Source organism: Amycolatopsis sp., assembly GCF_036008905.1.
In the GTDB taxonomy this organism is placed as follows: Bacteria; Actinomycetota; Actinomycetes; order Mycobacteriales; family Pseudonocardiaceae; genus Amycolatopsis.
Window position 1 is genome coordinate 1 of record NZ_DASYMU010000027.1, and the last position, 56,397, is coordinate 56,397.

Consider the following 56,397-nt stretch of genomic DNA (forward strand, 5'->3'; position numbering starts at 1 on the left):
CGACCGGGACCGGCCGTGCACGATGGACGATGCGCTGGAAGCCTGTGATCAACGCCTTCTCCATCACGTTCAGTGACCGATGGCCGGCCGCTGAAACCTACTAATCGAACACGCCGAAACACCGTTCGCGAGACAGACCCCCAGGCCCGGAGGAGTCGAGATGAAGCGCCTTCAGGCGCCGTGGACAACACGCTACGTGTTGGGGAAATTTCACCAGGTTTTGTGTCCGAGGACGATCTTGTTCACTATCTACACGCCTTGGTTTGCCGGGATGAATAACTCGAGCTCAGCGAGTCGAGCTCGAAGAGGCGTTTGACTCGCGTGTAGGACCAAGAGAGCCGCCCACTCAATCGCTATCGGTCGAGCCAAGAAACTCGTCGGCAACCGCGATAACTACTGCTGGTTGGACACGCGCAAGGATGTCCAGCGGTGTCGTCCACACACCAAGATGGAGTGCACGCGCAATAAGTGTTGCGGCACGACCTGGCTTGACTACTTTGGCCACAGCCGTCAATGCCTCCGCTTGCCAGACTGGTTCGGCTATGGAATGTGCGAGCGTTTCGGCCCTGCTCAGCACGCAGACCCTCCCGCCGGATCTGCTCGGCGGAGAGGTCTCGTGATCGACTGCCTCCGCCGAGGCCCGCAATCGTGTCCGGCTGTCACCTCGCCCGCCGGATCAGGTACCGCGTGCTGAACCAGAGGGTGACGAAGCCGATGAGGTTGCTGGCGGCGAGCAGCTTGGCCAGCGTGGCGCTGTCGACCGGCTGGGGGAGGGCCACGGCGATGGCGAGGACGACCGCGAAGTAGATGGCGTTGAGTGCGAACGCGGCCCGGGCACGGCCGATTTGTTCGAGAAAGGTCAACAGTGCCAACGTCCCGCCGAACAATGCGAAGGTCGGTCCGATCCAGGCGAAGTAGTCAGCCGCGACCGTGGCGATGCCTCTATCCGAGGTGAGCAGCTCCGAGAGTGGACGGCGCAATAGATATGCGCCGGCGCTGATAACCAGGTACGCCGGCAGCGCTACCCACAGGGTCGCGAGCATGCCAGCCTGATTGACGCCTCGGCGCCGCTCACCGGGGCGAAGGTTCGCCGCGATGGCCGCCCCGGAGCCGACCGCGAGCGCCACCACCATGAAGAACGACGTCGCCATCTGCCCAAGGCTGAAGCCCGCGATCTCGGCCGTGCCGGCATCGCGCAATACCCAGAGATAACCGAACGTCACCATGGACAGAAGTAGAAACGTGGCGGCCACCGGCGCGCCGAAGGCCCACAGTCCACCGATCGCGTCCCGGCGAAGGCTCGGCGTGAGTGCGGGCAGGCCGTGGCGACGCAGCGACACGACCGCCGCGATCCCGACCACAACGGCGGCGAGTAGGCCACCGACCGGCACGGTCAGCGCGCCCAGACTGGTCGTTTTGCCGAGGATGACCATACCCACCATCGACAGGACGGTGAACCCGACGCCGAGGACTGACGAGACCCCCGGCCGGCCCACCCCACGCAGCACCGCCGCGCCGAGATGCGGTACGAGGCTCAGTGCACTGGTGATGCAGACGGCGACAACGAACGTAAGCACGTCGAAACGTTGGCTGGGCACCACATCGAGGACCGAGAAGACGGAGCCCGACCCGGCCACGAACACGGCGGCGGTGAGCGTGAGTAGGGCGCCGCCCACCGCGAGGTAGGTGGGAATGGGTCGTACTGCGTCGTCGCGGCGGCCGCCGCGGGTCGCGATGCCCGCGGATACCTGCGCCGCCACGACCAGGCCCTCGGTGACCGCGAGTACCAGAAAGCCGATCGGTGCGTAAATCGAGCGCACGTAGAGCGCGTCGCCGCCGAGCCGGCCGAGATAGGCCACCGTCCACATCTGCAGCACCAGGCTTGCCAGCAAACCGAGCAGGATGGAGGCGGAGAATTTGACGGTCGCGGCGACCAGCGAGGCTGCGACGCCAGCCGGCTCCCCCGTAGGTTCCGGTGGAGCGGAGGTATACGGCTGCGGGGCGATACCGTCGGGTTCGGTCACCGAGTCCATGAGATTCTCCTCAATCTTCCTTGCTTTTTTAAGGCATTTCGAACCTTTTGAGATTTGATGCTTAATTCCTGAAAGGGCAGGAGAGGAGACTAGCAAAATGTCGAGGATTTCCGCGAGGCCTCTGCCGTGGCCGCCGTTAACCGGGTTCTCGACCCGCCTGCTTCGGTGCGCGCACCTGTAAGAAAAAACCCCGGTTGCCTATGCAATGTCACCCTGGCTGTTTCGCTCGTATTTTCACGACGAGCAGTGGGGTCAATAGTGATCACGACAGAGCGTCAATTTCAAGGCTTGCAGCCGGTGGTCAATGGTGTCGGATAATGTGATCGTGCTCATTCGGCTATGAGACCGTTCGGCGACCGGTCGCTATACCAGGTGAGCATCGTCCGCAGCCCGGTATCGAGATCGGTGTGGGCGAGCCCCGGTGCCAGTGAACGGAGCCGCCGCAGGCTGGGCAGACGGCGCTCAGGGGATCCGGGCGGCGGTGCTTCTATCGCCAGGCGCGGGTGCACGCCGGCCAGATCGAACAGACGATTGGCAAGGTCGATGATCCTTATTTCCGCGCGGTCGTCGCCGATGTTGACCACTATCGGGCCTCGGTCCGAGAGCTGCGTGATCCGGAGTGAGGCTTCCGCAGCATCATCAAAGTAACAGAAGGCCCTGCTCTGGTCCCCCGAAAGGCGGCCGAAGGGTTCAAGCTGCGGATACTGGTGATCGACGAGACGGCAGCGGAGGTAGTGCGCCGGATCTTCGCCGAATACCTGGGCGGCAACGGTGATCGGGCAATCGCCAACATGCTCAATCGGGACGGGATTGCGTGTCCGTCCGCGCATCGGCCAGAGCAGAACCGGCACCGGCATGCGGACGGCTGGCAGGGCAGTTCAGTACGGGCGATTCTGGATAACCCGCGCTACACCGGCTACGCAGTTTTCGGGCGCTGGACCAAACACGAGACATTGCTCGATCCGGAGGACGTGGCCGCCGGTCATGTGGTGCGGTTTCGGCGGGCTGCTGCGGACCGGATCGTGCGGTCACGGGAGCAGGCGCATCTGGCGATCGTGTCCGTGGAAACGTTCACGCGAGCGCAGCTCGTGCGTCGGTCGAAGTCGGCGGGCGGACTGGCGACGGCACGCAAAGCTGAGAGAGGCGGCCGGGTAACCGCACGCGCGTATCTTCTGCGTGGTCTGGTTCGCTGCGGAGCGTGCGGGAGGAAAATGCAAGGCGCGACGATCCGGAAGGGTGCCTATTACCGTTGTACCGCGCGGACGATGGCGCCTGGTTCGTTGCAACTGGCGGATCATCCGAAGACGGTCAACCTACGCGAGGGAGTGGTGGTTGAGGCGGTCAATGGGTGGATCGGTGAGCTGTTCCACCCGGGCAACTTAGATCACACGGTGGCGGCATTGCTCGGGTCGGACGGCGTTGGAGCAGGCGGCGGGCCGTTGGAAACTGCGCGAAACCGGCTGGCGGACGCCGAGGCCCGGCTTCGTCGGTATCAGGCGGCGATTTCCGCTGGGGTCGACCCGATGGCGCTTGTCGATCTGATCAACCAGGCACAGGCAGAGTGCGCGTCGGCGCGTGCGCAGGTCGTCGGTGTCCCGGCGAGTTCGACCATGACGGCTGCTGAGGTCGACGCGATGATTGATTCGCTCGGTGACGTCGGCGGACTGCTGGCCGATGCGACGACAACAGGTCTGAGCCGACTGTATGGGCGGCTGAACCTGGAGATTCGGTACGAACCAAAAGAGCTGGCCGTGTATGTCACGACCAGCCCTGGTGTAGATAGTGAGTGTCCGAGGGGGGACTTGAACCCCCACGCCCATTAAGGGCACTAGCACCTCAAGCTAGCGCGTCTGCCATTCCGCCACTCAGACCTTCTACCTGGAGTCTACCTTCCCGTCACTTGCGGCGACGCTGGGGGTGGCCAGTCAAGATCAATCCCGGCTGACCAGCCCAGACGCACCAACTCGCCCTCTATCCGGCCTTCAAGCCGCCAGTCCGACGCTTCGTCCAGACGTCGAAGGCGACGGCCGCCAACAAAACCAAGCCCTTGACGAGCATGACCCGTTCGCTGGGGGCGCCGATGAGGGACATGCCGTTGTTGATCACGGCCATGATCAGGCCGCCGGTGATGGCACCGACGACCTTGCCGACTCCACCTTGGACGGCCGCTCCCCCGATGAAGGCGGCGGCGATGGCGTCGAGTTCGAAGGCGTTTCCGGCGGTGGGGCCGGCTTGGTTGAGGCGGCCGGCGAAGATGACGCCCGCGAGGGCGGCCAGGACGCCCATGTTGACGAAGATCCAGAAGGTCACCGACTTGACCTTGACGCCGGACAGGGTCGCGGCCTGGAGGTTGCCGCCGACGGCGTAGATGTGGCGGCCGAAGACGGCGCGGGTCATGACCAGGGAGTAGGCCAGCACCAACACTGTGAGCAGGACGAGGACCCAGGGCAGGTTCTTGAAACGGGCCAGCTGGACGACGACGCAGAGCACGATGACGCCGGCGCCGCCGAACTTGAGCAGGAACAACGGGAGTGGGTCGACTTCTTGCAGGTAGCCCATGCGTGCGGAGCGTTTGCGCCATTGGGTGACGCCGATGCCGGCGACGGCGACGATGCCGACGAGGAGGCTGACTAGGTCGGCGCCGCCGAGGGGGCCCAGGGCGACGTTGCCGAGGTAGCCGTCGGTGAAGCCATTGGACAGGGTGCGGATGGGGTCGGGGAAGGGGCCGATGCCTTGGTTTCCGAGGACGCTCAGCGTCAGCGCTCGGAAGGCGAGCATGCCGGCGAGGGTGACGATGAAGGCGGGGATGCCGAAGTAGGCGATCCAGTAGCCCTGCCAGGCACCGATCGCGGCACCCGCGATCAAAGTGATGATGAGCGCTAGTGGCCAGGGGACGTGGAGGTTGACCATCAGGACGGCGGCGATGGCGCCGGTGAGGGCGACCACCGAGCCTGCGGAGAGGTCGATGTGGCCGGCGATGATGATGAGGATCATGCCGATCGCGAGAATCAAGACGTACGAGTTCTGCACGATGATGTTCGAGATGTTCTGCGGTTCCAGCAGCGCGCCACCGGTGAGGAACGAGAACAGGACGACGATCAGGGCGAAGGCGACGTAGATTCCGCTTTGCCGCGGGTTGAACGAGATTCGCCGTGGGGGCTTCACCTCGAGCGGCGCGGCGGGCGGGGCGCCGGTGTCGGTGGGTGCGGTGCTCATGGCTCTGCTCACTCCTGTTCTCTGGTCATGTACCGCATCAGGCCCTCTTGGGTGGCGTCCGCGCGGGCGGCTTCTCCGGTGATGCGTCCGTTCGCCAGTGCGTAGATCCGGTCGCAGAGACCCAGCAGCTCGGGGAGTTCGGACGAAATGACGAGTACCGCTTTACCCTCGTCGGCGAGGCGGTTGATGATCGAGTAGATCTCGTATTTGGCGCCGACGTCGATGCCGCGGGTGGGTTCGTCCAGGATCAGGACATCAGGGTCGGTGAAGATCCATTTCGACAGGACGACTTTTTGCTGGTTCCCTCCGCTGAGTTTCCCCGTGACGCTCATGACGCTGGGGGCCTTGATGTTCATGCTGGTGCGGAATTCGTTGGCGACGCGGTGTTCTTCGTGTTCGTTGACCCAGCCGCGGCGGGCGAGTTTGCGCAGGCCGGCCGCGGACACGTTGCGTTGGACGTCTTCGATGAGGTTGAGTCCGTACCTTTTGCGGTCTTCGGTGGCGTAGGCGATTCCGTGGGCGATGGCGTCGCCCACGTTTTTCACCTCGATTTCCTTGCCGTCCTTGATGATGCGGCCGGAGATGCCGACGCCATATGAACGTCCGAAGACGCTCATCGCCAGCTCGGTCCGGCCGGCGCCCATCAATCCGGCTAGGCCGACGATCTCGCCTCGTTTCAACGTCAGGTTCGCCTTGTCGACGACGATTCGGTCGTGCTGGACGGGGCTGTGGACGGTCCAGTCCTCGATCCGCAGCACCTCGTCGCCGATATGCGGGTCGTGGGGCGGGAAGCGGTGTTCCAGGTCCCTGCCGACCATGCCGGAGATGATCCTGTCTTCGGTGACGTGGTCGGCTTTCATGTCGAGCGTTTCGATGCTGCGGCCGTCGCGGAGGATGGTGATGGAGTCGGCGATCTCGGCGATCTCGTTGAGCTTGTGGGAGATGATCACCGAGGTGACGCCGTCCTCCTTAAGCCCCCGCAACAACTCCAGCAGGTGCGCCGAGTCGTCGTCGTTGAGGGCGGCAGTGGGCTCGTCGAGAATGAGAAGACTGACCTTTTTGGACAGTGCCTTCGCGATCTCGACGAGCTGCTGCTTTCCGACGCCGATGTCGAGCACCGGGGTCACCGGGTTCTCACGCAATCCCACTCGCCGCAAGAGTTCCGCGGCTTCGTGGTTGGTGCGGTTCCAGTCCACCAAGCCGCTCGACGCCCGTTCGTTGCCGAGGAAGATGTTCTCGGCGATGGACAACTGCGGGCACAGCGCGAGTTCCTGGTGGATGATCACGATGCCGCGCCGCTCGCTGTCCCGGATCGCGGAGAACTCGCACGGTTCGCCGTCGAGCGAGATTTCGCCCTCGTACGAGCCGTGCGGGTACACGCCGGACAGAACCTTCATCAGCGTCGACTTGCCGGCGCCGTTCTCACCGCAGATGGCGTGGATCTCGCCGCGGCGCACGGAGAGGTTCACGTCCTGCAACGCCTTGACCCCGGGGAAGGTCTTGGTGATCGTGTTCATGCGCAGCATCGTGTCGGTCATTTCAGCTGATCCGCGGTGTAGTAGCCGGAGTCGATGAGCTCCTTCTGGTAGTTCGACTTACCGAGGATCACCGGCTGCAACAGGTAGGACGGGACGACCTTCTTGCCGTTGTCGTAGTCCTTCTCGTTGTTGACCTCGGGCTTGCCGCCCTTGAGCACCGTGTCGGCCATCTTCGCGGTGACGGCCGCGAGCAGCCGGGTGTCCTTGAAGACCGTCGAGTACTGCTCACCGGCGATGATCGACTTCACCGACGCGACCTCCGCGTCCTGCCCGGTGACGATCGGGTAAGGCTGACCGGCGGTACCGTAACCGCTGCTCTTCAGCGCCGACAGGATGCCGATCGACAGGCCGTCGTAGGGCGACAGCACTCCGCTCACCTTTGCACCGCCGCCGTAGCTCGAGGTGATGAGGTTTTCCATCCGCTGCTGCGCGGTGGCCGGGTCCCAGCGCAGGATCGCCGCGGTGGCGAAGTCCTTCTGCCCGCTCTTGACCACGAGCTTGCCGCTGTCGATCAGTGGCTGGAGCACGGACATCGCGCCGTTGAAGAAGAACGGCGAGTTGTTGTCGTCGGGAGAACCGGCGAAGAGTTCGATGTTGAACGGTCCCGGCCCGGTGCCGAGACCTTCCACCAGCGAAGTCGCCTGCTCGACGCCGACCTTGAAGTTGTCGAAGGTCGCGTAGTAGTCGACCGACGGGCTGTTGCGGATGAGCCGGTCATAGGAGATCACCGGGATCTTCTTGTCAGCCGCTTCCTGCAGCTGCGTGGTGAGCGCGGTGCCGTCGATCGAGGCGATCACGAGCAGTTTGACGCCCTTGGTGATCTGGTTCTCGATCTGGTTGACCTGGGTGGGGATGTCGTTCTCGGCGTATTGCAGGTCGACCTTGTACCCGGCCTTTTCCAGCGCCAGCTTGATGTTGTCGCCGTCGTGGATCCACCGCTCGGACGACTTCGTCGGCATGGTGACACCGACGAGCGCGCCCGCGCTGTCTCCGGGTGCGGCGGCTTGTTCGCTGGTCTTTTCGCTCGAGCCGCACGCGGCCAAGCTCACGCTGACCGCGAAGATCCCGGCCACCGCGGTCAATCGGGTGAGTTTCATTTCTGTTCTCCTTAGCCTGAAACGGTTAAAAACCCTGGGCCAGGCGGTAGTACGCCTGGTTCCAGCGAATTCGGTCCCCGAACGCGGCCGTGGTGGTGTCGTGATCGATCACCAGCAGCTCGACGTTGAGCATGTGGGTGAAGTCGCGGATGGTGTCGGTGCCGACAGCTTGGCTGAGCACGGTGTGGTGCGGGGCGCCCGCGGTGATCCACGATTCGGCGGACGTCGTCAGCGACGGCGCGGGCTTCCACACCGCCCTGGCCACCGGCAGGTTCGGCAGCGGTTCGTCCGGTGAGACGACCTCGACTTCGTTGGCCACGAACCGGAACCGGTCGCCGAGGTCGGACAGGCCGACGACCACGCCGGGTCCGGGGGCGGCGTCGAAGACGAGCCGGACGGGGTCTTCGCGGCCGCCGATGCCGAGCGGGTGGATCTCGCAGGACGGGCGGTGCGCGGCGATGCTCGGGCAGACCTCGAGCATGTGCGCACCGAGGATTTTCGCTTCACCGGGCCCGAAGTGGTAGGTGTAGTCCTCCATAAAGGACGTTCCGCGGCCGGTCCCCCGGCCCATCGCCTTCACCGCCGCGAGCAGCGCCGACGTCTTCCAGTCGCCCTCGCCGCCGAAGCCGTAACCGTCGGCCATCAGCCGTTGAACGGCCAATCCGGGCAGCTGACGCAGACCGCCGAGGTCCTCGAAGTTCGTGGTGAACGCACCGAAACCGCCCTCGGTGAGGAACTGGCGCAGACCGAGTTCGATCCGCGCGGCGTAGCGCAGGGACTCGTGCCGCTCCCCCCGCAGTTCCGGAGCCAGGACATAGGAATCGGCGTACTCGGCGACCAGGGTCGCGACAGCCGAGTCCGACACGGCGTCGACGAGCGCGACGAGATCGTTGACGCCGTAGGTGTTCACCGAGACGCCGAACTTCAGCTCGGCCTCCACCTTGTCGCCGTCGGTGACGGCGACGTCGCGCATGTTGTCGCCGAACCGTGCGAGCCGCAGGGATCGCAGGTGGTTGTGGCCGGTCGCCGCGCGGGCCCAGTCGTCGATACGTGTGACGAGCGACGGGTCGGCGGCGTGCCCGGCGACGGTTTTGCGGGCGACGCCGAGCCGCGTCTGGATGTAGCCGAACTCCCGGTCGCCGTGCGCGGCCTGGTTGAGGTTCATGTAGTCCATGTCGATGGACCGCCACGGCAGTGTCTCGTTGAGCTGGGTGTGCAGGTGCAGCAACGGTTTGCGCAGCGCGTCGAGCCCGGTGATCCACATCTTCGCCGGGGAGAACGTGTGCATCCAGGCGATGACCCCGATGCACGCGGGGTCGGCGTTGGCTTCGAGCATCACGCGGCGGATCGCGGCCGGTCCGGTGAGCACGGGCTTGCCGACGAGTTCGGCCGAGATCCGGCCGCTGCCCGCCAGCAGCTGCTGGATCTGCGACGACTGGCCCGCGACCTGTGCGAGGGTTTCCTCGCCGTACAACGCCTGGCTCCCGGTGAGGAACCAGAGCTGCGGTTTGTGTTCGGAAGACATTGTTCTCCTGTGGTGGTACTCAGTGCTGGCCGTAGACGTTCTGGTAGCGGGCGTACAGCCGGTCGACGTCGTCCTGCCCGAGGGGGGCCGGGACACCGAGCTGGTGTGCGATGTGGACGGTCCGGGCGACGTCCTCGACGAGTACGGCCGCCTTGACCGCGGCGCGCGCGTCGGCACCGACGGTGAACGGGCCGTGGTTGCGCATGAGGACGGCGGGCGATCTGCTGGCGCGCAGGGTTTCCACGATGCCTCGGCCGATGGAGTCGTCGCCGATCAGGGCGAACGGGCCGACCGGGATCTCCCCGCCGAACTCGTCCGCGATCATGGTCAGCACACAGGGAATCGGCTCACCGCGCGCGGCCCACGCCGTCGCGTAGGTCGAGTGGGTGTGGACCACTCCGCCGACCTCCGGCATGTGCCGGTAGACGTAGGCGTGCGCGGCGGTGTCGGACGACGGCGCGAGGTCGCCGTGCACGATCTCGCCGTGCAGGTCGGTGACGACCATGGTGTCGGCGGACAAGTCGTCATAGGACACGCCGGACGGCTTGATGACCATGAGTTCCTGGCCGGGGACACGAGCGGAGACATTGCCCGCGGTCCAGCTCACCAGCTCGTTGCGGGTGAGTTCGGAGTGGAGCTCCGCGACGGTCCGGCGGAGTTCCGCCACGGTGTCGAGGATCGCTGTGGTGACGGTCATCTAGTCCTGTCCTTTCTGGACGGCCAGTTGGCGGCGGCGCGCGGCCAGCCGGTGCATGAGGTCGTTGGCGCCGCGGCCGAAATAGTCGTGCAGGACGGTGTATTCGGCGTAGAGCTGGTCGTAGGCCTCGACGTTGCGAGGGATCGGCTGGTACACCCCGCGTTTCACCGAACCCATCGCCTTCGCGGCGACGCCGATGTCCCGATAGGACCCGGCGGCGACGGCGGCGTGGATCGCCGAACCGAGCGCCGGTCCCTGCTCAGAGCCGATCACCGAGAGCGGCAGCCCGGTGACGTCGGCGTAGATCTGCATCAGCAGCGGGTTCTTGAGCAGGCCACCCGCGACGACCAGTTCGGTGACGGGAACCCCGGCCCGTATAAAGGTTTCGATGATGGTCCGGGTGCCGAACGCGGTCGCTTCCAGTAGCGCGCGGTAGGTGTCCTCGGCGCAGGTGGCCAGGGTCTGCCCGACGATGACGCCGGAGAGTTCGTGGTCGACGAGCACCGACCGGTTCCCGCTGTGCCAGTCCAGCGCGATCAGCCCGTGCTCGCCGATCTCCTGTTCGGTGGCCAACGCCGTGAGGTACTCGTGGACCGAAAGATCGAGCTCCCGGGCGCGTTCGTGGTACTCCGGTGGCACACCGCGGTTGACGAACCAGCCGAAGATGTCCCCCACTCCGCTCTGCCCGGCTTCGTAACCCCAGAGGCCCGCGACGATCCCTCCGTCGACGGCCCCGCACATCCCGGGGACCTCGTGGAGTTCGGCGCCGTTCATCACGTGGCACGTGGAGGTGCCCATGATCGCGACCATCTGGCCGGGCTCGACGGCTTGCGCGGCCGGGGCGGTGACATGCGCGTCGACGTTGCCGACCGCGACGGCGATCCCCTCCGGCAGGCCCGTCCACGCGGCGGCCTGGGCGCTGAGCCCGCCGGCGCGGGAACCCAGTTGTCCCAAGGGATGTTCGAGTTTGTCGGTGACGAAGGTGTCGAACGCCGGGTTCAGCTCGCGCAGGAAGTCCGCACTCGGGTACTCGCCGTCCTGAAGCATGCCCTTGTACCCAGCGGTGCACGCGTTGCGGACATAAGAACCCGTGAGCCGCCAGATGATCCAGTCGGCCGCCTCGACCCAGTGCCGCATCGAGTGGTAGACCTCGGGCGCCTCTTCGAGAACCTGGAGCGCTTTCGCGAACTCCCATTCCGAGGAGATCAGGCCGCCGTACCGGGAAAGCCACTTCTCGCCGCGCTCCCGGGCGACGGCGTTGATCCGGTCGGCCTGCGGCTGCGCGGCGTGGTGGCGCCAGAGCTTCACGTAGGCGTGCGGCTCCTCCGCGAACTCTGGCAGCTCGCACAGCGGCGTCCCGTCCTCGGTGGTGGGCACCATCGTGCAGGCGGTGAAGTCCGTGCCGATGCCGATGACGTCGGCCGGGTCGGCACCGGCGGCTTTGAGCGCCTCGGGTACGGCGACGCGCAGGACGTCGACGTAGTCCGAGGGCACTTGCAGGGCCCATTCCGGCGGCAACGGCTGTCCGGTCAGGGGCAGAGCCCGGTCGACGACGCCGTGGGGGTACGGGAAAACCGCACTGCCCAGTTCGGCGCCGTCGCGTACCCGCACGACGACCGCGCGGCCGGACAGCGTCCCGAAGTCGACGCCGATGACCAGCGGTTCGGCGCCGGTATCGGTGACAGACGTGGTGCCCACGTTCACTCCTCGATCGGCATTGATCAACTTGTTAGCGTTAACATTTTGCGGATCAAGACGTCATCCGGTTTCCGCGTGGAGGCCCTTACCTGGGGCCGGTACTCTCCCGCACGATCAGTTCCGGGGTGACGAGGTGGCGCACCTGGTGCTCGCCTCCGTCCATCCTGGCGATGAGCAGGCCGAAGGTCCGGCGGCCCAGCTCGATGAAGTCCTGGCGGACGGTCGTCAGCGGCGGGCTGAAGTACGCCGCCTCCGGCACGTCGTCGAAGCCCGCGACATGCACGTCCTTCGGCACGGTCAACCCGCCTTCGGTGAACGCCCGGAGCAGCCCGAGCGCCATCTGGTCGTTGGCCACGAACACCGCGCTCATGTCCCGTTCCGCGACGAGGGACCTCCCCGCTTCGTAACCAGACCTCGAACTCCAGTCACCGCGCACCACGCGCGTGACCTCGGCGCCGTGCCGCTCGAGGGTCTCGCGCCAGCCGCGCTCACGGTCGCGCGCCTCGAGCCAGTCCCCCGGGCCAGCCACGTGCCAGACCGTCCGATGTCCCAGCGCGAGCAGATGCTCGGTCGCGCGGCGGGCGCCGTCGTACTGGTCGACCGCGATCACCGGCACCGACGCGGTTTCGCCGCCGCCGACGGCGACGAGCGGCACGTCGCGCGGCGCGTACTCCAGTGCCCGGCCGGCCGCGACATGCGGCGCTATGACCACGATGCCCTCGACGGCCTGGCGCCGGAGGTTCTCCACCGCGTCCGAAATGGACGAACGCTGAGGACGGCTGACACTGGAGATCGTGATCGCGTAGCCGGCTTCGCGGGCGGCGTTCTCGATGCCGTAGAGCGTGCTGGCCGGACCGTACAAAGTGGAGTCGAGCGCGACCACGCCGAGGGTGCCGGAGCGGCCGGTGACCAGTGCGCGGGCGGCGGAGTTGGGGCGGTAGTCCAGTTCCTCGATGGCGGCGGTGACCCTGGCCCGTGTCTCGGCTTTCACCGAGCCGGTCCCGTTGATCACCCGCGAGACGGTCATGTGTGACACGCCCGCGAGTCCGGCGACATCGGTGAGGCTGGGCTGGCGCCCGGAGGTCGCCGCGCGTTCGGGTTCACCGGGTCGAGCTGTACCGGCCATCGCAGAAACCTCCTGTCCGCATCGTCGCGTGCACCCTATCGTGTGCTGAGCAGGGCCAAGTGTTAGCGATAACATCGCGGCGGTCAAGCACGATTTCGGTAACGCTCGAATCACGTTCGCGGCGGCTTCCGGCCGGCGACGGCGTCGAGGAGCGGGCCGAGCGCGTCGAGCCGATGCGCGCTGACGACCTGGTCGCAGTACGGCAAGGCGGCGGCCATTCCGCCGACGAGCGGCTGGTACCGCGCGCTCGCGGTGCGCGGGTTGACCCAGATGACGCGGTGCGCGAGCCGGGCGAGCCTGGCCATCTGCTCGCCGAGTCCGGCCGGGTCGCCGGTCTCCCAGCCGTCGGAGATGATCACTACGACCGCGCCCCTCGCCATCCCGCGGGTGCCGTGGACGTCGAGGAATTCGCGCAGCGCGGCACCGATCCGCGTGCCGCCGGACCAGTCGGGGGCGAACTCCCCCGCGAGCCGCAGGGCGTCGGCGGGGCGGGTGGCGAGCACGCGGGTGAGGCGGGTCAACCGGGTGGCGAAGGTGAACACCTCGGCGCGGGCGCCACCGGACGCGCAGTAGAGCAGCTGCAGCATGGCGCGGGCGTGCGCCTGCATGGAACCCGAGATGTCGCAGAGCACCACCAGTTTGCGGGGTTTGCGGCGTGGCGTGCGGCGGCTGAGCAACACGGGTTCGGCACCCGAACGCCGGGCCCGGCGCAGGGTCTGGCGGAGGTCGACCTCACGGCCGCCCGGCGCGGCGCGGAACCTGCGGGAGCGGCGCAGGGGCGTGGCGATCGTGAACCGGCGCATGACCTCGGCGAGCAGAGCCAGCTCTTCCGCGTCGAGCGCGCCGAAATCGCGGCTGCCCAACGATTCCGCCGCGCTCCCCACTGTCGGTACCTCGACGTCGTGTTCCCCCAATGCGGCGTTGGGGGCACTGGAGTACCCGAAAGCGGCGTTGGGGACGTTCAAGGTCCCCAAAGCGGCGTTGGGGGCATGGGACGGGGTGTCGCCGAAATTCCCGGGGTCCCCACGAAATTCGGCCGGGTCGACCAGACCCTCGAAGACGGCGGCGAAAACCCGGTCCAGCAAGGGGATCTCCGCTGGGTCGGAGATCAAGGTCGCCAGCGCGCACCGGTAGAGCTCCGACGCCGAACTCGGGGCCACCACGGTGATCGCCTGCGCGAACCGGGCGGACCGGTCCGCGCCGACGGCGACGCCTTCGCTCCGCAGCGCGGCGCCGAAGCGCGCGGCGACCGCCGCGAGGTCAGTCACCGACCACTCCCGCCAGGCCTCGCGCGGCGACGGTCACGCGGTCTTCGTCGTACTTCAGCACCGCGCTCATCGTGCGCCCGGCCGCCTCCTCGTCGAGCACCTCGACACCGAGCACGTGCAACGCGGCCGCCCAGCTGATCGCCTCCGCGATCCCCGGTGGCTTGTACAAATCCAAGCCCCGCAACCGATGCACCGAACCCGCGACCCGCTCGGCGAGCCAGTCAGCCGCACCGGGCACCCGGCGCCGGATGATCGCCGCCACGCGGTCGACGTCGGGATGCGCGATCCAGTGGTAAAGACACCGCCGCTTCAACGCGTCGTGCAGGTCCCGGGTCCGGTTCGAGGTGAGCACCGCGATCGGCGGGATGATCGCGTGCCGCGTGCCCAGTTCGGGGATGGTCACGGTCGACTCGGCGAGCAGTTCGAGCAGGAACGCCTCGAACTCGTCGTCCGCGCGGTCCACCTCGTCGATCAGGAGCACCGCCGGACGCGGTCCGGGATGTTCCAGCGCCGCCAGTAACGGCCGCGCCATCAGGTAGTCCTCGCTGAACAGGTCCGCGTCGGTCAGCGCCTCACCGCGGGCCTCGGCCAGCCGGATGCCGAGCAGCTGACGCGGATAGTTCCACTCGTACAACGCGTCCGACGACGTCAGGCCCTCGTAGCATTGCAGCCGGATCAGCGGAGTGTCCAGCGCGAGGGCGAGCGACTTGGCGGCCTCGGTCTTGCCGACGCCGGGCTCGCCTTCGAGCAGGATCGGCTGGCCCAGCCGCACCGCCAGGAACAGCGCGGTGGACAGCGATTCGTCGGTCAGGTAGCCGGTCGCTTCCAGCATCCCGGACAGCGCGGCGACGTCGGGAACCTCGGGCGTGTCCATCAGCCGATCGCCAGGTCTGTCCGAAGTGGAGTGCCCTGCATCGCGCTCCACACCGCGGCCGGGGTGAGCGGCATGTCGGCGTGCCGCACGCCGAGCGGCTTGAGTGCGTCGAGCACCGCGTTCACCACCGCGGGCGGCGAACCGACGGTCGCGGACTCGCCGACGCCCTTGGCGCCGATCGGATGATGCGGGGACGGGGTGACCGTCTCGCCGAGCTCCCAGGACGGGCATTCCATCGACGTCGGCAGCAGATAGTCCATAAAGGACCCGCCGAGATGGTTGCCGTCCCCGTCGAACGCCATGCCCTCCATCAGCGCCATCCCGATGCCGTCGGCGAGGCCGCCGTGGACCTGTCCTTCGACGATCATCGGGTTGATCCGCACCCCGCAGTCGTCGACGGCGATGAACCGCCGCACACGCACCCGGCCGGTGTCCCGGTCGACATCGACCACGCAAACGTATGCGCCGAACGGATAAGTCAGGTTCGGCGGGTTGTACACACAGGACGCGTCGAGATGCCCCTCGATTCCCTCGGGCAGTTCCAGGCTGGAATGCGCGGCGAGCGCGATCTCGGTGATCGTCCGGCCCTGCTCCGGATCGCCCTTGACGAACCAGCGGCCCTTCTCCCACTCCAGGTCGTCCGGGCTCACCTCCAGCATCGCCGACGCGACGATCTTGGCTCTGTCACGGACCTTCCTGGCCGCGACAGCGGTCGCCGCACCGGAGACGGGTGTCGACCGCGAGCCGTAGGTCCCGAGACCGAACGGCGTCTGGTCGGTGTCGCCCTGCACGACCTCGATGTCGTCGGGCGAAATTCCCAGTTCCTCGCCGACGATCTGCGCGAAAGTCGTCTGGTGGCCCTGCCCCTGGCTCATGCAGGACAGCCGCAGCACGGCCTTGCCTGTCGGGTGGACACGGAGTTCGGCGGCGTCCGCCATGCCCAGGCCCATGATGTCCATATGCTTGCGCGGCCCGGCGCCGACGGCTTCGGTAAAGAAGCTGATCCCGATTCCCATCAGCTCGCCGCGTTCCCGTTTCTCGGCCTGCTCGCGCCGCAGTTCGTCATACCCGGCCATGTCCAGCGCCATCCGCAACGCGCGCGGGTAGTCGCCGGAGTCGTATTCCCAGCCGGTGGCACAGGTGTACGGGAACTGTTCGGCTCTGAGCAGGTTCCGCATCCGCAGCTCGGCCGGGTCCACGCCGAGTTCGTAGGCGAGGCAGTCGACCATCCGCTCGACGAGGTACACCGCTTCGGTGATCCGGAACGAGCACGCGTAAGCCACTCCCCCGGGCGCCTTGTTCGTGTAGACCCCGGTGACCTCACAATGCGCCGCCCGCAGGTCGTAGGAACCGGTGAAGACACCGAAGAACCCGGCCGGGAATTTCGTCGGCTGGGCGGTGCCGTTGAACGCGCCGTGGTCGGCGAGCACCTTGACCCGCAGGCCGAGGATCTTCCCGTCCTTTGTGGACGCGATTTCACCATGCATGTGGTAGTCGCGGGCGAACGACGTGCTCATCAGGTTCTCCGAGCGGTCCTCCATCCACTTCACCGGTTTGCCGGTGAGGATCGACCCGACGATCGAGCACAGGTAGCCCGGGTAGATGCCGACCTTGTTGCCGAACCCGCCGCCGAGATCCGGCGCGACGATCCGGATCTTGTGCTCCGGGATACCCGCGACCAGCGCGTACACCGTGCGATGCGCGTGCGGCGCCTGCGTGGTCGTCCACATCGTCAGCTTGCCGGAGACCGGGTCCAGGTCGGCCACCGTCCCGCAGGTCTCCAGCGGCGCGGGATGCACCCGCGGGTACAGCATGTCCTGCGTGACAACGACGTCCGCGCCCGCGAACACCTCGTCGGTCTTCGCCTTGTCACCGGTCTCCCAGTCGAAGATGTGGTTGTTCACCCGGCCTTTGACGTCATCGCGGATCAGCGGCGCGTCGGGGTCGAGTGCCCGTTTCGCGTCGACCAGCGGCGGCAGCGGTTCGTAGTCGACGCTGATCAGTTCCAGCGCGTCCCTTGCCGCGTAACGATCTTCGGCGACGACGAACGCGACCTCCTGCCCCTGGAAGCGCACCTTGTCGGTGGCCAGCACGGCTTGGACGTCCTGGGACATCGTCGGCATCCACGCCAGGCCCATCGCGTCGAGGGTCTCGCCGGTGATCACGGCCAGCACCTTGGGGTGTCCCTCGGCCGCGCTGGCGTCGACCGACAGGATCCTGGCGTGCGCGTACGGGCTGCGCAGCACGGCGCCGTACAGCATGCCGGGCAGCTTGACGTCGTCGACGTAGCGCCCGCGCCCGCGCAGGAACCGCGCGTCCTCCTTGCGCAGCATCCGGCCGTAGCCCATCGGTGTCGTGGCGGGATTCGGTTCGGTGGCGGTCATGCCGTCACCTCCTCGTCGAGGTCGTCGCCGAAGTCCGTGGCGGCTTCGGCAGCTTCGTACTCGGCGGCCCAGCGGATCGACCGGACGATGTTCTCGTACCCGGTGCAGCGGCACAACTGCCCGGAGATGGCGGCCCGGATCTCCGGCTCGGTCGGATCAGGGTTGCTATCGAGCAGCGCACGCGCGGTCATCATCATGCCCGAGGTGCAGAACCCGCACTGGAGTCCGTGGCACTGCGTGAATCCCCGCTGCACCGGGTCGAGGCCTTCGGTGCTCGCCAGGCCCTCGACGGTCCGCACGGACTTGCCGTCGACCATCGCCGCGAGCACCGTGCAGGACTTCACCGGGACCTCGTCGAGCCACACCACGCAGACGCCGCAGTTGGAGGTGTCGCAGCCCCAGTGGGTACCGGTCAGGTCGAGGTCGTCGCGCAGGAAGTGCACCAGCAGCAGTCTCGGTTCGATCTCGCGCGCGTAGCTCTTCCCGTTGACGTCGACGGTGATCTGCATGTCAGCGCTCCCCGTGGTGGCGCGCGACCGCGCGGGTCAGGGCACGGGCGGTGAGGGTGGCGACGAGGGATCGCTTGTAGGCCACCGGTCCGCGCTGGTCGGCGTACGGGTTGCAGTGCCGGGCGGCGATCGACGCCGCCTCGGTGATCCGCCCGGCGGTGGCCGGGCCGCCGCGCAGGAAGTCTTCGGCCTCGACAGCCACGAAATTCGTCGCGCCGACCGCGGTCAGCCCGATTCCCACCTCCGCCAGCGTTTCCCCGTCGAACCGGACCGCGGCGCCGGCCGCGGCGACGGCCCAGTCCCCCGCCCGGCGATCGACCTTCTCGTAGGCGGACACCGAGCCTTCGATCGGCACGCGAATTTCGACAAGAATTTCACCGCCGGCGAGGACGGTTTCGTACGGTCCGACAAGGAATTCGCGCACCGGCACCGTGCGGCGCCCGCCGAGGCCCTCGATCACCGCGGTCGCGCGGACCGCGCAGAACGCCGCGGACAGGTCCTCGGACGGGTCGGCCTGGCAGAGGGAACCGCCTACGGTGCCCCGATTCCTGACGATCGGGTCCGCGATCACGCGCTCGGCGTCGTGGAAGATCGGGAAGTGCTCCCCGGCGACAGCCGAATCGAGCAGCGCCGCGTGCCGGACCATCGCGCCGACGCACAGCTCGCCGTCGTCGACACGGATCAGGGCGAGTTCGTCGAGGTCGTTGATGTCGATCAGGGCTTCCGGCTGGGCGAGGCGCAGCTTCATCATCGGCAGCAGGCTGTGCCCGCCGGCGACGACCCTGCTCTCCGCGCCGTACTTGGCGAGCAACCTCAGCGCGTGGCCGACGCTGGTCGCCTTCTCGTACTGGAACTGGGCCGGGACCTGCATAGGCGCTCCCTGGGATCGGTGCTGCGCTGGAGCATTCCGGTGGTCTCCTGGCGCGGCAATGGCCCGATAAGGCATCGATTATGTACCGTGGTCATGTGACCACCACCACAGCTGGTGAGCAATGACGCTCACCCAGTTGAGCGCGTTCATCCTGGTCGCCCGGCTGGGTTCGGTGACAGCCGCGGCGAAGGCACTGGGCGTCAGTGAGCCCGCGGTGTCGCAAGCGCTGTCGGCCCTCCGCCACCAGCACGACGACAAGCTGGTGATCCGGTCCGCCGGCGGGATGACCTTGACTCCCGGCGGGAGCCGTCTGCTGCCGATCGCCTCGCAGATGGTGGCGCTCGGGGCGGAAGCGGACGCGGCCGTCCGCGCGGCGCAGGGCGCGGCCGAGCAGCTTCGGCTGGCCGTCACCGATGTGATCGCCGAGTTCGTGGCGAATCCGCTCGTCGAAGCGTTCAACAAACGTTCGGGCGAGTCGATCGAGGCATCGTCCGGGGTGGCGGCGACCAAGGAAATGCCGGTGCTGGTGGCGAATCGGCTCGCCGACGTCGCTCTCGGGCCGCAGATGTCCGGAGACACCGCCCACGAACTGAGCAGTGACCCGATCTTCCGCTGCCGCCTGGTCGCCGTCGGCTCGCCCCGTGGCCGTTATCGGGGGCGCGCCGCGGGCTGGCCGTGGCTCGCCGGGCCGTCGGCGACGGACCCGGGCAGTGAGACCCGGAAGGTTCTCGACAAACTGCGCGTGCCGGACAGCGCCATCCAGGTCTTCCCGAACCAGACCGCCGCCTGGGCCGCGGCGGCCGGCGGTGCCGGTGTCGCCGTCGCGGTCGAACACCTGGTGGCGAGCCAGCTTCAGCGGCACGAGCTCGTCGTGGTGCCGACGCAGGTCACGCCGATGGCGATCTGCTGGCACGCCACGACGCTGTCCCGCGATCGCCGCCCGGCCGGTGCGGGGTCGCTGCTGCATTTCCTCGCGACTCCGCAGGCCATGCGGGTGATGCGCTCACCGGGCGCCGGAGTTCCGCCCGCGCGGTTCCGGCCGCCGGTCTACGTCACCATCTGGAGCTAAGCGGCGAACACAGAGCGCATCGGTTTGCCGTTCACCACCAGTACGACACCGAGCAGGATGAGCCCGCAGACACCTTGCTCGATCTTCAGCCATACCGGGAAAGCGCCGGGCAAGACGATGATCAGGACGATCGCCACCACCATGATGGCCGACACCAGCCGCAGCCGATGGTAAGAGCGGCCGCGGCCTTTCGCCGTGCGAACGGCGAAGAACAGCATGAGCGCGGCGCTGGCGACAACGGCGACGGCCCGAATCCAGACGGCCGCGTTCACGATCGCCGGATGATCGCGCAGCAAAGCCACGGCGATCAGGGTGAGCACGCTGAGGCCGAGATAGCCGACAACAAGCGTCTTCGCCGTGCGAAACGCCTTCAGGCTGCGCGGGTGGCCGAGTCGTTCGTCCGCGATGTTCCGAGTGTCCATTATGGTCCTTCCTCCCTCGTCAACCTCCTCAGTCTCATAAGGTTCGGCCGACCGGACCATCGGGGAATCCCCTACCCCGACCCTGATATCTACGTCACCGTGACGGGATGCCGCACGATCGCCCCGAAAAGGTAGCCCTGGGTGTTATACGACGCTTCGACCGGTTGCGTGGCGCCGGTGAGGTCGGTGGCGCGGGCCTGCAAGGTGTACGCGCCGGGTTTCGCGGGGCGCCACGGAAATTCCCATTGCAGCCAGGCGCGATCGGCGTTGGCGCTCGTCGGCCGGGCGCGGAACCAGGTCACGCCGCCGTCGGTGCTCACATCGACGTGCTTGATCCGGCCGTTGCCCGACCAGGATCGCCCGCGCAGCACGTGTTTGCGGCCACCGGCGAAATTCGCGTCCCGCGGCAGCTCGAACGCGCTCTTGACGACCTGCTCGGTGACCACCGTTCCCTCGGCCGGGTAATCGGGACCGAGCAGACGGTAGAACTGCGTGTTCCACGGAGACACCAGCGGAGTGTCGGAGACTTCGATCTGCCCCAGCCATTTGATGGCGGAGATCCCGATCCACGACGGCACCACCACCCGCACCGGGAACCCGTGATCGGGCAGCAGCGGTTTGCCGTTCATCTCGTAGGCCAGCAGAACATCCTGCAGCGCCTTGGAAACCGGCAGCGGCCGCCGGACCTTGCCGAGGTTGACCCCGCCGGTGACGTAGTCCGCGTCGAGTCCCTGCGGCAGCACGTCGACCGCGTCGCGGGTCAGCCCCGCCCGCCGCAGAACCGTCGAGAGCCGGACGCCGCGCCACCGGGCGACGCCGACGGCGCCGAGCTTCCACGCGGTGCCGGACACGGTTTGGCTCTGTTGGGTGGTGAAGAAACTCCGGCCGTTCCCGGCGCATTCGATGAACGCGGTGATCGACTCCGACGGCAGTTCACGCAGGTCCCGGTAGCTGAACTCGACGGCGTTCGCCAGGTTCGGCGCGCCGCGCAACCCCGTGCCGAACAGCTTGAGCCGCCACGATTCCGCGTCGATCAGCGGGCTGGCGGTGTTGTCTCGGACGAAGAACCGATCAGTCGGGGTCAGATAGCCCTGTCCGCTCATCGCTTCCCACCGCGTCTCGGCGTTGGTGCCGTAGACCTCGAACAGCTCCGGCGGTAGCGGTTTCACGATCGGGCCGTCGGCTGCCGATGCCGTCGCGCCGGACAGGGCTCCGGACACGCTCAGCGCCAGGCCTGCGCCCGCGGACAGCTGGAGCATGCTGCGCCGCGACATCCCGTCACCGTGTGCTTTTCCCGCCAGCCACTGCTGTGCCCGGGTTCGGTCGTAGGTCAGCTCATTTCGGTCCATGCTCTGCCATTGTGGGCATCGGCCCGGCACCGTCCAGCGTGTCCACCCCTCGGAACACTTCAGGCGTTTCGCCTGGTTTTCCGTGGCTGCCGGGCGCCGAGGAGGATGATCGCCTCGGCGCTCGCGCTGCCGGGCTCGGCCTGGTAGATGATCAGCTGCTGGCCGGGCGCGTTGCGGACGTCGAAAGCCTGGTACGTCAACGACAACGGGCCGACCTCGGGATGGAGGAGTTCCTTGGCGTCCTGGGTCTTCCCGCGAATGTCCTGCGCTGTCCACATCGCGGTGAACTCCTCGCTGGCGGCGCTCAGTGTCGCGACGAGTTCAAGCAGCCGAGGATCGCGCGGGTCGTGGCCCGCCGCGACCCGCAGGTTGGCCACGCCGGCCTGCGCGGCGCGGTTCCACGCGGCGTAGAACTTCCGCCCGGCAGGGTCGAGGAAGGTCATCCGCAGCAGGTTGTCCGCTACGGCGAACGGCGAGAACAGCGCGTCGGCGATGGCGTTGGTGGCGAGGACGTCCAGTGTCCGGTTGATGACGAACGCCGGGGTGGACGTGTAGTGGTCCATCAGTTGCAGCAGTGCCGGGCTGACGACCTCCCGCACCGGCGCGGGGCTGTGGCCCGGCGAGGTTCCGGCCAGGCGGTAGAGATGCTCCGCCGTCTCGTCGTCGAGATCCAGCGCGCGGCTCAGCGCGTCGAGTACCTGCGCGGACGGATGGCGTTCGCGGCCCTGCTCCAGGCGCGTGTAGTAGTCCGCGCTGACTCCGGCGAGCACCGCGATCTCCTCGCGCCGCAGCCCGGCGACCTTGCGGTGCCCGTAGACGGCGATCCCGGCGTCCGCGGGGCTCAGCCGCGACCGGCGGGCCCGCAGGAAGTCACCGAGTTCGTTCATGTCCCCAGCTTAGAAGCGCGAGGTGGATTCTGCCTGGGTGTGGTGCACCTAGGCAGATCTCTTCCTGGAAGACCTGTTCGCCGCGCCCAAGACTGAGTTCCGAGACAGGTTTCACCCGAAATCGGAAGGAAAATGGGCATGGACAAGGTTGTGCTGATCACCGGGGCGAGCAGTGGGATCGGGTGGGCCACGGCGAAGTTGCTGGCGACTGCGGGACATCGGGTCGTGCTGGGAGCTCGGCGGATCGAGCGGCTGGAGAAACTCGCCGCGGAAATTCGTGCGGACGGCGGTGAGGTCGACTTCCGGGCGTTGGACGTGACGGACGCGGCCGACGTCCGGTCCTTTGTGGAGTCGGCGCGGGAGAAGTACGGGCGGGTCGACGTCATCGTCAACAACGCCGGGGTCATGCCGCTGTCGAAGCTGGAAGCACTCAAGGTCGACGAGTGGAACCGGATGATCGACGTCAATGTCCGCGGGGTGCTGCACGGAATCGCCGCCGGGCTCCCGCTGATGAAACAACAGGGCGGTGGGCAGTTCGTGAACATCGCGTCGATCGGCGCCTACGCGGTGAGCCCGACGGCGGCGGTGTACTGCGCCACCAAGTACGCGGTGTGGGCGATCTCGGAGGGCTTGCGCCAGGAAGCCGGTGGCGACATCCGCGTGAGCGTCATCTCCCCCGGCGTCACCGAGTCCGAGCTGGCGGAGAGCATCTCCGACCTCGGCGGCCGTGACGAGATGCGCACTTACCGGGCGATCTCGATCCCGGCGTCGGCCATCGCCGCGGCCATCGCGTTCGCCATCGACCAGCCGTCCGAAGTGGACGTCAACGAGATCGTCGTCCGCCCGACCGCGGCTGCGTAGCAAACGGACTTCGCCATCTGTCGACAGGTGGCGAAGTCTCGTTCACGAAGGCGGGTTGGCTTCGATGAGGTACCCGGCACCGCGGACGGTGTCGATCATGATGGGCGGGCCTAGTTTCCGCCGCAGCTGCGCTATCACCGCGTCGACCACAGTGGACAGTGGATCGTCCGGCTCGTCCCAGCAGTGCTCGATGATCTCGGTGCGTGACACCACCTGCCCCGCGCGGACCACGAGCAGTTCGAGCACGGCGAACTCCTTGGCCCCCAAGGAAAGCAGTACTCCGCCGCGGCGCACGCGTTTGCGCGAGACGTCGAGCTCCAGGTCGTCGATCTTCACGATCGCCTGCAGCGGGTGTTCGGCGCGGCGGCACAGCGCGCTGACCCTCGCGGAGAGTTCGGCGAACGCGAACGGTTTGACGAGGTAGTCGTCCGCGCCTTCGGAGAAACCGGCGACCTTGTCGGTCACCGCGTCGAGCGCGGTCAGCATGAGCACCGGGACGCGCTCGCCCGCGGCGCGGCGACGGCGCAGAAGACTGAGCCCGTCGCCGTCGGGGAGGAGCCTGTCGAGCACCAGGCAGTCGTAGCCGTTGACCGAAAGCTTCAGGTCGGCGTCGGCCAGTGTCTCGGCGAGATCGACGGCGTACCCCACCGATCGCAGGCCGCCCGCCACCTCGGCGCCGAGCTCACGGTCGTCCTCAATTACCAGCACACGCATGGCTGCGACTCTAACCGGCGGCCCCGTCGCCCGATCGGGATCACTACGATGAACCGGTGGAGATCACCTTGTCCGCCGACCCCGGCGTCACCAGCGCCATCACGGCGTGGGCACACGGCTGGGCCGAGATGCGCGGCTTCCATGGCCTCCGGCCGACCGCGAAATCCGCGATCGCCGTGCCGGTGGGGCGCGCGGGCCGGATGATCGAGTACGTGGTGACCACACCCGGGCTGGACACCGACTGGCTGCGGATGGACCTGCTCGCCGACGGCGCGTCCCCCGACAACGACTGGGTGACCCTGCCCCTGGCCGGGGCGCAGTCCGCCGAACCGCCGCCAGGGTTCGCGCCCGCCCGTGACGAAGTCGAGTGGTTCATGCGGTTCGATCCGGAGAAGGCCGCTTCCGGTGACCTGCCCGAGATCGGCGGCTACACCTTCTTCCGAACCACGCTGCCGTCCGGTGTGGTGAAGGCGACCTGTATCGCCACCGAAACCGGGGAGACCGCGGGCGAGGCCTCGCTGCTGGTGATCGACGGCTATGGCGTGGTCGACACCGTCGAAGTCGCCGAACAGCATCGCCGCAAAGGACTCGCGTCACGGCTCATGACCGATCTGCATTCCGTTGCCAGGGCAAGGAAAACCCCGGAGATGTTCCTGATGGCCACGGCCGCCGGGCGGGGGCTCTACGCGTCATTGGGCTGGGAGTCCGTCTGCCGCGTGATCACCCTCCGCCTGACGGAAGCGCAGACTTAGCTCAACTCAGCTCACCGCGACCGGTGCGACGATCTCGGCCGACAGCCCGGCCTTCGCCTGGCGGCTGAGGTCGTCGGCGACGACCTCCAGGACGCCGTCCCGGATACCGTCGAGCGCGAGTGCGGCGATCGTGGCGGGGTCGTGCTTGGGCCCGTCCACGTGCGCGGCCATGTCGGTGTCCATGTAGCCGACGTGCAGCGAACTCGTGGTGATCTTCAGCGGCGCGAGCTCCTCGCGCAGGGCGTTGGTCAGCGCCCACTCGGCGGCCTTGGCCGCGCTGTACGCGCCGATACCCGCCGGGTGCAGCCAGGAAAGCACCGAGAGCACGTTCAGGACCGCGCCACCACCGTTGCCGGCGATGATCGGCGCGAACGCGCGCGTGGCGCGCAGGGTGCCGAAGTAGTGCGTCTCCATCTCGAGGCGGATGTCGTCGAAGTCGCCTTCGAGCAGGGCCGCGCCGGTACCGGAGCCCGCGTTGTTGATGAGGATCGTGGCGTCGGTCGCGATGGCGGCGGCCGCGGCGACCGAGGCGGGGTCGGTGATGTCGAGCTGGAGCGGATGCACGCCCGGCAGGTCGACACTGGCGGGGTTGCGCGCCGCCGCGTAGACCTTCGCGCCGCGTTTCACCAGGTCAGCGGCCAGGTAGCGGCCGAGGCCGCGGTTGGCTCCGGTGACCACCGCGACGGAGTTTCGGATGTCCATGGTTGTCGTCTCCTGCTTCGGTCCGTCCTGCGCAGTGCTGCGTAGGTATTTCCAAGCTAGCTTGCTGAATTGGAAATGGCAACCCAGGGCGTAGACTGGGGTCATGACCACGAAGACGGAGGAGCCCTGTTCCATCGCTCGCTCGCTGGAAGTCGTCGGCGAGCGATGGACGTTCCTGATCGTGCGCGAGGCACTCGCCGGGGTCACCCGGTTCGCGGAGTTCCGCGACAACCTGAAAGTCGCGCCGGACGTGCTGAGTGACCGGCTGGCCACGCTCGTCGACGCCGGCGTGATGGAGAAGCGGCCGTATCGCGAACCCGGTTCACGGGCGCGCTTCAGCTACCACCTGACCCCGGCCGGGATGGACCTGCGCCTGGTTCTCGGCGCGCTGCAGCAGTGGGGTGACGTGCACCGGCCACGCGAGGACGGGCCCACCATCATCCGGCGCAGTGCCGGGGAGGACCGTCCGGTCAACGTCGCCTTCGTCGACGACACCGGCGCTGTCGTGCCACTGGAGCGCGTCGAATTCCGCCGGACGGCGGCTTATCCGGCGTAGTGACCGGGCCAGTCGCCGTGCGGGATCCGCGAGATCGAGCGGACTTCGCCGATCAGGGACCAGTCGTTGCGACCCAGCCGCGCGAGCGGGCGCAGCTTCTCGATCGCCGGGAGCGTGTTGCCGCGCTCGTCGGTGACGAAGACGTCCTCGTCGACGGCGGCGTGCAGCACCCTGCCGATGACCACGGTGGAATTCCCCAGCTCGAGACCATATTCGAGCTTGCATTCCAGCGCCACCGGTGACTCCGCGACGCGAGCGGGCGCGACGGTCTTGCTCGGCTCGGGTGTCAGGCCGACCGCGGCGAACTCGCTGATCTCGGCGGGGAAATCCGTCGCCGAGGCGTTGATCTGCTCGAACAACGCCTCGGTGGCCAGGTTGACCACGAACTCACCGGTCTCCCGGACGTTGCGCAGCGAATCCTTGATCCCGACCGAGGTGAACTGCACCATCGGCGGGTCGACGCACGAAACGGTGAAGAACGAGTGAGGCGCGAGGTTGTCGACGCCGTCGGCCGAACGAGTCGACACCCAAGCGATCGGCCGCGGGACGACGACCGAGGTGAGCAGCTTGTAGAACTCGCCGGGCCCGACGACGCCGGGAACCAGATCGGTGCGCATACTCCCGATCATCGCACGCGCTCAGGCGAGCAGATCCAGCCCCGCGCGCACGACGCTGTCGGTGTCCAGGCCGTGGTAGTGGTAGACGTCCTCGATCGACCCGGACTGGCCGAATTCCGTGACCCCGAGCGAGGTGCTGGGCACCTGGTTGATCGTGGCGAGGAACGCGAGGGTGTGCGGGTGGCCGTCGAGGATGGTCACCATCGGCGCGGCCCGGTGCGCCGGGAACGCCTGCTCGAGGATCCAGCTGGACCCCTCTTGACGTCCTTGCCTGGCCCGCAGGGCGCGGAACAGCAGATCGGGACTCGTCACGCAGACGACCGCGGCCTCGACCCCGGCTTGGGCGAGCCTTTCGGCCGCGGCGACGGCTTCGGGGACGGTGGCCCCCATGGCGGCGATGGTCAGCTGCGGGTTTTCCGGGCTCCGCAAGGGATACGCGCCCGCGACGACCTGACGGCGGCGTCGCTCCCTGGCCGCCGGGTCGGACGGCACGGCGGCCATCGTCTGGTCCATCGACCGCGTGGAAAGCCTTAGATACGCGGAACTTCCGCCCGGCTTGCCGAGTTTCGCCAGGCTGGCCAACAACGTCCACTCGACGTCGATGGCGAACGCCGGTTCGTAGCTGACACAACCGGGCTGTTCGAGCCCGATCGACGGGGTCGTGATCGACTGGTGCGCCCCGCCTTCGGGCGCCAGGCTGATCCCGGACGGCGTGCCGATCAGGATCGACTGGCCGCCGCCGTAGATGCCGAACGACCACGGCTCCAGCGCACGCCCGACGAACGGGTCGTACAGCACACCGATGGGCAGAAGCGGTTCGCCCCAACGACTCCAGGTCGCGCCGAGCTCACCGAGCAGGCCGACGAGGTTCGTCTCGGCGATGCCGAGTTCGATGTGCTGGCCGGTGGGGCGTTCGCGCCAGTGCAGGATGGTCTCGGCGTCGTCGGCGAACCAGTCGCGGCGTTCGCTCGACGACCACACGCCGACCTTGTTGACCCAGCCGCCGAGGTTGGTACTGGAACTGACGTCCGGGCTGACCGTCACGACGCGCCGGGCGGCTTCGGGCGCCTCGCGGGTGAGGTCGAGCAACACGCGGCCGAGCGCGGCCTGGGTGGTCGCCTTGCCCGACGGCGTGCGGCCGATGTCGACCGGCAGTGCGGGTGGTTCCTGCGCGGGGATGGTGTCGCGGCGGAGGCGTTTCGCCGCGGTGGCACACAAACGGCCTTCGGCACTGTCCTCTGTGTACCGTGCCCACGGCTGCTCGTGATCGGCGCCGAGGCGCGGTGCGAGCTCGCGGAACTGTTCGGCGGTCAGCAGTGAGGAGTGGTTCTGCGGATGCCCTTCGGTGGGCAGGCCGTGACCCTTGACGGTGTAGGCGAAGATGACCGTCGGGCGCGAGTCGTCGATCGAGGCGAACGCGTCGCCGAGCGCGCTGAGGTCGTGGCCGCCGAGGTTGCGGATCGCCAGGCGCAGGGTGTCGTCGTCGATGTCGGCGAGCAGGCTCGCGATCGCGTCGCTGCTGTCGCCGTCACCGGGGAGGCGTTCGCGCAGCTGGGCGGGTTCGCAGCGGAGCAGGCGCTGGTATTCGGGGTTGGTCATCTCGTCGATGCGCGTGCGCAGCGCGTCGCCGCCGGGGCGGGTGAAGAGGTCTTCGAGCAGGCGGCCGTATTTCAGGACGAGCACCTGCCAGCCCGCGGCGTCGAACATGCCCTGCAGACGGCCGGCGGCGATGTTCGGCACCACGCGGTCGAGGGACTGGCGGTTGAGGTCGACGATCCAGACGATCTCGCCGAGCTCCGCGACGGCCGGGTCCATGACGGCTTCCCAGACGGCGCCTTCGTCCAGTTCGGCGTCGCCGACCAGCGAGTACTGCCGCCCGGCGGCCGCTCCCCCGGTCTTGTCGCCCACGAACCGGCGCGCGATGGCGCCCCAGATCGGGGCGGTCGCGCCGATGCCGACCGAGCCGGTCGAGTAGTCGACGGGATCCGGGTCCTTGGAACGGCTCGGGTAGCTCTGCAGGCCACCGAAGGCGCGCAACGTCGTCAGGTACGACTCGTCGAGCTCGCCGAGGAGGTAGTTGATCGCGTGCAGGACCGGCGAAGCGTGCGGCTTGACCGAGACGCGGTCTTCGGCGGTGAGCTCGTGGAACCACAGCGCGGTCATGATCGACACCATCGACGCGCACGACGCTTGGTGCCCGCCGACCTTGAGCCCCGACGGGTTCGGCCGCACGAGGTTCGCCTCGTGGATGATCGCCGTCGACAGCCACAGCACGCGGCGCTCGATCTCCCGCAACGCGTCGAGCTGGTCCGCCGCTCGGAGCGGCGTGCGGTCGACCTCGGTACCAGTCATGAACTCGCGTCCTCCACAGTGCACTAGTTGACCCTCAGCCCAGCAGGGAGGAACCTTCTGCACAATGCGTCCGAGCGTAATTGAGCAGAATGCACCGCGCAGTGGGTCGCGGCGGCGAAGAAAGTGAGCACAATGCACAGCGACGACACCATCGACCCGGTCGACGCGCGGCTCCTGCTAGCCCTCACCGGGCAACCCCGCGCCACGACGATCGGCCTCGCCCAGCAGACCGGGCTGTCGCGCAACACCGTGCAGACCCGGCTGGCGAACCTCGAACAACGCGGCGCGCTCTCGTCGTTCGAACGCCGGATCGCGCCCGAAGCGCTCGGCTACCGGCTGAAGGCGTTCGTGATCACGCAGGTCGTCCAGAGCAAACTGGCCGAGGTCTCCGAAGAACTCGCGGCGATCCCCGAGGTCGTCGAGGTGTTCGGGCTGAGCGGGCAGAGCGATCTGCTGGTGCAGGTCGTCGCGATCGACGCCGACGACCTCTACCGGATCGCCGGGCAGATCCTCGCGAGCCCGTGGGTGGAGCGGACCAACACCGCGCTGGTGATGCGCGACCTCGTCGACTACCGCTTGACCCCGCTCCTCACCCGCCTCGCCTCGCAACCCTGACGGTCGTCAACCTTCCGAATATGTCGACAACTTCTGCGCACTACCGGCCCGCTCCCGCGGGCTACGAGGTGCTCACCGGGCACCGCCCAATGGCTGACGCTCGCCGAACTCGTGACCACCAGATTGGCGCGCCGGTCCCGTCAAAGCCGATTGAAGGAACTGCCCCACGAAGCGCTCCGTGAACTGGTTCGACCGTCTGCGTATCGACCGTCTCGTGTGGAAACTCGACTCCCTTCTCATCGATCTGCCCCGCGGCTCCCGCATCGAAAACGTCGTGACGTCCGGCGAAACCTCGTCGAAGCGGCGGAAGACGTCGGCGGCGGCTTCGCCCCTGCCTTCTGGGTGGTGTGGCTCGTGGGAACCGTGCTTGTGGGGCGCCTTTGGCGAGTCGTGGCGCAATGGCAGCGTGGTAACCGCTCCGCGGTGTCCTGAAGGCTTCCCGTCTCGGAAATCGGTGTCGCGCAACCATGGCCGCCTGCGAGGATGACCCGATGGATCAGGTCGTCATCAGCTACAACGGGTGCAGTCTCACCATCGGTGACGTCGTACGCGGGCCCGGTGGCGATATTTGGTCGCTCGTGGTGGAGATCGCGGACTCGGGGTTGCGGGCGAGTATCGCGGTCAGCGCCGACCACACCGTCCAGTTCGACGACCTCGTCGAGTTCTTCGCCGAACTCGAGCGGCAGTGGCAAGGTTGGGGTGGCGACCGGGTTTACGAGTCCCTTGAAGGGGAGTTCCGCATCACGGCGAGCCATCTGGGGAGCAGGATCAGACTGGTCGTCGAACTCGGCGACGTGATGCCGGATGAGTGGCGGGCGCAGGTGACCCTGACAGTGGACGCCGGAGAGCAACTCCGTGCCGCTGCCGTCGATCTGGCCGCGCTGCTTGGCCCGGCACGCTCTTATTGACGGGTAAGGCACCACCTGGCCCCACGCCGACCCGACGGAGACCCCGGCCGTCATTACCCCAAAGCGGCGTTGGGGGCACTCACCGCCCCCAACGCCGCTTTGGGGTAATACCTGCGACCCACGACTTGCCGCCATCTGTCGACAGATGGCGTCAGAAGGTGACGGTGGAGAGGTAGTTGTAGCTGCGGAGGGCGGAGCCGAGCGGGACGGGCGGGGCGTCGTGTTCGACGACGTATTCCAGGATCCCGGACTGCGCGTGCATCCGGAACAGGCGCTTGAAGTCGATGGTGCCGTAGCCGACGTCTTCGAAACTCCCGTTCGGTGCCATGTCCTTCACGTGGAAGACCGGGAACCTGCCGGGATAGCGCTCGAAGTACGTCGCCGGGTCCTGTCCACCTTGGACACACCAGTACAGATCCAGCTCGAAGTTCACGAACCGCGGATCGGTGTTGCTCACCAGGATGTCGTACAGCGGCCGCCCGCCGACGACCCGGAAGTCGAAGCCGTGGTTGTGGTACAGGAATTTCAGCCCAGCGCTCCGCGCCTCCCGGCCGGCCTCGGTGAATTCGTCGGCCACCTGCCGGTACCCGGCGACGTTCTGCACCGAGTCCGGCAGCGAGGGCACAACGACGTATCGCACGCCGAGCACGCGGGCGTTGTCCAGTTCCTGTTGCCAGTCCCCGCGAATCGCGTCGAGGCTCAGGTGGGTGAGCACCGCGCGCAAGCCCGCCCGGTCGAGCATCGCGCGAAAGGCTTGCGGCGTATGGCCGTAGAGCCCGCTGACGCCGACCGTCGAGTACCCGATCTCCGCCAGCCTGTTCAGTGTGCCCTGCGCGTCACCGGTCATGAGCGAGCGCACGGTGTAGAGCTGGATACCGATATGACCTCGCGGCACGGTGGTCAGTGGTGCCGCGATCGCCGTGCCGGGCAGGAAACTCGCGGCCACGGCCGAGCCGAGAGCGAACCGCAGGAATCCGCGGCGGGAGTCGTCCACGAGAAGCCTCCTCGAGCTGGTGGGCGGATCAGTTCACGATGACGACGGTATGACCGCTGCTGAGCACACCGAGGTCGTCGGTGACGGTGAGCCGGGCGGTGTAGACGCCCTTGCGCGGATACGCGTGACTCGCTGTCTGGCCGTCGGCCTGGGTGTTGTCCCCGAAGTCCCACTTGTACGAGGCGATCGTGCGCCCGGCAGCCGGGGTGGCCTTCGCCGACAAAGCGACCGTCACCGGGGCCGTGCCCGATGTCGGGGACGCGGTGACGGTGACCCCGCTGCCCGTGCCCGGTTTCCGCACGCCTTCGCCGTTGAACTGCAGCCAGTCCAGCGACAACAGGTCAGGCTGCGCCGGAGTCCACAGTGGATTGGTGACCACGGCGTAGAGCTTGATCGGCCGCCCTGGGTTGGTGAGCGCGACCGTCGGTGAGATCAGGTTGTTCCACCCGCCGGTGTTCGCGACGTCGACGGCCCCGAGCACCGGGCCGGTCGGCGAGTCCGCGCGGAACTCGATCTTCCCGCCGATCCCACCTGACGCCACCCCGACGGTCACCGAGCCGATGCCGCTCAGGTTGATCGGGTCGTACGCGACCCAGTCGCCGTGCTCGATTTCCCCGAGCCGTTTCCCTGCCGACGCCGACGCGTTCGAGACGACCTGTGCGCCGCCCTGCGGGCCTCCGGTCTGCTCGAGGTGCTCGGCTTCCTTGTGCCTTGGCTCAAGCGTGGCGTATGCGGACCCGGTCAGGCTCGGCACGCCGTCGCGGCCACCACCATCCACATAGGACGCACTGAGCGCGGCGAACAGGTTCTGCCCCGGCCCGTGGCTGTCACCGCTGTCCGTGGAGACCTCGCCGCGGCAACCCGTGACGTTGTCCATCGGGTGGACGTGCGAATCATGGCCTAGCTGCGATTGCACCACGACTTTCGAGCAGTCGATGCGGCCGTCCTCGCGGTCGCTCACCTCGACGACGAACGGGATCCTGTCGCCGAACTCGAACATCCCGCCGTTCGGCGGCGTGATGATGGTGACGACCGGCCGGGTGTTGCCCGAGGTGATGTCGGTGACGGCGACCGCGGTGAGGTCGTTGGTCGTGCTCGTGACGGTCAGTCTCGCCGGGAAGCGTCCCGGTTCGGTATAGACGTGGGTCGGGTTCGGTTCGGTCGAATCCACTGTGCCGTCCCCGTCGAAGTCCCACGCGTAGGTGATCGGCTCGTCCTTGCCGCCGGCCGAACCCGCGCTGGAGAAGTTCACCGTGAGCGGGTGCCGTCCGCTGTCGGCCGACGTCGTGATCTTCGCCGTCGGCGGCCTGCCTTCGGCCACGTAGTCGATCCGGTAGATGCCGGCGCCGTCGTTGGTGCCGCCGCGTCCGGTGCCGCTGCCCTCGCCGAAGTCGATGACGTACAACGAGCCGTCGGGGCCGAAATGCGAGTCGAACGGCTGGATCCACGACATATCCGGGAGAATGCCGTTGATCGAGTTCAGCTCACCCTTGTGCACCGGCGGGAACCGCGGGTCGGTGAAGGTCTGGTCCTCCTGCTGGACCGACATCACCTTGAACCACTTGCGGGTCAGTTCGTAGTTGAACCACTTGCCGTCGAAGTACTCGGGGAACTTGGTGACCAGCGGGTTCGCCGGGTCGTAGGCGTACACCGGGCCCGCCATCGGGCCGCCACCGCCGGTGCCGAGCTCGGGGAACTCCGGCGAAGCCGAGTAGGCGTACCACATCCACGCCGGGACGGCGGGCGGAAGCTCGGTCAGGCCGGTGTTGTTCGGCGAATCGTTGATCACCTTGGCGCAGTCGAATTTCGCCTTCGACGTAGCGGTGGCGAAGTCGTAGTCGTTGAACGGGGTGTTCTTGCCGGTGCAGTACGGCCAGCCGTGGTTGCCCGCCTCGGTGATGCGGTTGAACTCCACGGTGCCTTCCGGGCCCCGGTTCGGGTTCGTGACCTGTGAGTCCGGGCCGTAGTCGGCGACGAGCAGCGCGTCGGACTTCGGGTCGGTGGTGATCCGGAACGGGTTGCGCACGCCCATCACGTAGATCTCCGGCCGGGTCTTCGCGGTGCCCGGCGCGAACAGGTTGCCCGCGGGAACGGTGTAGGTGCCGTCGGCCTGCGGGGTGATCCGCAGGACCTTTCCGCGCAGGTCGTTGGTGTTGCCCGCGGTGCCCTGGGCGTCCCAGGCGCGCCGGCCCTCGCGCTCGTCGATCGGCGCGAAACCGTCGGAGGCGAACGGGTCGGTGTTGTCCCCGGTGGCGACGTACAGGTTTCCGTGCCGGTCGAAGGTGATCGAGCCTGCCATATGTGAATTGGCCCGGCCTTCACCGCGGTAGGTCGGGATCTCCAGCAGGCGTTTCTCCGTGGCGGGGTCGACCGTGCCGCCCGCGACGGTGAACCGCGAGACGTTGAGCCGTTTCTCCACCTTGTCCGAGTACAGCAGGTAGACGTGGTTGTTCTCGGCGAAGCGGGGATCCAGGGTGAGCCCGAGCAGCCCGTCGGACTGGTTCAGCATGTCCGAGGTGTACTGGAAGTCGAGCGCGGTGGTGACGCGCAGCGTGGCCTGGTCGACGATCTTCAGCGCGCCGGTGCGCTGGATGTAGAACACCCGGCGATCTGGTGCGACGGCGATTTCGAACGGGTCCGCGAGTCCTTCGGTGACCAGCGGGACACGCTGGTAGTTGCCGGTCTGGGTGGCCGAGCAGTCACCGGGTTTGACCCCGGCCGCCCACTCGATCCCGCCCAGCAGATGGGACAGGAAGTTCCCGTCGGTGAACTTGGCCGGGTCGTGCCCGCCCGCGGTGAACCACGAGCGGCCGCCTTCGTAGTTCTGGCACCACGAATACGGGTGGTCGACGCCCTCGTCGAGGCCGGTGATCCCGTCGCGCACCTTGATCTGCGCGAGCGTGTGCACCTTGCCGGTCGGGTTGGTCTTCCAGTTGTACCATTCCTCGTTCTGTTCCCAGAGCTCCGGAAGGTCCTCAGTGGACGGATGGACCCGGTCGAGCACCTTGACCCGGCCGGTCTGCGGGACCGGGTGCTGGTCGAAGATCGCGCCCACGAGCCCTTCGTACCAGGCCCAGTCCCGCTCGCTCGCCGAAGCCGCGTGCAGCCCGGTGTATCCGCCCCCTGCGCGGATGTACCGCTGGAACGCGGCTCGCTGGGGCTCGTCCAGCAGCGCGCCGGACTCCGGCGTCGAGTTGGTGTTGTTGAAGACCACGGCCTTGAACCGGGAGAGGTTCTCGTCGGTGAACGCGGCCGCGTCGTCGGTGGCGACGACGTCGAAATGGTTCTCGGCACCGAGTTTCTTGATGGCCTCGATGCCCGCGGGGATCGAGTCGTGCCGGAAGTTCGTCACCTTGGAGAACACGAGCACGCTGAATTCCGGGTGGGCGGAAGCGGGCGGTGCGGTGAGTCCCGCGGTGACCAGCGCGAGTGCCAGCGCGGAGCTGATCATCACGCCTGTCCGCCGGAACCGGGGCCGGGTCGGGAAACGCATCGTTGGGTTCCTTTCGGCGGTACGGAGGCTAGAAGGCGTTCGTCCCGATCACGGCCGCGCGGGCGGCGGCCCGGCGCTGGTCGGACTTGGCCTCCAGCGCCGCACCCCGGTCCGCGGACTTGGCTGTGGCCGCGGTCTGCGGGCTCGCCGCGAGTTGCGTGAACTGCCCGGACACCGTGCCGCGAACGCGGTTGCCCTCGCCCGTCGGCGCGGGGGCGTTGTCCGTCCCGGCGAGGTCACCGCGCACGATGTTGTTGCCCACGCGGACCTCCGCGGTGTTCCCCGAAATCGTGAGGTCACCACCCCAGTAGCTGGCTTCCGCGCAGACCGTCACCGGTCCGTCGGCGCCGATCTGCAGCTTGCCCGAGTTGGTGGTGTAGACCGCGTCGCCGTAGACCTCTCCGCCGCAGAACACCGAGCCGAGAGCCGCGCCCGACACCGCCAGGTCACCGCCGACGACGACCCCGTCCAGGTCCACATAGGACACACCGGTGCCGGTGACCTTCTTGTCCAGAAGTGAGTTCTCGGCGAAGATCTCCCCCGCTGTCGCCGTGACGTCGCCCTTCACATGGGCGCCGCTGGCGAAGGCGTAGGTCACGCGCTCGGGGTGCGCCGGCGCGGTCACCTGCACGGACCCGTGGACCAGCCCACCGGCGAGGAACGTGCCGTACGCGTCGGCCAGTACGACGTTGCCGCGGACGGTGGTGCCCAGTGCGTCGAAGAAGCCGTCGTCGGCGACACGGACGCTCTTGGCGAAGTCGCCACCCGTCACCACGAGATTCGCCCCGGGCTCCACGGTGACCTCACCGGTCACCTTCGTGCCGTCGAGAACACAGGATTTTCCCGCCGGGACCAGAAGATCTCCCGGAACGGTCACGGCCCCGGCGTCACCGACGCAGTGGGTCGTCAGGCCCGCGCTCGCGGGTGCGGCGAAGGCGACCAGCCCCAGACTTGAGGCGGCGGCCACCACCGAGAATGCGGCGATCGACCGGCGGCGAACACGACGTGAACCGGACATGGGGACCTCTCCGTTGAGTGTCGGGCGACCATGCTGGTGCTTCTGAAAGCGCTTTCAAACCCCGGGGCAAACGGTAGCGGCCCGAAACAGAAGGATCAATAGGGCATTTGGGGCAAGGCAGCGGCTAATTCGGAGGCGCCGCCGGGTGCCGCTCGAGTAGGTTGCGGTTCGCCGCTCACCCGAGCGCCTGTCGCTGAAGGACTGATGACTTTGATTTCGGCCGCCCACCGCCCCAGCCGCCGCGCACGCGGCCCCGAAGTCATCGCACTCCTCAGCCCAGAAAGGCACTCATCCCGTGCTTTCCCGGATCCAATCCGCCCTGCGCGAAACCATCAGCCATGATGCGCCCAGGGTCGGCCCGTTCCTGATCCATTTCAACGCCGACAGCGACCACCCGTACCGCAACTACGCGATCCCCGACGACGGCGCTGAGCCGACGCCCGCGGACGTGGCGGACCTGGTGGCCGCATTCACCCGGCGTGGCCGTAAGCCTCGCCTGGAATACCTCAGCCCCGTACCGGCGGTGGACGCCGCGCTCGAGGCCGCCGGGTTCACTGTGGACACCCGGCTGCCGCTGCTGACCGTGACTCTCGAAGAGTTGCGGATTCCCGACGCGCCAACGGATGTCTACGTGGTCCAGGCCACCTCGGACGCGGACCTGCGCGCCAGCGCGGTGGTCCAGAACATGGCTTTCGACGCGGAAACCGTCGTCTCGCAAGCGGATGTCGAGCGACTGCGCGACACCGGCACCGACGGCGGCCTGGTCGTGCTGGCCCGATGGGCCGGAAAACCCTGTGGTGCGGGGATGTTCCTGCCACCTCGGGACGGCCTGGCCCAGATCGCCGGCGTCGCGGTGCTTCCCGAGTACCGGCACCGCGGCATCGCATCCACGGTGAGCGCGGAACTGACCCGGCGGGCGTATGCCGCCGGGGTCACGCCGTACCTGGAGACCGAAGCCCATAACGCACGACGGCTCTACGGTCCGCTCGGGTACACCACGATCGGCGAGATGATCGCCATTTCGCTGCCGGGGTAAGGATTCCTCGCGGTCGGCCGGGCGGTTCGCACCGCCCGGCCGTCCGCTTACAACCGCGCCAGGCGCACCGCCTCCGCCATCGCCCGGTACCCGGCGTCGCCCGGGTGCAGGTGGTCGCCGGAGTCGTATTCGGCCTTCATGATCAGCGGGTCCTGCGGATCCCGGATGGCCGCGTCGAAATCGACCACGCCGTCGAACAGGCCGCCGTTCCGGATGAACTCGTTGACCGCGAGCCGGGTCGCTTCGAGCGTCTCGTCGTAGACCCGCCAGCCCTTGAACGGGGTGATGGTGCCGCCGAGCACCCGGATCCCCGCCGCGTGCGACCGCGCGATGATCTGCTTGTAGGCGCCGATGATCTGGTCGGGATCGGTCTGGTGCGGGTCCTGCTGGATGTCGTTGATGCCTTCGAGCACGATCAGCGTCCGGACGCCGGTCTTGGTGAGGACGTCGTCGTTGAACCGGGCGAGGGCGTTGCGGCCCGCTCCGCCCGGTCCGCCGAGCAGGAGCCGGTTCGCGCTGATCCCGGAGTTCACCACGCCGTGGCGCAGTGGCTTCGGCAGCACCTTCATCCGGTCGGCGAGATAGTCGGGCCAGCGGTGGTTGGCGCCGGTGGTGGAGCCGACGCCGTCGGTGATCGAGTCGCCGAGCGTGACGACCGAGCCGTTCGCCCCGGAGCCCCGGACGTCGACTTCGGTGACGTAGTGCCAGACCGAAGTGCGCTGGTCGTACGCGGCGCCCGTGGCGTCGAGCGAGTGGTCACCGTTCTGGGTGTAGAACGACGTCTGGCTCGCCGCCGGATGATAGGTGACGGGCCCGGACGGCAGCGGGGTGAACGTCGTGACGAGGAGGTCGGTGTCGTCGGGCACGGCGAGCGCCACCGCGTCGCTCTGCACCTCGGCTCCGGCCGGGATCGTCACCGAGGGGCTGCCGCCGAAGGTCAATTCCCGGACGGTGCCCGGTACCGCGTCGGCGGTCCCGGTGGCCGCGCCGACGGCGACCGACGCGTGCCCCATGACGAGCGGCGCCGTGCCGAACAGGTTCGAGAGGCGCACCCGCGCGGACGAACCGCCGACGCTGGCATGGACCACGTTCCGGATGGAGTAGTTCGGATAGCCGTTGGGGGTGTTCGAAACCGGCCCGGCCGGCGCGGCACCCCAGGTGCCCACCCAGCCGCCGGAACCGACCGCCACCGTTGGAGAAGCCGGAAGTTGGGTGTTCGCCTGCGCGCCGGTCGTGAACACGAGCGCGGCGGTCACGGCGAGTACTACCGCCCGGGCCTTGATGATCACCATTGATCCTCCACAGTCCGCAATTACCCGACTATAAAAGGAAATCGGTGACAAACCGGCATTCCTGTCCGGTTCTGTCACCGCTTGACCGGACGGACAGAGGTCCGCCAAACCGCCGCACACTGACCACCCTCGGGGCGGATGTCAATAGGCCATTCTGGTTGGTAATTCACCATCTCTGACTCGCTACGAAAGTCGGGTGTCCATATCTCGATTCGTGCATACATTCACTGACCAGCGCACTAACCCCTTCCCCGCCCGCTTTCTCGGCCAAGGAGTCACACGATGCTCAGGAAGTCCTTCTTCGCAGGAGCCGCTGGCCTCGCATTGCTCGTCGCCCCGCTGACCGCCACCGCGGCCACCGCCGCTCCCGCCGCGACCAGCGCTCCGACGACGGTCGCCGCCACCACTGTCTTCTACAACTCCTCCGGTGCCCCGAGCTTCCGCAGTGCCATCGCCGCGGGCGTCGCCAACTGGAACCGGTCCGTGTCGAACGTCAAGCTCCAGGAAAGCTCCTCGGGCGCGTCGCTGACCTACACCGAGGGCAACGACCCCCAGGGCTCGTACGCCCAGACCGACGGCCACGGCAACGGCACCATCTTCATCGACTACACCCAGGCCGAGCAGTACGACATCACCCGGATCACCGCCCACGAGACCGGTCACGTACTCGGCCTGCCCGACCACTACACCGGCCCGTGCTCCGAGCTGATGTCCGGTGGTGGCCCCGGCCCGTCCTGCACCAACGCGAACCCGAACGCCACCGAGGTCTCCCGCGTCAACTCGCTGTGGGCCAACGGCCTGCGGGCGCAGAGCAACGGCGTGATGGAGCGCATCTACGAGACCGTCACCGTACTGGCGGCGCACTGATCCTCCGCCATAGCGAGTGGGCCGCAGCCACGCTGCGGCCCACTTTCGCGTTCCGTGAACTTGTCGGTGGGTGCTGGCAGACTCGCTCCCCAGCGGCGACATAGAGGAGTGCGATGAGCAGCGGTGGATGGTCCAAGGCCAGGCTCGGCCGGATGCACGACGTCATGGCGGGGTACGTCGAGCGCGGGGAGGTGCCGGGGCTCGTCACGCTGGTCAGCCGCCGCGGCGAGACGCATGTCGACGTCCTGGGGGCGAAGACGCTCGGCGGCGACGATCCGATGCGGCGGGACACGATCTTCCGGATCGCGTCGATCACGAAGTGTTTCGCCGCGGCCGGGGCGATGATGCTGGTCGAGGAATGCAAGCTGCGGCTCGACGAGCCGGTGGACAGATTGCTGCCCGAACTGGCCGATCGCCGCGTCCTCAAGCGGATCGACGGGCCGGTCGACGACACGGTGCCCGCGAACCGGCCGATCACCCTGCGGGATCTGCTGACCTTCCGCCTCGGGATGGGCATGATCCTCGGCCACCCCGAGGAGCTGCCCATCCAGCGCGCGATCGCCGAGCTGGAGCTCGCGGGCTTCGGCGCGCCGAACCGTCAGGCGGACTACGGGCCGGACGAGTGGATGCGCCGGCTCTCGACCTTGCCGCTGCTGCACCAGCCGGGCGAGCGGTGGCATTACAACACCGGGTCGTACATCCTGGGCGTGCTGATCGCGCGGGCGTCGGGTCAATCCTTGGAGACGTTCCTGCGCGAGCGGCTCTTCGACCCGCTCGGCATGCCGGACACCGGTTTCACGGTCCCCGCCGGGAAGCTCGACCGGTTCCCCGCCCAGTACCACGCCGATCCCGAGTCCGGGGAACTCGTCCTCGACGAGGAAGCGGGCAACGCCGAGTGGAGCGAACCGCCCGCGTTCCCGGACGCCGGCGGCGGCATGGTGTCCACTGTGGACGACTGTTTCGCGTTCGGCCGGATGATGCTGCACCAGGGAAAGCTCGGCGGTGAGCGCGTCCTGTCGCGGGCGTCGGTCGAGGCGATGACCACCGACCACCTGACGCCGGAACAGAAGGCGGTGTCCGGGTTCTTCCCGGGTTACTTCGACACCCGCGGCTGGGGACTCGGGGTCTCCATGGTCACCAAACGCGACGACGTCGCGTCGAGCCCCGGCCGGTTCGGCTGGGACGGCGGCACCGGCACGTCGTGGTACACCGATCCCGCGGAGGACCTGGTCGCGGTCCTGCTGACCCAGCGCGGCGCGTTCCCGCTGGCCTCGGGCGTGTACCTCGACTTCTGGACCTCGGTGTACCAGGCCATCGACGACTGAGGCCGGCATTGTGGTGACCGGGAAACCGTTCGTCCACTGCGATTCGCGCGCCTACGCTGGGCGACCATGATCGAACAACGCCCGGAGTGGACTCACGGGGTGCGGCGGATCGCGGTATTGACCGGCGCGGGCATCTCCACCGACTCCGGGATCCCCGACTACCGGGGCCCGGACGGCGTGTGGACCAAGGACCCGGAGGCGGTCGACGTGTTCACCTACGACAGCTTCATGGCGAAAACCGAGATACGGCAGCAGCTCTGGCAGCGCTATCTCGGCCACGCCGCGTGGCGGGCCCAGCCGAACGCCGCGCATCACGCCATCGCCGGATTGGCCATGGCCGGGCGCGCGGTGCGGATCCTGACGCAGAACATCGACGGCCTGCACCAGCGGACGGGCATCGCCGAGCGCAAGGTGCTGGAACTGCACGGTGGGCTGCGCTCCACGGGGTGCACGAGTTGCGACACGAAGACGGCGACCGAGGACGTCCTGGCGCGGGTGGCCGCGGGCGAGGCGGATCCGGCGTGCGCGAACTGCGGCGGGATCCTGAAACCCGCGATCGTGCTGTTCGGGCAACTGCTCGACGAGGACGTCATCGGGCGAGCCCGCAACATCGCCGCGGCGAGCGAACTCTTCCTCGTCGTCGGCAGTTCGCTGCAGGTGGAGCCCGCGGCGTCGCTGTGCGCGGTGGCTGTCGCGGCCGGTGCCCGGCTGGTGATCGTCAACCGCGATCCGACGCCCTACGACGACCAAGCCACGGCGGTGATCCGCGAACCCATCGGCGCCGCCGTACCCCGGATCTGTGCCGCACTCTCTTGACAGGAGCTCGGCCGGCGTTATATTAAACCTCCGAGTTAATTAACTAGGCGGTTCAGCGCAAATGATCGAAGACCGGCTCAGCAGCACCTTCGCGGCCCTTGCCGACCCGACACGGCGCGCCATCCTCGCGCGCCTCGCCTCCGGCGAAGCAACGGTCACCGAGTTGGCCGAACCGTTCACGATGAGCCTCCCGGCGATCTCCAAGCACCTGAAGGTTCTCGAGCGTGCCGGGCTGGTTTCCCGGAGCCGCACCGCGCAGTGGCGCCCTTGCCGGCTCGAAGCCGGCCCGCTCAGCGACGTCGCCGAGTGGGCGGAGCGGTATCGAACCTTCTGGGACGGAGGGTTCGACCGCCTCGACGAGCACCTGCGAGGGATACAGAAAGGAACCAAGCCATGACCGACGCCCCGCCGGGCACCAAGACCCGCGAGCTCACCCTCGTGCGGGTCTTCGACGCCCCGCGCGAACTCGTGTTCCAGGCGTGGACCGACCCCGCACATTTCGCCGGCTGGTACGGGCCGCGTGGTTTCACCACTCCCCTGTCGAAGATCGCCATGGATCCGCGCCCCGGCGGCGCGTGGAGCGCGTGCATGGTCCGCGACGACGACGGCACCGAATGCCACTCCCACGGCGTGTACCTCGAGTTCTCGGCACCCGCGCGGCTTGTGTTCAGCTGGACGATCGACGGCGGACCCGAAGAGGAATCGCTGATCACCATCGACCTCGCCGATCTGGGCGGTAAGACGAAGATGACCTTTACCCAGTCCGGATTCCTCACCGAAGGCGAACGCGCTGACGTCGAAGCCGGCTGGACCGAAACCCTCGTGAAGCTCGCCGAAAGGATGGGGAAATGACGATCAGCCTGCCCGCAGTAGTGTCCGCGAAAGAGTGGCAGAAGACTCGGGACGAGCTGCTGCTCAAAGAGAAGGAGCTCACCCGCGCGTCGGACGCCGTCAACGCCCAGCGTCGCAGGCTGCCGATGGTCGCCTTTCCCAAGGAGTACGTCTTCGACGGGCCGGACGGCAAGCAGAGCCTGCCGGAACTGTTCGACGGCCGGCGCCAGCTCATCGTTTACCACTTCATGATGCAGGCGGGCTCCGAGCACCGGTGCTCCGGCTGCTCGCTGGTGGTCGACAACATCGGCCACCTCGCCCACCTCCACGCACGCGACACGTCCTTGGTGGTGACGTGTCCCGCTCCCCTGCCGCAGATCGAGTCGTACAAGCGGCGCATGGGCTGGACTTTGCCGTGGTTTTCGGCCCTGGGCAACGACTTCACCGAGGACTGCGGGGCCGGCGACGGCTTCGGCGTCAGTGTTTTCCTGCGCGAGGGCGACGACGTCTACCGGACGTACTTCACCACCGGACGCGGCGGCGACCAGCTCGTCGGCACTCTTCGCTACCTCGACCTGACGCCGTTCGGGCGGCAGGAGGCCTGGGAGGAGTCCGGGCGCGGGACCGGCGATCCCGGCGATTGGTGGCGCCTTCACGATTCTTATGACAGTTAGGCAAGCATTACCGGATCAGGGGCTCTTGAGGCGGACTTTCGTTCATTTCAAGGGCCCCTGCTTCTTTTGTGCGTAATGATCAAAAGACGTCCACCAGCGCATTGCCCGAAAGGGCGGCACTTTAGGGCAGCCGAAAAGAGTCACGATCACGTCACACTGACAGAACTGTCCGATATCGTCGTAACAGCGGCCGCCGAACGGCCGAATACGAACATGCGCAAACGAGGAGAACACATCCCCCTGGACTGAGGAGAACGCGGTGAGCGCACGGCGGATACTGGTGCTGACAGCGGTGTTCGTCCTGGTCCTGGTATCCGTCGCGGCCGGATTCCTGTTTCCCGGCGAGGCTTCCAGTCACACGTTGGTCGTCGACCTCCGAGCCCTTCCCACCGCGGCCGAGCTGGATAAAAAGATCAAGGAAAACCAGACGGGGACCCCGCCGATCGTCATCGCCACCCCGTCCCAGATCACCGATTCCTGCATCGTGGCGGTTCCCGCTTCACCACTGAGCAATCCCGACTACTGGACCGCCCTCAACAACGACCCGATCACGTTGATCACCGACAACTCGCAGACCGGCCCGCCGGAGCTCCTGCAAAAGATCTACGGCGCGGATTCCGAAATCAAGGGCGAGAAGGCCTTCTGGGAAAGCACCAAGACCACCTCGACGGGATTCGACCCCGTCGCCGCACTGGTGACCTTCGCCGTGACCGCGGTGGTGATCACCGCCGGCCTGATCACGATCCGCCTCAGGCGATCGTCGCCGAACCGAGTGCCCGCGATGCGCGAAGCGGTTTCCGTGAACCAGCAGAGCGCCCGTCCCCACCATCCCCTGCCACAGCGGCAAATGGCGGGCGCCCGATCCGGCGGCACCCCACCGCCCCGGCAGCCCGCCCGGCCGGCTCAGCCGGTCCGGGGCATCGCGCCCGAGCTGACCCCGCTCGTCACCCGCGCCAACCGCCGCGCGATCGCGCGCACCCACATCAACTCCCACGGCGGTTATGTGGCCGTGGGCGACGTCGTCGTGTGGGCGGTGCTGCCGCCGACCGAGGAAGGCGTGGTCGTGCCGGACGACGAGCTCGACGTCCTCGGCGTCGACGAACGGGCCGAAACGCTGGTCGTCGCGCCGACCGGTTCCCCATCACCAGGAAGGAGACCGCGGCCATGACCCCACCTTCCGGGCTGGACGCGCTGCCCGTCCAGCCGGCCAAGAGCCGGTTGCTGCTCACCCTCGTCGTCGACACCTCGAGTTCGATGGCCGAAGGCGGCCGCATCGACGAGCTCAACCAGGCACTGCAGAACTGGCGCGGCGAACTGACCAGGAACGACCACATCCGCCGCCACGGCGAGATCGCGCTGATCACCTTCGGCAAGGACCACGTGGTCGCCCTCGACCCGTCCGGGCGGACCGCGGGACCGAGCACCGAGCCGTACGTCCCGGTGTCGGAGTTCAACCCGCCGACGCTGGAGGCGGGCGGGGTCACGCCGATGATCGACGCGCTCCAGTACGCGTTCCAGCTGCTCTCCGCCCGCCGCCAGCACCTGCGGTCCTCCGGGATCCCGCTGGTGAACCGCCCGCTGGTGTACCTGATGACCGACGGGGTGCCGACCGATTCCACCGGGCACCGCAGCGACCGCTGGCGCGACTTCGCCCCGGTGATCCGGCAGCAGGAATCAGGGAAACACCTGCTGTTCTTCGCCTTCGGGGTCGACGGCGCCGAGCAGGAGGTGCTGCAGGGCCTCGCGCCGCAGTCGTGGCGCTTCCTGTCCAACCTCTCCTTCGCCGAGGTGCTGACCCTGATGTCGGCCAGCATCGAGTCCGCGGCGTCGGAGACATCGCGGTCGAAACCGGCCGAAGAGGTCTACCGGGACGTGAACGCGCGGCTGGACAAGGACGCGCGGATCCGGAGCTTCCTGAAGGGAAACGGCTAAGTGGTTGCGAACCCGGGCTGGAAGGTCGTCTCGGCGACGACGAAGGGCGCCGGGCACAGCAGTCTGCACCGGCCCAACCAGGACCGCGAGATCACCCGCGCGCTCGCCGACGGCACGACGTGGGTCTACGCCGTCGCGGACGGCGCGGGCTCTCGCGCGCGGTCCGATCACGGCGCGCTGCTCGCGGTCGAGGCCGCCGCCACCGCCGCCGACCTCGTGTTCGGGCGCGGCGTCCCCAATTCCGTCGACGGCTGGCGGACCGCGGCCGAGAAGTTCGCCAAGGAAAGCCTCGACGTCTTCGACCGCCGCGTGGACTCCGACGTCCAGGGCCTGCGCGGGCTCATGCGCGAACCCGCCGGCGAACTGCGGGCGTCCTACGCCACGACCCTGCTCGCGGTGGTGTCCGCGCCGCCGTTCTTCGCCTACGTCAACGTCGGCGACTGCTTCCTGGTGGTCGACCGCGATCCCGGCGGCCCGTTCCTCGTCGTCACCGCGCCGGAGCGTGAACACGCGGGCGAGACGGTGTTCCTGACCTCGCGCCACCGCGGCGCCCACGTCACCCACGGCGTGATCATGGACGCCCGGATCCGCGGAGTGGCACTGTGCACGGACGGGCTGTGCGAGGGCATGCTCGCGAACCGGCAGACCCCGGACGGCAGGCTGCATTCGCTGGCACCGCCGGAGTTCTCCGCCTATTTCGACTACTTCAGCGCGCCAGGGCCGGACGACAACGAGCTCGCGACCAAGATCATGTCCCGGGAGTTCGCCGAAACCTCCGGTGACGACAAGACCATCGTCATGGCGGTGCGACGGTCATGAGCCTGTTCCTGCCCAGCGGACGCGAGATCCGCTTGGGGGACAAGGTACTCGGCAGCGGTGCCGAGGGGCTGGTGCACGATCTCGCGGACACCAAGGACCTGTGCGCGAAGATCTACCTCGACCCCGCGCCCGATCTCCACCAGCGGCTGATCGCGCTGATGCGGACCGAACCCGCGAGCTGGCTGGGCGACCACCCCGAGCACAAGTACGTGGCGTGGCCGCAGGAACCACTGATGGACGACACCGGCCGCACCCGTGGTTTCCTCATGCCGCTGGTGGAGGGCGAACCGCTGACCAGGTTGTTCGATCCGGAGGTGCGTGCCGGCGCGATCGAGGAGCCGAGCTGGCGGGTGCTCATCAGCGTCGGCGCCCGCGCGGCCCGGCTGCTCGGGAAACTGCACGCCGCCGGGGTGGTGATGGGCGACGTCAGTGCCGCCAACATCCTGGTCTCCCCCGGCGGGCACGTGACGCTGATCGACTGTGACACCGTCCAGTTCACCGATCCGGTCACGCAGGTTCTTTATCGCTGCGAGAAACTGACTCCCGAGTACGCGCCGCCCGCCTCGAACGGGTCGGCCACGCAGGTGCTCTCCCCCAGCCACGACGCCTTCAGTCTGGCGGTGCTGATCTGCCAGCTGCTCATGGAGGGCGAGCACCCGTTCGAAGGGGTGCCGTCGAACCCGGCGGACATGGACGCGCTGGCGTCGGACAACATCCGCCTGCAGAACAACCGGATCGTCTTCCCCGAGCGGTTCACCCCGGTGCCCGGCGCGATCCCGGTTTCGGTGCTGCCGCCCGAGATCCTGCGGCTCGCCCAGGCCTGTTTCGGGGAGGGACACCGCAATCCCGACGCGCGGCCGACGCCGAGCGCCTGGGAATCGGCGCTGGAACACGTCGGATTCGAGCTGATGGGCTGCCGCGTGAACGACCGGCATCTCTACCACAACTCGCTGCCGGGCTGTGTGTGGTGCGCGCGGATGGCACAGGGCTTCGACGACCGCTATCCACTCCGCCGGGTCGCGCCTCGCATCGTCATCCCGCAGCAGGGCATGCCCCAGGGTCAGGCTCCCTGGCCTCCCATGTATCCGGTGCCACAGCAGGAAGTCACCAAGAAGTCGGTGAAGGACTACGCGCGGGTGATCGGTCTGTGGATCGCGATCACGGTGGCCGTGTTCGTCCTGCTCGCAGTGCTGGGATCGCTCTTGTGACCGGCGAGATCCTGCGGGTGGCCGACCTGCACCGGGACTGCCGGGTGCTCGGGCCGGGCAGCCGGTTCGCGGTATGGGTCCAGGGCTGCCCGCTGTCCTGCCCGGGGTGTATCAGTCCACAGTGGATCCCGTTCGACGGCGGCCGGGCCATGGACGTCGACACGCTCGCCGAAGAGATCGCGGACACGGCCGTCGACGGGCTGACGATCTCCGGCGGCGAGCCGTTCGCCCAGGCACCAGCGCTGACCAGGCTCGTGGCGGCGGTCCGGGAGCGGCGTGACCTGTCCGTCCTGTGTTACAGCGGATACCGGCTGTCCTGGCTGCGCGAGCGGGGTGACACCGCGCAGCGGGACCTGCTGTCGCGGCTGGACGTCCTGATCGACGGGCCGTATTCGGCGCGCCTGCACGCCGACCTCCGCTGGCGCGGGTCGTCGAACCAGCGGGTCCACCGGCTCAGTTCGCGGGACCTGCCCGGGTTCGACGGTCCTGACGTCAGCGCCGGTCTCCAGCTGGAAGTGACCGCCGGCGGCGACGTCCAGTGGCTGGGTGTTCCCCCGATACCCGGATTCCGGCAGGAGTTCGAACGCAGGCTCGGCCTCGCGCCCGCTGTCGGGCAGGAGGCCGCGCGATGAGCAAGTCACCCAAGTACAGCGCGGTCCGGACCGGGGACGAACGCAAGTCGCGGCTGGAGCAGGAGCGGCACGCCCGCGAGCGGCGGCGCAGAGCCGAAGAGACCACGAGGGCAGACGCCGCGTTGGCCGAGTCCCAGCGAGCGGCCCGAGTCCGGCTGGCCGAGGTCTCCCTTCGCCAGGGAGAAGCCGCGCTGGAGAACGTCCGGCAGTCGCTGCTCGAAGCGTCCACAGTGGACAAGGTGTCCGCGGTCGTCCGGCGGCTCGACGAGATCGACGGGAAGACCTGGCAGGCCGCCCGGCACGCCGAACAACGCCGCGCCGCCGAAAGCCTGCTCACCGAACTGCGTGCCCGGCTCGCCGGGTTGCTCGCCGACGCGGACGAAACCGCTATCCCGCTTCAGAAACTCACCCAGGCCGAGGAAGCGTGGCCGTACATCCGCGCCAAACTGGACGCGGACAACCCCGCGGAGGCGCTCGACCTCGGCGGGCAACTCGCCGCGCGGCTCGACGAGATCGAGCGGACGCTGGACGCCGCCATCGAACGGATTTCGGCCAGACGGGAAATGCTCGCCTCCATTGTGGACGCGTTGCCCGCGCTGGGGTTCTCCATCGAGCTCGACTCCTTCCTCGAACGCGCCGACGGCAGCATCGGCGTCCAGGCCCGGCGCCGCACCGGCGAACCACTGGCCGTCGTCGTGGAGGACGTCAGGCAGGACGAATACCGCGTCAACTACCTGCGGGACAACGGTTCCGGTGGTGCCGTGACGCTCGACCGGCGGGCGTGCTCGGCGCTGAAGGACCTCGGCGAGCAGCTCAACGAGTCCGTGCGCCGGACCGGGTTCGACGCCGGCACCCTCACCTGGGACGGCGACGACGGCGAGCGCACGCCGGGACACACCCGCACCGCACGGCGCCGGCCGAGCTCGTCGGCCCGGTGGGAGGAGTCGTGACGAGCCCGGTTCCCACCGCCGCGCCCTGGTTCGCCCGCGCCTACCACGAGATCCACCGGGACCGGCATCTCGTGCTGCACGGCAACATCGACGACCTGGTGTGCTGGGACCAGTCCTACCAGTCGTTCTGGACGGCGATGTCGAAGTTCCTCGCCGTCACCGGGTTCGTCGCGTCGGCCCGGTTCGACCTGGTGGACGGACTGTCCTATCCGGACGACGACAGCCGGAAATTCTTCGAATCCCGGCTCTACCCGGCGACTCCCGTGCTGGTGACGGAGGACGGTGTGCCGCCGAGCGGGTCGCGCGGCAAGATCCTGTCCGAGTCCACGCGGCGGCTGCAGCAGCGGATGTCCGCCGCGCGCGCCGACATCCGGACCACCGCGGATCTGCTCGCCGGCACCCGGGACATGCTCGTCCAGCAGGACCGGGCGTGCGCGATCGTCATCGACCAGGCCGACCTGATGTTCAGCGCGGACGCGGCGACCGAGGAGCGGTACCAGACGAACCTCGCCTATCTCCGGCGGATGATCACCGACTCGGCGAACGCCCCGGCCCGCACCGGGGAATCGTTGCGCAACATCGTGGTGCTGGTGACGAAGAAGCTCACGGCGTTACCGGACTGGGTGCACCGCGACAACCCGCACGTCGCCACGATCGCCGTCGAGCATCCCGGCCCGGCCGAACGCGCCGACTTCCTCCGGAGCATCCTGCCGCGCTTCCACGAGGGCCTGGCGCTTTCGCCGGAACAGGTCCGCAAAACCGCGACCGCGCTGGCGGTCCTCACCGACGGCATGACCGTCCGGGACGTCAACGCGCTCGCCGCGACCTCCCGCCTGGCCGAGATCGCGCCGACGTCGGCCAGGGAACTCGTGATGCGCCACCGGTTCGGCATCCGCGAAGACCCCTGGGAGCGGCTGGACCTCACCAAGGTCCTGACCGCGGAGGAGCATCTCGCGCGGCGGGTGATCGGCCAGGACATGGCCGTCCGCAAGGTGACCGACGTGCTCGTCAACGCGCGAGTCGGCGTCGACTTCGGAGCCGGCGACGACCGGACGGTCACCCGGCCCAAGGGCGTGTTCTTCTTCGTCGGCCCGACCGGGGTCGGCAAGACCGAACTGGCCAAGGCGATCGCCGAACTCGTCTTCGACGACGAAGGCGCGTTGCGGCGCTTCGACATGAGCGAGTTCAGCCAGGAGCATTCGAGCGAGCGGCTGACCGGCGCTCCCCCGGGCTTCGTCGGGCACCAGAACGGCGGCGTGCTCACCAACTGGATGATGGAACGCCCGTTCAGCGTGGTGCTCTTCGACGAGATCGAGAAGGCCAACCCGAAGATCTTCGACAAGTTCCTGCAGATCATCGACGACGGCCGGATCACCGACGGGCAGGGTCGCACGGCGTACTTCTCCCACTCGATCGTCATCTTCACCTCGAACATCGGCGCGTCCGGCCTGCACAACGTCCTCTCGGAGTTCCCCCGCGACGCCCCGCCCGGCTACCCGGTGATCGAGAAGCACTTCCGCGACGCCGTCGCGCGCCACATGGCCGAGGAACTCGGCAGGCCGGAGATCCTCGGCAGGCTCGGCAGCGGCATCGTGGTCTTCGACATCCTGCGCGACGACGTCGTGTGCCGGATCGTCACGAAGTTCCTCGACCAGCTCGTCGCGTCGGCCGCGGCCCGGGGGTTCGAACTGGTGCTGCACCGCCGGGCGATCGAACAGGCGGTGGCCGACGCGGTCGCCGAAAGCGGTGCGGCGCTGGGTGCCCGGCAGATCCGCAGCCCGCTGCTGGAGGAATGGGTCCGCGTCCCGTTGAACCGCTGGATCATCGGGAACTCCCCGGTGAAGGGCACCCGGATCTGGGTGCGCAGATCCGCCGGCGGGCCGCCGTTCACCGTCGAGGAGTTCCCCGCCGACACCGACGCTGACACCGGTGAACAGGGGGAGGAATGACGGACCCCACCTCCCGGATCGATCGGTACGAGCTGATGAGCACGCTGAGCCCAGCCGAATTCGCCGACTACCTCGCCGCCGAGACAGAGCTGGAACAGCAACTCTTCGACGCCGCCACCGATTTCGCCCGGCAGTCCGCCTTCGACAAGGCCGAGGATGTCCTCGAACACGCCATCACGCTGAACCGGACCCTGCGCTCCATCGCCGAACGTGAACTGGCCCGCCAGGACCTCACCGACGCGCGGTACCGCCGATGGCTGAGCGACACCCGTGACGACTCCTCCGGGATCATCTACCTGCTACAGGGCCAGCTCTACCGGAATCGCGCCGACGAGCGGCTGCTGGCGGGCGAGGTGAGCGACGCCTGCGCCGTTCTGGCCAAGGCCAGCCGGTGCTATCAGGACCTGATCGCCGCCGCGCTGCCGCAGCACGAGTTCGCGACGCTCGCCTCCGACCTGCTCCAGACGAAGATCGAATTCCTGCGCGCGGCCGTCGCGCTGCGGCGCGGGAAGTACGAAGTCGCGCGGGAAGGTTTCCACCAGGCGAAGGTCACCGGCACGTATCTGCTGGAGCAGCTCGCCGGGTGCACCGGCGCCCGGCTCAGCGTGTCGGTCAAGGAACTCCAACGCGAGTTCGCCGGTCAGCAACGTCATACGCATGTGATGCTCAAGTACGCGGACTTCTTCTTCCGGATCCAGTCCGGCGACTTCGAGTACGCCATCGGCTGCGCGCACGACACCGTCTCGCTGTACGAAGCTTTGCTGCAGAGCGCGCTGAGCGACAAACTCGCCAAGGACGAGCAGGACCTTCGCGAGATGGAGCTGGAGTACTTCCGCGGCTGGCTCGCCTGGGCGAAAGCGGAGTACGCGGTGACGAACGAGGAGTGGGACGACTGCGTCTCGTTCGTCAACCGAGCGCGGCAGAACTGGTTCCGCAGCGGCGATCTGGCGATGAGGCACGCGCTGCGCGGCGTGATGTCGCCCCAGGTCGAGACCGCGAACACGGAAATGCTGCTGCAGAGCACCTTGCGGCGCTGCCGTAGCGAAAGACGCCTCAACGAGCAGCTGGAACAGCTTCGGGACGAGAACCGGAAGCTGGGCAACATCTATCTGGCAGGAGGAAACATGAGCCACGAAACGGGAAACATCAACGTGCCGGGCCAGGTCACCGGGAACATCATCGGCGGCAAGAAGAACAAGGCCACCACCGAGCGGATCAGCGGGAAGAACGTCCAGATGGCCGAGCTGCGCGACCTCGCCGAGCAGCTGGCCGAGCTGCGGGACGCCAGTGCCGCGGGCGCGCGCACGGACCAGGAGAAGGCGGCCGTCGAGGAGATCGACCTCGCCGAGCAGGACGCCCGGCGAGGCGACGAGAAAGGGGCCCGGCGACACCTGGCGGCCGCCGGCAAGTGGGCGTTGGCGCTCGCCGAGAAGCTCTCGCTGCCGGTGGCGGAGGCCGCCATCAAAGCCAGTATCGGCGCCTGATCCACGGGTTTCCGGCCGTGGGCCCGGGTGCCGCGACACACCCGGTGCCCACGGACGAACCTGCCGCATGGCGCGTCCGCCAGCGAAGGACTGTGTGAATTCCCCGTGAAGCCGTCCCGAATATGTCGACATCTTCTGAAGTTCGGCGGTCCAGAAGATGTCGACATATTCGGGGGCGCTTTACGCCGACTTCACGGGGAACTGGGGGGTGGTCAGTAGATGTTGGAGGGGCGGACCATGCCTTCGGCGAGGTCGCCGAAGCCGGGTGCGATGATCGCGCCGGGGTTGCCCATCACCTCTTCGACCACGAGGGTTTCGGTGGTGAGCAGCAGGGCCGCGATGGACGCGGCGCTCTGCAGCGCGGACCGGGTGACCTTGAGCGGGTCGATCACCCCGAAGGCGAACATGTCACCGTATTCGCCGGTCATGGCGTTGAAGCCCTCGCCGAGTTCCATCGACGTCACGCGGTCCAGTACTTGCTGGCCGTCGTAGCCGGCGTTGATCGCGATCCACCGCAACGGCTCCGCGAGCGACTGGCACACGATGTCGCGGCCGATCGCCGCGTCACCCGTGAGATCGAGAGCCCGCGCAGACGCTTCCGCCTGCACCAGAGCGGTGCCACCACCGGCGACGACGCCGTCCTCGATCGCGGCCCGCGTCGCGGACAGCGAGTCCTCCACGCGGTGCTGCTTCTCCTTGAGCTCGACACCGGTCGCCGCGCCGACGTGGATCACCGCGACACTGCCGGAAAGCCGCGCGATACGGGCCTGCAGGCTGTCCTGGTCGTGCTCGTTCTCGGCCCGCTCCAGCTCCCGCTTGATCTGCTCGATCCGCGCCGACACCGACCTGTCCTCACCGGCGCCGCCGACGAGCGTGGTGCTGTTCTCGGTGATGGTGATCCGGCGGCAGCGGCCGAGGTTCTCCAGCCGCACGGAATCCAGCGTCCGCCCCGAATCGTTGGTGATGACGTCACCCGCGGTGAACACGCCGAGGTCTTCGAGCTCCGCCACCCGTCGGTGCCCGAAACCGGGTGCCCGCACCACGACCGAGGCGAAGGTGTTGTGGACGTTGTTCGCCACCAGCATGCCGAGTGCTGGCCCGTCGACGTTCTCGGCGAGGATCACCAGCGGGCTGCCGGTGCGCTGAACCTGCTCCAACACCGGCATCAGCATCTGGACGCGCGAGATCTTTTCGTTGGTCAGCAGGATGTACGGGTTCTCGAAGACCGTTTCCATCCGGTCCTTGTCCTGCGCCATGTACGGCGAGATGTAGCCGTTGTCGAACTCGACGCCGTCGACGAAGCTGACGTCGAGGCCGAACGCGGGCGACTCCTCGACGGTGACCACACCGGTCTCGCCGACGCGGGCCATCGCCTCGGCGATGACGTCCCCGATCTCGGTGTCGTTGTTGGCCGAGAGCATGGCGACATGGGCGAGGTCGGCTTGTCCGTTGACCTGCTTCGCCCGCTCCTTCAAGGTGGCGATCACCGCGGTCACGGCCTGCTGGATCCCGGTCTTCAGCATCATCGGGTTGGCGCCGGTGTCGACAGCGCGCAGGCCTTCCCGCACGATCGCCTGCGCCAGTACCGTCGCCGTGGTGGTGCCGTCGCCCGCCACGCCGTTGGTCTTCATGGCGACTTCCTTGACCAGCTGGGCACCCATGTTGGCGAACGGGTTGCGCAGCTGGATCTCCTTGGCGATCGTGACGCCGTCGTTGGTGATGGTCGGCGCGCCGGTCAGCTTTTCGATGACGGCGTTGCGCCCTTTAGGGCCCAAAGTCACTTTCACCGCGTCGGCGAGCGCGTTGACGCCCGCCTCCAGCAGCTGTCGCGCCTCGACGTTGAACCGCAGATCCTTGGCCATTTAATTCACCTTCACAGTCGCGGGTTTCTTCTTTTTCTCTCAAGGTCACAGTGCGGATGTGGTTGCTACGGAACGAGAATCGCCCTGCCGCGCACGTTGCCCTCGTCAAGATCGGAGAGGGCGCGCGCGTAGTCGCTGAGCGGGTAGGTGCTGGTGTGGAGGGTGACCTTGCCCTGGGCGGCGAGCACCATGAGCTCGGCGAGGTCGTTGTAGGAGCCGACGAGGTTGCCGATGAAGTTGATCTCCGTCGAGATGACGTCGATCGTCGGCACCTGGAGCTTCCCGCCGTACCCGATGACGTAGTAGTTCCCGGCGCGGCGCAGCATCGCGATACCGTCCTCGATCGCGCCGCCCTCACCGACGAAGTCGATGACCGCTTCCGCGCCGTTGCCGCCGGTGAGCTCCAGCACCGCGTCGACCTGACCGCCGTCCGCGGTGATGAGGTGTTCCGCGCCGAGTTCCCCGGCCAGTTTCAACGCCTCCGGAGACCGGTCGACGACGATGATTTCCGCCGCGCTCAACGCTTTCAGGACCTGGACACCGATGTGCCCGAGCCCGCCGGCGCCGATGACCACGGCCTTGTCACCCGGCCGCAGGAACAGCGCGGCCTTGCGCACCGCGTGGTACGCCGTCAGCCCCGCGTCGGCGAGCGCGGCGACGTCGACCGGTTGCAGCGAGGCGTCGAGCTTGACCACCGCGCGGGCGTTGGTCTTGGTCAGCTCGGCGTAACCTCCGTCGCTGTCGATCCCGGGGAACGCCGAGTTCGCGCAGTGCACGTCGTCGCCGCTCCGGCAGGCCCGGCAGAGCCCGCAGGTCGCCAGCGGGTGCAGGATCACCGGGTCGCCGACGGAGATGCCGGTGACCGCGCTGCCGACCTCGTGCACCCAGCCCGCGTTCTCGTGGCCGAGCGTGTACGGCAGTGTGACGCCGGACTTCTGTTCCCACTGCCCTTCGATGATGTGCAGATCGGTCCGGCAGACTCCGGCGCCACCGACCTTCACGATGACGTCGAGCGGCGAGGTGACCTGCGGATCGGGCACGTCGACGAGCGAGGGCTCCCGGTCGTACTTGCTCAGCTGGACCGCTTTCATCCCTGTGCCTCCTCGGCCATGCGCTCCAGGCGGGTGTCGAGCAATCCCCGGCACAGCCCGGAATTGCCCTCGATGCTGATCCGGACGGCCTTCGCGAACCGCAGCTTCGCGGGCAGCTGCTCGGCGGAGACCCGCTCCCCCGTGCTCTCCACGAACAGCGGCGCCTCCGGGCCGTTCGAGATGCCGAGCTCGGCGCGCCTGCGCAACAGGCTCTCCCGCTCCGGCGAATCCGGGACTTCCCCGATCGTGGTGTCGGCCAAGGCGTCGATCTGCCAGCCCGCGCGGACCAGCTGACGGCAAGTCCGTTCGAGACACGCCAGGTGGGCCTTGCGGCGGAAGGTGAGCCGGAGCTCCTCGAGCGCGTGCCGATCGGTTCCGACCCCCTGCCGCGGAAACGCCGAGCCGAAGCCCTCTTCCGCCGCGACCCCGGCGTTGATCTCCTCGGACGCGAAGTGGTCCGCGAGTTCGACCCTGGCCGTTTTGACCCCGTGCACGGCGAGCACGGCGTCATGCGCGTCCGCCACCATGAGGTAGGCGAAGTTGGGCGCGCAGAAGTACGTCGGCAGCCGGAGCAGGACGTGGACCTCGTGCCCGCCCGATTCGATCGGGGTGACGCTCAGCGCCGCCACGAACCCGAGCTCGGTGATCGACTGGTCGAGCTCCGGGTCGACGACCGTGTCCAGTGCCTTCCATGCCCGCATCGCCAGGGTTTCCTGAAAGGTGGCGGTCATGCGAACACCTCGGGCGCGGACCCGATGGCTTCACCGCTGTCGACGGGCGCTTCGGCGACCCGTGCCGATTCCGGCACCTCGATGTCGTAGAGCTTGGCGGCGTTGAGGCCGAGGATCTTCCGCTTGATGTCCGGAGTCAGCACGCCGTACTCGGACTGCATGTCCTCGGGGATCTGGAAATCCACAAAGGCCTCGACGAGCCACTTCGGGCTCCAGATCGCGTAGTCGCTGGCGAAGGTGATGCGGTTTTCGTCCAGCCAGTACAGGAGTTCGCCGATGATCTGCGCGAAGTACCGCGGCCGGGTGTGGATGAACGGCATCGCGACGGCCAGGCCGCCGTAGACGTTCGGCTCCTGCGTGGCGATCCAGCAGAAGTCCTCCAGCCGGGGCAGGCCGACGTGCTCGACGATGAAGTTCAGGTTCGGGAACGCGCTGGCCGCGTCGTCGACATCGGCGACGTCGAAGGCGTCGCGGTTGAGCGGGTAGATGGTCGGGCCCTTGTGCACGTGGACGTTCTTGATGCCCAGTGCTTCGCACTTCTCCAGGTACCGGTACGCCCACGGATCGGACAGCTTCCAGCCCTTGGAGTCGCCCTTCCACTCGGCGGTGTAGAGCTTGACGCCCTTGAGGTTCCAGCGCGCGGCCAGCTCCTCCAGCCCGTCGAGGCCGGCCTCGCCGTCGCGCGGGTCGAAGGCGCCGTTGACGATGAACTTGCCCGGGTTGCGCTCGGCGACAGCGCCGTCGTCTTCGGTG

The 56,397-nt window shown here is 67.8% G+C and carries 51 protein-coding genes and 1 tRNA gene (1 of these 52 only partly in view); 22 read left to right on the plus strand and 30 right to left on the minus strand.

The features are described 5' to 3' along the window. Positions 1–659 precede the first annotated feature (659 nt). Positions 660–2,033: an MATE family efflux transporter gene (locus VGP60_RS05290; RefSeq protein ID WP_327546715.1), complete on the minus strand. Its 1,374-nt coding sequence runs from the start codon at positions 2,031–2,033 to the stop codon at positions 660–662. Positions 2,034–2,362: 329 nt separating this feature from the next. Continuing rightward, positions 2,363–2,617: a hypothetical protein gene (locus VGP60_RS05295; protein ID WP_327546716.1), complete on the minus strand. Its 255-nt coding sequence runs from the start codon at positions 2,615–2,617 to the stop codon at positions 2,363–2,365. 123 nt (positions 2,618–2,740) lie between these two features. Between VGP60_RS05295 and VGP60_RS05300 the strand changes: the two genes are divergently transcribed. Beyond that, complete coding sequence (locus VGP60_RS05300; protein WP_327546717.1) at positions 2,741–3,856, plus strand: recombinase family protein; 1,116 nt, start codon at positions 2,741–2,743, stop codon at positions 3,854–3,856. Here VGP60_RS05300 and VGP60_RS05305 read toward each other — a convergent pair. The 13 genes from VGP60_RS05305 to VGP60_RS05365 all read right to left on the minus strand — a co-directional run bounded on the left by VGP60_RS05305 (position 3,821) and on the right by VGP60_RS05365 (position 18,836). Further along, positions 3,821–3,904: transfer RNA gene (locus VGP60_RS05305), tRNA-Leu, on the minus strand. The two genes, VGP60_RS05300 and VGP60_RS05305, sit on opposite strands and share 36 nt — an antisense overlap. Positions 3,905–4,004: 100 nt before the next feature. Further along, entirely contained in the window at positions 4,005–5,249 is a 1,245-nt protein-coding gene (gene mmsB / locus VGP60_RS05310; RefSeq protein ID WP_327546718.1) for a multiple monosaccharide ABC transporter permease, read from the minus strand. An 8-nt stretch (positions 5,250–5,257) separates the two neighbouring features. Then, positions 5,258–6,787 (minus strand): multiple monosaccharide ABC transporter ATP-binding protein, encoded by a 1,530-nt coding sequence (mmsA, locus tag VGP60_RS05315; RefSeq protein ID WP_327546719.1) that lies wholly within the window; start codon positions 6,785–6,787, stop codon positions 5,258–5,260. Beyond that, the gene (gene chvE / locus VGP60_RS05320) at positions 6,784–7,884 is read right to left on the minus strand and encodes a multiple monosaccharide ABC transporter substrate-binding protein (RefSeq protein ID WP_327546720.1); all 1,101 of its coding nucleotides are present in this window, start codon (positions 7,882–7,884) and stop codon (positions 6,784–6,786) included. The genes mmsA and chvE overlap by 4 nt, the downstream gene beginning before the upstream one ends. Positions 7,885–7,909: 25 nt before the next feature. After that, positions 7,910–9,409 (minus strand): L-arabinose isomerase, encoded by a 1,500-nt coding sequence (gene araA, locus VGP60_RS05325; protein WP_327546721.1) that lies wholly within the window; start codon positions 9,407–9,409, stop codon positions 7,910–7,912. 19 nt (positions 9,410–9,428) lie between these two features. Then, positions 9,429–10,106, minus strand: a complete 678-nt coding sequence (locus tag VGP60_RS05330) for an L-ribulose-5-phosphate 4-epimerase (RefSeq protein WP_327546722.1) — start codon at positions 10,104–10,106, stop codon at positions 9,429–9,431. Next, positions 10,107–11,804, minus strand: a complete 1,698-nt coding sequence (gene araB / locus VGP60_RS05335; RefSeq protein ID WP_327546723.1) for a ribulokinase — start codon at positions 11,802–11,804, stop codon at positions 10,107–10,109. It lies immediately after the preceding gene. 85 nt (positions 11,805–11,889) lie between these two features. Beyond that, positions 11,890–12,930 (minus strand): LacI family DNA-binding transcriptional regulator, encoded by a 1,041-nt coding sequence (locus VGP60_RS05340; protein ID WP_327546724.1) that lies wholly within the window; start codon positions 12,928–12,930, stop codon positions 11,890–11,892. Positions 12,931–13,040: 110 nt separating this feature from the next. Beyond that, entirely contained in the window at positions 13,041–14,198 is a 1,158-nt protein-coding gene (locus VGP60_RS05345) for a vWA domain-containing protein (RefSeq protein WP_327546725.1), read from the minus strand. Beyond that, the gene (locus VGP60_RS05350; RefSeq protein WP_327546726.1) at positions 14,191–15,072 is read right to left on the minus strand and encodes a MoxR family ATPase; all 882 of its coding nucleotides are present in this window, start codon (positions 15,070–15,072) and stop codon (positions 14,191–14,193) included. Before VGP60_RS05350 ends, VGP60_RS05345 begins: the two co-directional genes overlap by 8 nt. Next, positions 15,072–17,456 (minus strand): aerobic carbon-monoxide dehydrogenase large subunit, encoded by a 2,385-nt coding sequence (locus VGP60_RS05355; protein ID WP_327546727.1) that lies wholly within the window; start codon positions 17,454–17,456, stop codon positions 15,072–15,074. Before VGP60_RS05355 ends, VGP60_RS05350 begins: the two co-directional genes overlap by 1 nt. Further along, the gene (locus VGP60_RS05360) at positions 17,453–17,965 is read right to left on the minus strand and encodes a (2Fe-2S)-binding protein (RefSeq protein ID WP_327546728.1); all 513 of its coding nucleotides are present in this window, start codon (positions 17,963–17,965) and stop codon (positions 17,453–17,455) included. Before VGP60_RS05360 ends, VGP60_RS05355 begins: the two co-directional genes overlap by 4 nt. A gap of 1 nt (position 17,966) precedes the next feature. Beyond that, entirely contained in the window at positions 17,967–18,836 is an 870-nt protein-coding gene (locus tag VGP60_RS05365) for a xanthine dehydrogenase family protein subunit M (RefSeq protein ID WP_327546729.1), read from the minus strand. A 121-nt stretch (positions 18,837–18,957) separates the two neighbouring features. Between VGP60_RS05365 and VGP60_RS05370 the strand changes: the two genes are divergently transcribed. Next, on the plus strand, positions 18,958–19,905 hold the full coding sequence (locus VGP60_RS05370) for a LysR family transcriptional regulator (protein ID WP_327546730.1): 948 nt from the start codon (positions 18,958–18,960) through the stop codon (positions 19,903–19,905). Here the strand turns inward: VGP60_RS05370 and VGP60_RS05375 are convergent. The 3 genes from VGP60_RS05375 to VGP60_RS05385 form a co-directional block, all read right to left on the minus strand. Continuing rightward, positions 19,902–20,327, minus strand: coding sequence for a hypothetical protein (locus VGP60_RS05375; RefSeq protein ID WP_327546731.1), 426 nt, complete (start codon positions 20,325–20,327; stop codon positions 19,902–19,904). The two genes, VGP60_RS05370 and VGP60_RS05375, sit on opposite strands and share 4 nt — an antisense overlap. Before the next feature lie 89 nt (positions 20,328–20,416). Beyond that, complete coding sequence (locus tag VGP60_RS05380; protein ID WP_327546732.1) at positions 20,417–21,676, minus strand: sulfite oxidase; 1,260 nt, start codon at positions 21,674–21,676, stop codon at positions 20,417–20,419. Between the two features lie 59 nt (positions 21,677–21,735). Continuing rightward, on the minus strand, positions 21,736–22,563 hold the full coding sequence (locus VGP60_RS05385) for a helix-turn-helix transcriptional regulator (RefSeq protein ID WP_327546733.1): 828 nt from the start codon (positions 22,561–22,563) through the stop codon (positions 21,736–21,738). A gap of 138 nt (positions 22,564–22,701) precedes the next feature. Here VGP60_RS05385 and VGP60_RS05390 point away from each other — a divergent pair, with 138 nt between their 5' ends. Continuing rightward, the gene (locus VGP60_RS05390) at positions 22,702–23,424 is read left to right on the plus strand and encodes an SDR family oxidoreductase (RefSeq protein WP_327546734.1); all 723 of its coding nucleotides are present in this window, start codon (positions 22,702–22,704) and stop codon (positions 23,422–23,424) included. A 42-nt stretch (positions 23,425–23,466) separates the two neighbouring features. Here the strand turns inward: VGP60_RS05390 and VGP60_RS05395 are convergent, their stop codons facing one another. After that, positions 23,467–24,138, minus strand: a complete 672-nt coding sequence (locus tag VGP60_RS05395) for a response regulator transcription factor (RefSeq protein ID WP_327546735.1) — start codon at positions 24,136–24,138, stop codon at positions 23,467–23,469. A gap of 56 nt (positions 24,139–24,194) precedes the next feature. On the opposite strand from VGP60_RS05395, the gene VGP60_RS05400 reads away from it, so the two are divergent. After that, positions 24,195–24,890 (plus strand): GNAT family N-acetyltransferase, encoded by a 696-nt coding sequence (locus VGP60_RS05400; RefSeq protein ID WP_327546736.1) that lies wholly within the window; start codon positions 24,195–24,197, stop codon positions 24,888–24,890. Between the two features lie 6 nt (positions 24,891–24,896). Here VGP60_RS05400 and VGP60_RS05405 read toward each other — a convergent pair whose 3' ends face one another. Next, positions 24,897–25,592: an SDR family oxidoreductase gene (locus VGP60_RS05405; protein ID WP_327546737.1), complete on the minus strand. Its 696-nt coding sequence runs from the start codon at positions 25,590–25,592 to the stop codon at positions 24,897–24,899. A gap of 103 nt (positions 25,593–25,695) precedes the next feature. On the opposite strand from VGP60_RS05405, the gene VGP60_RS05410 reads away from it, so the two are divergent. Further along, a complete protein-coding gene (locus VGP60_RS05410) occupies positions 25,696–26,148 on the plus strand; it encodes a helix-turn-helix domain-containing protein (RefSeq protein ID WP_327546738.1) in 453 nt (150 codons plus the stop codon). Here VGP60_RS05410 and VGP60_RS05415 read toward each other — a convergent pair. Together VGP60_RS05415 and VGP60_RS05420 are read right to left on the minus strand one after the other, a co-directional pair. Further along, positions 26,136–26,765, minus strand: coding sequence for a flavin reductase family protein (locus VGP60_RS05415; RefSeq protein ID WP_327546739.1), 630 nt, complete (start codon positions 26,763–26,765; stop codon positions 26,136–26,138). The two genes, VGP60_RS05410 and VGP60_RS05415, sit on opposite strands and share 13 nt — an antisense overlap. A gap of 21 nt (positions 26,766–26,786) precedes the next feature. Then, positions 26,787–29,117 carry a transketolase-like TK C-terminal-containing protein gene (locus VGP60_RS05420; RefSeq protein WP_327546740.1) on the minus strand — a complete coding sequence of 777 codons (2,331 nt, stop codon included), beginning with the start codon at positions 29,115–29,117 and terminating at the stop codon, positions 26,787–26,789. A 132-nt stretch (positions 29,118–29,249) separates the two neighbouring features. Here VGP60_RS05420 and VGP60_RS05425 point away from each other — a divergent pair, with 132 nt between their 5' ends. Both VGP60_RS05425 and VGP60_RS05430 read left to right on the plus strand, forming a co-directional pair. Continuing rightward, positions 29,250–29,732 (plus strand): Lrp/AsnC family transcriptional regulator, encoded by a 483-nt coding sequence (locus VGP60_RS05425; RefSeq protein WP_327546741.1) that lies wholly within the window; start codon positions 29,250–29,252, stop codon positions 29,730–29,732. A 491-nt stretch (positions 29,733–30,223) separates the two neighbouring features. Then, positions 30,224–30,640, plus strand: a complete 417-nt coding sequence (locus tag VGP60_RS05430) for a DUF6228 family protein (RefSeq protein WP_327546742.1) — start codon at positions 30,224–30,226, stop codon at positions 30,638–30,640. A gap of 151 nt (positions 30,641–30,791) precedes the next feature. On the opposite strand, the gene VGP60_RS05435 is transcribed toward VGP60_RS05430, so the two are convergent. From VGP60_RS05435 to VGP60_RS05445, 3 genes are read right to left on the minus strand one after another with little or no spacing between them, the layout of a single operon-like run. Next, entirely contained in the window at positions 30,792–31,634 is an 843-nt protein-coding gene (locus VGP60_RS05435) for a sugar phosphate isomerase/epimerase (RefSeq protein WP_327546743.1), read from the minus strand. Positions 31,635–31,662: 28 nt separating this feature from the next. Then, positions 31,663–35,127 (minus strand): ThuA domain-containing protein, encoded by a 3,465-nt coding sequence (locus VGP60_RS05440; RefSeq protein WP_327546744.1) that lies wholly within the window; start codon positions 35,125–35,127, stop codon positions 31,663–31,665. Positions 35,128–35,155: 28 nt separating this feature from the next. After that, entirely contained in the window at positions 35,156–36,145 is a 990-nt protein-coding gene (locus tag VGP60_RS05445; protein ID WP_327546745.1) for a hypothetical protein, read from the minus strand. Positions 36,146–36,440: 295 nt separating this feature from the next. On the opposite strand from VGP60_RS05445, the gene VGP60_RS05450 reads away from it, so the two are divergent. After that, the gene (locus tag VGP60_RS05450) at positions 36,441–37,181 is read left to right on the plus strand and encodes a GNAT family N-acetyltransferase (protein ID WP_327546746.1); all 741 of its coding nucleotides are present in this window, start codon (positions 36,441–36,443) and stop codon (positions 37,179–37,181) included. 47 nt (positions 37,182–37,228) lie between these two features. On the opposite strand, the gene VGP60_RS05455 is transcribed toward VGP60_RS05450, so the two are convergent. Next, a complete protein-coding gene (locus VGP60_RS05455; protein ID WP_327546747.1) occupies positions 37,229–38,473 on the minus strand; it encodes an SGNH/GDSL hydrolase family protein in 1,245 nt (414 codons plus the stop codon). Positions 38,474–38,755: 282 nt separating this feature from the next. Here VGP60_RS05455 and VGP60_RS05460 point away from each other — a divergent pair, with 282 nt between their 5' ends. From VGP60_RS05460 to VGP60_RS05525, 14 genes are all read left to right on the plus strand, one after another. Then, on the plus strand, positions 38,756–39,340 hold the full coding sequence (locus VGP60_RS05460; protein ID WP_327546748.1) for a snapalysin family zinc-dependent metalloprotease: 585 nt from the start codon (positions 38,756–38,758) through the stop codon (positions 39,338–39,340). Between the two features lie 113 nt (positions 39,341–39,453). After that, positions 39,454–40,665, plus strand: a complete 1,212-nt coding sequence (locus VGP60_RS05465; RefSeq protein ID WP_327546749.1) for a serine hydrolase domain-containing protein — start codon at positions 39,454–39,456, stop codon at positions 40,663–40,665. A gap of 66 nt (positions 40,666–40,731) precedes the next feature. Then, positions 40,732–41,481, plus strand: coding sequence for a Sir2 family NAD-dependent protein deacetylase (locus VGP60_RS05470; protein WP_327546750.1), 750 nt, complete (start codon positions 40,732–40,734; stop codon positions 41,479–41,481). Positions 41,482–41,542: 61 nt separating this feature from the next. Next, positions 41,543–41,878, plus strand: coding sequence for a metalloregulator ArsR/SmtB family transcription factor (locus VGP60_RS05475; protein WP_327546751.1), 336 nt, complete (start codon positions 41,543–41,545; stop codon positions 41,876–41,878). Further along, the gene (locus VGP60_RS05480) at positions 41,875–42,333 is read left to right on the plus strand and encodes an SRPBCC domain-containing protein (protein WP_327546752.1); all 459 of its coding nucleotides are present in this window, start codon (positions 41,875–41,877) and stop codon (positions 42,331–42,333) included. Before VGP60_RS05475 ends, VGP60_RS05480 begins: the two co-directional genes overlap by 4 nt. After that, complete coding sequence (locus VGP60_RS05485; RefSeq protein WP_327546753.1) at positions 42,330–42,986, plus strand: DUF899 domain-containing protein; 657 nt, start codon at positions 42,330–42,332, stop codon at positions 42,984–42,986. The genes VGP60_RS05480 and VGP60_RS05485 overlap by 4 nt, the downstream gene beginning before the upstream one ends. A gap of 259 nt (positions 42,987–43,245) precedes the next feature. Next, positions 43,246–44,154, plus strand: coding sequence for a hypothetical protein (locus VGP60_RS05490; RefSeq protein ID WP_327546754.1), 909 nt, complete (start codon positions 43,246–43,248; stop codon positions 44,152–44,154). Next, a complete protein-coding gene (locus VGP60_RS05495; RefSeq protein WP_327546755.1) occupies positions 44,151–44,918 on the plus strand; it encodes a vWA domain-containing protein in 768 nt (255 codons plus the stop codon). Before VGP60_RS05490 ends, VGP60_RS05495 begins: the two co-directional genes overlap by 4 nt. Next, a complete protein-coding gene (locus VGP60_RS05500; RefSeq protein WP_327546756.1) occupies positions 44,919–45,737 on the plus strand; it encodes a protein phosphatase 2C domain-containing protein in 819 nt (272 codons plus the stop codon). It begins immediately after the preceding gene. Further along, entirely contained in the window at positions 45,734–46,945 is a 1,212-nt protein-coding gene (locus VGP60_RS05505) for a protein kinase domain-containing protein (protein ID WP_327546757.1), read from the plus strand. The genes VGP60_RS05500 and VGP60_RS05505 overlap by 4 nt, the downstream gene beginning before the upstream one ends. After that, complete coding sequence (locus VGP60_RS05510) at positions 46,942–47,577, plus strand: 4Fe-4S single cluster domain-containing protein (protein WP_327546758.1); 636 nt, start codon at positions 46,942–46,944, stop codon at positions 47,575–47,577. Before VGP60_RS05505 ends, VGP60_RS05510 begins: the two co-directional genes overlap by 4 nt. Then, positions 47,574–48,527, plus strand: coding sequence for a hypothetical protein (locus tag VGP60_RS05515; RefSeq protein WP_327546759.1), 954 nt, complete (start codon positions 47,574–47,576; stop codon positions 48,525–48,527). The genes VGP60_RS05510 and VGP60_RS05515 overlap by 4 nt, the downstream gene beginning before the upstream one ends. Beyond that, positions 48,524–50,476, plus strand: coding sequence for an AAA family ATPase (locus VGP60_RS05520; protein WP_327546760.1), 1,953 nt, complete (start codon positions 48,524–48,526; stop codon positions 50,474–50,476). The genes VGP60_RS05515 and VGP60_RS05520 overlap by 4 nt, the downstream gene beginning before the upstream one ends. After that, complete coding sequence (locus tag VGP60_RS05525; protein ID WP_327546761.1) at positions 50,473–51,960, plus strand: hypothetical protein; 1,488 nt, start codon at positions 50,473–50,475, stop codon at positions 51,958–51,960. Before VGP60_RS05520 ends, VGP60_RS05525 begins: the two co-directional genes overlap by 4 nt. Before the next feature lie 212 nt (positions 51,961–52,172). Here the strand turns inward: VGP60_RS05525 and groL are convergent, their stop codons facing one another. The 4 genes from groL to VGP60_RS05545 all read right to left on the minus strand — a co-directional run. Beyond that, a complete protein-coding gene (gene groL / locus VGP60_RS05530; RefSeq protein ID WP_327546762.1) occupies positions 52,173–53,822 on the minus strand; it encodes a chaperonin GroEL in 1,650 nt (549 codons plus the stop codon). 65 nt (positions 53,823–53,887) lie between these two features. Further along, positions 53,888–54,913, minus strand: coding sequence for an NAD(P)-dependent alcohol dehydrogenase (locus VGP60_RS05535; RefSeq protein WP_327546763.1), 1,026 nt, complete (start codon positions 54,911–54,913; stop codon positions 53,888–53,890). Further along, the gene (locus VGP60_RS05540; RefSeq protein ID WP_327546764.1) at positions 54,910–55,644 is read right to left on the minus strand and encodes an iron-sulfur cluster assembly protein; all 735 of its coding nucleotides are present in this window, start codon (positions 55,642–55,644) and stop codon (positions 54,910–54,912) included. Before VGP60_RS05540 ends, VGP60_RS05535 begins: the two co-directional genes overlap by 4 nt. Further along, on the minus strand, positions 55,641–56,397 hold the 3' portion of the coding sequence (locus VGP60_RS05545) for an amidohydrolase family protein (protein WP_327546765.1). Its footprint extends 284 nt past the window's final position; the window shows 757 of its 1,041 coding nt (coding positions 285–1,041); its start codon lies off the right edge, out of view; the stop codon is at positions 55,641–55,643. Before VGP60_RS05545 ends, VGP60_RS05540 begins: the two co-directional genes overlap by 4 nt.

What these genes read in the sequence shown, in the direction of transcription:
- VGP60_RS05290 (WP_327546715.1), bottom strand. Translation starts at nt 2,033, where the DNA reads ATGGACTCGGTGACCGAACCCGACGGTATCGCCCCGCAGCCGTATACC.
- mmsB (WP_327546718.1), bottom strand. Translation starts at nt 5,249, where the DNA reads ATGAGCACCGCACCCACCGACACCGGCGCCCCGCCCGCCGCGCCGCTC.
- mmsA (WP_327546719.1), bottom strand. Translation starts at nt 6,787, where the DNA reads ATGACCGACACGATGCTGCGCATGAACACGATCACCAAGACCTTCCCC.
- chvE (WP_327546720.1), bottom strand. Translation starts at nt 7,884, where the DNA reads ATGAAACTCACCCGATTGACCGCGGTGGCCGGGATCTTCGCGGTCAGC.
- araA (WP_327546721.1), bottom strand. Translation starts at nt 9,409, where the DNA reads ATGTCTTCCGAACACAAACCGCAGCTCTGGTTCCTCACCGGGAGCCAG.
- VGP60_RS05330 (WP_327546722.1), bottom strand. Translation starts at nt 10,106, where the DNA reads ATGACCGTCACCACAGCGATCCTCGACACCGTGGCGGAACTCCGCCGG.
- VGP60_RS05340 (WP_327546724.1), bottom strand. Translation starts at nt 12,930, where the DNA reads ATGGCCGGTACAGCTCGACCCGGTGAACCCGAACGCGCGGCGACCTCC.
- VGP60_RS05350 (WP_327546726.1), bottom strand. Translation starts at nt 15,072, where the DNA reads ATGGACACGCCCGAGGTTCCCGACGTCGCCGCGCTGTCCGGGATGCTG.
- VGP60_RS05355 (WP_327546727.1), bottom strand. Translation starts at nt 17,456, where the DNA reads ATGACCGCCACCGAACCGAATCCCGCCACGACACCGATGGGCTACGGC.
- VGP60_RS05360 (WP_327546728.1), bottom strand. Translation starts at nt 17,965, where the DNA reads ATGCAGATCACCGTCGACGTCAACGGGAAGAGCTACGCGCGCGAGATC.
- VGP60_RS05365 (WP_327546729.1), bottom strand. Translation starts at nt 18,836, where the DNA reads ATGCAGGTCCCGGCCCAGTTCCAGTACGAGAAGGCGACCAGCGTCGGC.
- VGP60_RS05370 (WP_327546730.1), top strand. Translation starts at nt 18,958, where the DNA reads ATGACGCTCACCCAGTTGAGCGCGTTCATCCTGGTCGCCCGGCTGGGT.
- VGP60_RS05375 (WP_327546731.1), bottom strand. Translation starts at nt 20,327, where the DNA reads ATGGACACTCGGAACATCGCGGACGAACGACTCGGCCACCCGCGCAGC.
- VGP60_RS05380 (WP_327546732.1), bottom strand. Translation starts at nt 21,676, where the DNA reads ATGGACCGAAATGAGCTGACCTACGACCGAACCCGGGCACAGCAGTGG.
- VGP60_RS05385 (WP_327546733.1), bottom strand. Translation starts at nt 22,563, where the DNA reads ATGAACGAACTCGGTGACTTCCTGCGGGCCCGCCGGTCGCGGCTGAGC.
- VGP60_RS05390 (WP_327546734.1), top strand. Translation starts at nt 22,702, where the DNA reads ATGGACAAGGTTGTGCTGATCACCGGGGCGAGCAGTGGGATCGGGTGG.
- VGP60_RS05395 (WP_327546735.1), bottom strand. Translation starts at nt 24,138, where the DNA reads ATGCGTGTGCTGGTAATTGAGGACGACCGTGAGCTCGGCGCCGAGGTG.
- VGP60_RS05405 (WP_327546737.1), bottom strand. Translation starts at nt 25,592, where the DNA reads ATGGACATCCGAAACTCCGTCGCGGTGGTCACCGGAGCCAACCGCGGC.
- VGP60_RS05410 (WP_327546738.1), top strand. Translation starts at nt 25,696, where the DNA reads ATGACCACGAAGACGGAGGAGCCCTGTTCCATCGCTCGCTCGCTGGAA.
- VGP60_RS05415 (WP_327546739.1), bottom strand. Translation starts at nt 26,765, where the DNA reads ATGCGCACCGATCTGGTTCCCGGCGTCGTCGGGCCCGGCGAGTTCTAC.
- VGP60_RS05420 (WP_327546740.1), bottom strand. Translation starts at nt 29,117, where the DNA reads ATGACTGGTACCGAGGTCGACCGCACGCCGCTCCGAGCGGCGGACCAG.
- VGP60_RS05425 (WP_327546741.1), top strand. Translation starts at nt 29,250, where the DNA reads ATGCACAGCGACGACACCATCGACCCGGTCGACGCGCGGCTCCTGCTA.
- VGP60_RS05430 (WP_327546742.1), top strand. Translation starts at nt 30,224, where the DNA reads ATGGATCAGGTCGTCATCAGCTACAACGGGTGCAGTCTCACCATCGGT.
- VGP60_RS05440 (WP_327546744.1), bottom strand. Translation starts at nt 35,127, where the DNA reads ATGCGTTTCCCGACCCGGCCCCGGTTCCGGCGGACAGGCGTGATGATC.
- VGP60_RS05445 (WP_327546745.1), bottom strand. Translation starts at nt 36,145, where the DNA reads ATGTCCGGTTCACGTCGTGTTCGCCGCCGGTCGATCGCCGCATTCTCG.
- VGP60_RS05455 (WP_327546747.1), bottom strand. Translation starts at nt 38,473, where the DNA reads ATGGTGATCATCAAGGCCCGGGCGGTAGTACTCGCCGTGACCGCCGCG.
- VGP60_RS05460 (WP_327546748.1), top strand. Translation starts at nt 38,756, where the DNA reads ATGCTCAGGAAGTCCTTCTTCGCAGGAGCCGCTGGCCTCGCATTGCTC.
- VGP60_RS05465 (WP_327546749.1), top strand. Translation starts at nt 39,454, where the DNA reads ATGAGCAGCGGTGGATGGTCCAAGGCCAGGCTCGGCCGGATGCACGAC.
- VGP60_RS05470 (WP_327546750.1), top strand. Translation starts at nt 40,732, where the DNA reads ATGATCGAACAACGCCCGGAGTGGACTCACGGGGTGCGGCGGATCGCG.
- VGP60_RS05475 (WP_327546751.1), top strand. Translation starts at nt 41,543, where the DNA reads ATGATCGAAGACCGGCTCAGCAGCACCTTCGCGGCCCTTGCCGACCCG.
- VGP60_RS05480 (WP_327546752.1), top strand. Translation starts at nt 41,875, where the DNA reads ATGACCGACGCCCCGCCGGGCACCAAGACCCGCGAGCTCACCCTCGTG.
- VGP60_RS05485 (WP_327546753.1), top strand. Translation starts at nt 42,330, where the DNA reads ATGACGATCAGCCTGCCCGCAGTAGTGTCCGCGAAAGAGTGGCAGAAG.
- VGP60_RS05495 (WP_327546755.1), top strand. Translation starts at nt 44,151, where the DNA reads ATGACCCCACCTTCCGGGCTGGACGCGCTGCCCGTCCAGCCGGCCAAG.
- VGP60_RS05505 (WP_327546757.1), top strand. Translation starts at nt 45,734, where the DNA reads ATGAGCCTGTTCCTGCCCAGCGGACGCGAGATCCGCTTGGGGGACAAG.
- VGP60_RS05515 (WP_327546759.1), top strand. Translation starts at nt 47,574, where the DNA reads ATGAGCAAGTCACCCAAGTACAGCGCGGTCCGGACCGGGGACGAACGC.
- VGP60_RS05525 (WP_327546761.1), top strand. Translation starts at nt 50,473, where the DNA reads ATGACGGACCCCACCTCCCGGATCGATCGGTACGAGCTGATGAGCACG.
- groL (WP_327546762.1), bottom strand. Translation starts at nt 53,822, where the DNA reads ATGGCCAAGGATCTGCGGTTCAACGTCGAGGCGCGACAGCTGCTGGAG.
- VGP60_RS05535 (WP_327546763.1), bottom strand. Translation starts at nt 54,913, where the DNA reads ATGAAAGCGGTCCAGCTGAGCAAGTACGACCGGGAGCCCTCGCTCGTC.
- VGP60_RS05540 (WP_327546764.1), bottom strand. Translation starts at nt 55,644, where the DNA reads ATGACCGCCACCTTTCAGGAAACCCTGGCGATGCGGGCATGGAAGGCA.